This window comes from Larkinella sp. VNQ87 (genome assembly GCF_049445795.1).
GTDB lineage: Bacteria > Bacteroidota > Bacteroidia > Cytophagales > Spirosomataceae > Larkinella.
The window spans coordinates 57,672-115,342 of the sequence record NZ_JBMSDT010000003.1; the positions used below are offsets into that span (position 1 = coordinate 57,672).

A 57,671-nucleotide genomic window follows, 5' to 3' on the forward strand; every position below is an offset into this window, starting at 1 on the left:
CCAGGTGAATGTATTTTACATACTCCATGTAACGGCTCAGTTCAGGACCAATGGATGTATCTTCAATGTTCATGTGAAAAACGTCGGGCATGAGCTGCATATTCGGACAACCGATGCGCTCCATTAGCTGAACGCCGTCCGGAACGGAATTGATAAAGTCGGTTTCGTAGCGATTGACGGGTTCGAGGATGAGCGTAACGCCCTGTGGCTCGGCGTAGGCACAAAGTTCCTGGGCCACATCGGTAAACAAGGCTTCAACGTAGTCTCGGGACCGGCCGTTGACCGGCCCTCGCACCCGACCGATGTTGACCAGTTGCCCAAACTGAGCGGCCAAATCGATGAATTCTCTGAAAAGCGCAATGCCTTCCCGGCGTTTTCGGGGGTCGTCGTGCGTCAGCATCAGGCCCCCATCGGCATAAACCTGCCCCGTCGAAATACAGGATACTTCCATCGCGGATTGGTTGAGCAGCGCCTGAAGCCGGTCCGGATGAATTTCGTCGGCGCGTTTCAGGGCCAGTTCAACCCCGTGGTAGCCCAGGCGGGCGGCTTTTAGGATGGAGGTTTCAAAGCCCCGGTAAACGACAAAAGCACTCGGCAGGGCGTGGGTATCGGCAATCGCAATCGACAATTTCATGCTGAAAGGGAATTAGGAATGGGTTGTTGCGTAATGGGCAAAAGCGTAACCGGTTCAATCTTTTTAATCACAACAAAAAGAAGCAGATAACCCAGCGGATGCAGCAATCCGGAAATAAAGAAAGCCGGGCCGTAGCCGTACTGCTCAATGACAAAACCGATCACCAGACTGAACAGCATGGCTCCGTAGGTGGCAGCCAGCCCCATCAGGCCGGAGACCGAACCGACCAGTTGCGAAGGGAACAAATCCGCTACCAGCGTCTGCACGATAGTCGAAAATGCCTGGTGCCCAAACATCGCCAGCCCGAAAAACAGGATGGCCAGGGTTAGCGAAGCATCGGTAATCAGGAGCGAAACCGGCAGCAAAGCCGCAGCGATGCCCAGCGGAATCTTGCGGGCCAGATCGACCGACAGGTTTCGGCGAATCAGAAAACTGCTCAGCCAGCCACTGGCCAGACTCCCCAAACCGGCCAGGGCGTACGGAATCCAGCCGTAGGTGCCGACGCCCTTGATGTCCAGGCCCCGAACGTCGTTGAGATATTTGGGAAGCCAGAAAATGAAAAAATACCAGCCCGCATCGGGGAAAAACTTGACGAGCATGACGCCCCAAACCGCCCGGTACCGGAAAAGATCGACCCAACGAATCGCCGGTTTGGGGTCGGCGCTGACCGGCACGGTGCTTGCCAGGTAAACCCGTTCGGCTTCGGTAATCAGGCGACTCCGGGCCGGTACGGTGTAAATGCGCAACCAGACCAACGCCCACACGATTCCGATGCCCCCCGAAAGCAGGAACGTCCACCGCCAGTCGAGCACCGAGATGATCAGGGCAATCAGCGGAGGAGCCACCACGGCGCCCACGCTGGAACCGGTGTTGAACAGCCCGAACGCCAGGGAACGCTCCCGGGTCGGGAACCACTCGGAGACGACTTTGGCCGAAGCCGGAAAACCGCCCCCTTCGCCCACGCCCAGTAAAAACCGGGCGATGCCCAGGCCCGTCAGGCTCGACACCAGGCCGTGCAGCATATTGGCAAGCGACCACCAGAGGGTCATCAGGGCGTAGCCTTTTCGTGAACCCAGCCGGTCGAGCAGGTAACCGCCCACGGCGTACATCGTTCCGTAGGCAAACAGAAACAGGCTGTTGATCAGGCCATACTGGCTGTCGCTGATGGGGATGGTTTTGCGGATTTCGCTCAGCGCGACGGGCAGGTTTTGCCGGTCGAGATAATTGATGGCAGTGACGAGGGCAATCAGGCCGACAATCCACCAGCGGAAATGGGCTATCGTTTTCAAGGGTCAGGAGGGTTTACTGCACATACCAGGGCACTTATGAATGTGGCTTGCCGAACGTACTCAGCAAACCGCCGTCTACGTAAAGAATCTGTCCGTTGACAAAATCCGACGCGGAAGAGGCCAGAAAAACAGCGGCTCCCACCAGGTCCTCCGGAGTGCCCCAGCGCCCGGCCGGAGTTCGGCTGAGGATATAGTCGTTGAGCGGGTTGCCGGGTTCGCGGTAGGCGGTATTGATGGGCGTGGCAATGTAGCCCGGCCCAATCCCGTTCACCTGAATGTTGTGGATGGCCCATTCGGTCGCCAGGCTGCGGGTGAGCATCTTTAACCCGCCTTTCGCGGCTGCGTAGGCCGAAACCGAGTCGCGGCCCAATTCACTCATCAACGAGCAGATGTTGATGATTTTTCCCCGTTGGCGGGCAATCATCCGGCGACCGACGTATTTGGATACGACAAACGGAGCGCTCAGGTTCGTGTGAATAACCGTATGCCAATCGGCTTCCGTCAGGTCTTCGGCCGGGGCGCGCCGGATTACCCCCGCGTTGTTGACCAGAATGTCGATTGGCCCCCCGGTTTCCTCTATTTCCTCAACGGCCTGTTGGACGGCTTCCGGATCGGTGATATCGAACAAAGCGCCCGTTGCGTTAAGACCCTCCTGCTTCAGTTCATCAACAAAACCGTCCAGTTTGTCCTGGTTTCGGGCGTTGATCACTAGCGAAGCACCAGCCAGCCCCAGGCCCCGTGCCAGCGCTGCCCCGATGCCCTGCGTTCCGCCCGTGATGAGCGCCCGGCGACCTGCCAAATTAAAAAGTGATAAGGACATACCGGTGTGGGATCAGCGGTTTAGGCTTTTGCATGGATCATTTTATCCATCCCACAAAATTAACGGCTCTGAAATGGGGTAATTAAAGCGGATTACCGGAAACTTAAACTCTATTAGCCGGTATAGAGCCGGATTGCTTGAAAGAAAGGTTAAATGGAGATGCGCATTTGCCCGGCGGTCTCAAAGAGCAATAAAAAAGCCGGTGGATGAACACCGGCTTTTTTGTGAACGGACGGGCGGTTTTACAACCGAATCGTCGCGGGTAAATATTTTGCGATCAGATCTTCGTAATACGGTTTCAGCTCCGACACGACTGGCGTCACCGGGCTTTTCGAATACAGATCGTATGGGTTGAATTTATTGACCCACTTGAACATTTCATGGTCGTGCGCGTCCATGAGGTGATCGTAGGCATTTTCGCGGTGTTGTGCGTAGAACGAGTGGTACCGGATCATGTACAGGGCCGGTTCGGGCAGGTGATCCTTCGTGATGTGGTACAGGTACTCATCGTGGCCCCACGACATCGTTACGTTTCTCAAACCGCAATTTGGTTCGTAAACACCGTATTTGGTGTTGAAATCCTTGTTATTGGAATCCGGGTTGGCGGCAAAAAACTCGGGATAAACGATCTTGTCAGAATGCGCACAGCCAACCGGGAAGGTGTCACCCACCACGGCCCACTGCGGTTCGCCGAACAGACACAGAACCTTGCCCATGTCGTGCAGAAAACCGGTCAGCACAAACCAGTCGGGGTGGCCGTCGGCGCGGATGGCTTCGGCGGTTTGCAGCAGGTGTTGCAGTTGATCCAGTTCAATATCCGGGTCCGAATCATCGACCAGCGTGTTCAAAAACTCCATGGCACCCCAGACCGGGATTTCTTTTTTGTCGAATTTCAGGAATTCCGCCCGCTTTTCCTGCACGAAATCGTACGTCTGGTACGTGTGATTCAGGCGGTAAAACTCCCGCACCGTGTCGCGGCCCGGATTGTCGTAATTGCGGTATTCTTCTTTCGCTTTATGTTCCGGTTCAGGGTAACGAATCAGCAGATCGTCTTCCCATTCTTCGAGGCTGCCCAGCGGGTTGCGTTCGGTGTCGGTCAAGGCCATAGTAAGGTTGGTGTTTATTAGCCAGTTATAGGGCTGTAAAGATACGCATTCCGGAATACAGAACAAGGCCGTTCTAGCATCCGCCAAACCGCCAGATTCGGTCGGGTGTAATACAGCCATCCAGCGGAATATCACCGACATACACATCCGCGATCCGCTTGACGGGCTCAAATAGCGACAAACCGATTTTCAGGCAATCCGGGCGGCATTGCGCCAGAAACCGGTCGTAAAAACCGCCCCCGTAGCCGACGCGATTGCCGTGCTGGTCGAATGCCAGTAATGGGACGAGCACCAGATCGAATGAGGAATGATGAATGAGGAATGATGAGGTGGGGCAGGGTTCGGGAATGCCGTAGCGGTTTTGGGTCAAAAGGGTCGAAGGGGTGAGCTGATAATGCGTCAGCGTGCCCGTTACCGGCTCCGTGACGGGCGCGGCCACCAGTGTCTGCGGGGCGCTTCGCCAGAGTTGCCGGACGATCAGCCAGGTATCGACTTCGTTTTGGCGTTCGATGGGCAGAAACGTGCTGATGGCCGACACCGGTTTTTGCCAGTAAAAAGCTTCTTCGGTAAAAAACAAGGTTGCTACCGCTTCGCAACGGCGCTGCCAGTCGGCCTCCGGCAAGGCCCGGCGTTTCCGGAGGAACTCGCTGCGCAACTCGGCTTTGGTCATGGCTTAGTCTTTCAGCACCAGCATCCGGTAATCGAGCGGATCGAAGGTTTGCACGAGTTTGTGCACAAACTGCGGGTCGTTCAACTGAAAATTAAGGTAGTTCTCGGACCGTTCCTGAATGCCGCCGTTCGGGAAGAGTTTGTTTTTCAGCGTCATTAACTGGTTAAGGACCGTCTCGTAATTCTTCTCTTCGGTGCGTTTCAGGCGTTTTTCCAGGTGGTCGATGGTATGCAGCAACCGGGTTTGCTCAGCCAGCACGGCCCCTTCCAGCGATTTATCGACCCGCACGGATTTGTTCAAAATTTCGGTAAAACACTGTTCCAGACAGGCTTTCTGCTCCGACAGATCGAGGGAGTTCTCACTGATCCGCTCCGTGTACGACCGGCGCAGCTTCACTTCATCCCAGAACAGTTCTTCCGGCGTAACGCCCAGCTTGTCCATTTTTTTCGCGCTGGCCGGATTGACATACAAGGCAAAGTTGCGCGGCATTAGCAACGGATACGGGATCTTGAAATAATCGAAAACGCTTTTCAGTTGTAGCCAGTACGGCACTTCGGAAGGTCCGCCGATGTAGGCTAGGTTGGGCAAAATCACTTCCTGATACACGGGCCGCAGCACTACGTTTGGGCTGAAACGGTCGGGATGCTGCACGGCCAACGCCAGCATTTCGTCCTGCGAAAACCGTAATTCGGTAGTTAAGACCTGGTACGTGCTGGTGCCGTCGGCCGAGGGCTGCACAACGATGCGTTCGCGGAGCTGGTCGTCCAGATAAAACAGGTTGATTTCGCGGGGGGAGATTTGCGTGCGGTAGCCGAGCGCTTCGAGTTGCTGGCTGGTCTGCGTCACGAGCGTGTCGGTCGCGTGGTGGAGCAGTTCGTCTTTGATGACCGGCGCAAAGAGTTGTTTTAATTCCGCATCATCGGGGTCGAGGCAGATCAGGCCCTCGCTGCCCAGCAGTTTGTTGACGTACCAGCGAACGGCGTCGGTCAGCGTATCGTGTTTGAGGTACGCTTCCTCGAACAGAAACAGCTTTTCGGGCATCTGATCGAACACGGTTTTCAACTCTTTCGGGTTCATGCGCCCAACGGCCCCGCGTTGCTCGGTTTCCCAGATATAACTTTTACCGAACAGCGTAAAATGGTTGATTTCGGCAAAATCGTGGTCTTCGCTGGCAAGCCAGTAGATCGGTACAAACCGGTAGTCCGGGTAGGTTTCGTTCAGCTTCTTCGCCAGATTGACCGTCGTGATCCATTTGTAAAGCACATACAACGGGCCGCTGAAAATATTGAGCTGGTGGCCCGTCGTGACCGTAAACGTGTTGGGCTGTGCCAGCACCGAGAAGTCCGGTTTGTTCGGAATGTGTTGGTACTGCCGTTCCAGAACCCGCACCAGCGTCTGCCGTTTGGCCTCGTCGAACACCCGGTTTTTGACCTGATCGCCAAATGCTTCCAGCGACGGAAAGCGGTCGTAAAAGGGTTGAAGGGCTTCTTTTTGGGAAATATAATCGAGGAAGAGCGTCGAAAACTGGCCGGTAGCGGTAAGCGGGAGGTACTGACAGTCCATGAAAACGGGATTTTTGTCACTGAACACCGATTTAGTGGGCAAGGTTCGCGGTGCCGACAGGATTACACGAATGGCAACGAGGCTTTATGAGCGTAGTCGATCGTTTCTACCTGAAAAGATAGTTATTCGTTAGGCCAGTCCGGTTTTCGGAATCAACGACCAGATGCGGTTACGGGTGGTATGAATCTCCTGCAAGGCCCGGGTGCCGCCCAGCGTTACCGTAAAAAACCGTTTCCGCCGACCCCCGCGTTCGGCCGTGGCCCCGCCCATTGTCGAGTTCAGATATCCTTTCTCTTCCAGCCGTTGCAGCGTCGCGTGAATGGCGCTCAGGCTGACCGTCCGCCCGGTTTGTCTTTCAATTTCCTCCAGAATAACGACCCCGTAGGCTTGCTCGTTGAGCATGGCCACCGTCAGCAAGACTAATTCTTCGAACTCACCCAAGTACGGACGATTCATATATGTTTAGGTTTTGCAAAACAAATATAAAAAAGAAGCCAGATAAAAGAAGCAAGACCCCAAGCCTCCGCCAAGACCCTACAAACAGGTCCGAAGGACTTGACTTTGTTAACCCCGGGTGCCGTGCGGGGCTGATGGAGCTATGCCTCCGGCGCACAACCCCGCAGGGGTTGTGCGCCGGATTATACTTGCTTTGTGATCACATCGCCCAGCCCTGGCGGTAGTCGCGTTTCAGGTACGGGTTCAGTTCGGGTGCGTTCGTGAATTGCATGGTGTTGGTATCCCAATTCAGCTTGGTGCCCTGTTTGTAGAGGGCCACGATGCCCAGCAACATGGTTTCGCACAGCGGCCCGGCGTATTCGAACGGCGAAACCGTCTTGCCGTTGCCTTTGCAGGCTTCGGCCCAGTTGCGCTCGTGGCTCATGCCGACGCGCGGGATGGTCTGCGCCGGTTTTTTGTACGAATCCATCCGTTCCTGCGGCAACAGACGCGGTTTTGATCCGTAGGTTTCGTGGAAAAGTTTGCCTTTGGTCCCGATGTACAGCACCCCGCCCCCTTTCGGCACGGGCGCGTCGCCGAACTCCAGGGGTTTAGGCGGCAGAATTCCCCCATCGTACCAGGTCATGACGAGCGGATGCTTTTTGTCTTTGGTTTCAAACTCATACGTCACCATCGACGCAACCGGGTAGCTTTGCTTGTTGAACGGTGTTGAAGAGGCTTCGACGCTGATGGGTGGTTTGAGACCCAGCGCCCAGTACGGGTGATCGACCAGGTGAGCGCCCATGTCGCCCAGGGCACCCGCGCCGTAGTCGACCCAGCCGCGCCATTTAAACGGGGTGTAGGCCGGGTTGTAAGGCCGGAGCGGAGCCGGTCCCAGAAACAGCTCCCAATCCAGCGTCGAGGGCACATCGACGGCTTCCTTGGGTACCTCCATACCCTGTGGCCAGATGGGGCGGTTGGTCCAAACGTGCACTTCCTGCACTTTCCCGATGGCGCCGTCGGCAATCCACTCGTTGATCAGCCGGGCATCGTCGTTGGAGTGGCCCTGGTTTCCCATCTGCGTCACGACTTTCGGGTATTCTTTCGCCAGCCGGGCCAGTTCGCGGGATTCCCAAACGGTGACAGTCAGCGGTTTTTGAACGTAAACGTGCTTGCCGAGCCGCATGGCCGCCGACGCAATCACGCCGTGCAAGTGGTCGGGCGTGGCAACGATAATGCCGTCGATGTCTTTCTGTTCCAGCATTTTGCGGTAATCCTTATACCGCTTGGCGTTCGGGTATTTTTCAAAAACCGGGGCCGCGTATTTTTCATCCACGTCGCAGAGGGCGACGATGTTTTCGGTGGGAGCCAGGGCGTTGAGGTTGCTTTTTCCCATGCCGCCGATGCCGACGCCCGCGACGTTCAGCTTGTCCGACGGAGCGATAAATCTCGACCCGTCAGACCGTTTGCCGCCCAACACATGGCGAGGCAGAATCGTAACACCCGCCAAGGCCAGCGACGACGCTTTGACAAAACCGCGTCGGCTAAGGGGCTGATCTTCTTTTTTGTCTGGAGTATTCATGTGAAAATCGTACGTTAGGTAAGGGATAGACTCAATGGCCTTAAAGCTACAAAATTTAGTACTATCCCATCCTACTTTTGTACTATCTAGTCGAATAATTTAACGGACAGGTAGTCCGTGCTAGTGAGGCATCAGCAACTAGCCTGGAAAGAAAGGGAGCGACCTTATTTCAACTTCTTCGGATCGATCCGCCGGATGACTTCCCGCTTGTTGAAAACCACCCGCCAGACAGCAAAGGGCAGCGTTGCCTGGTCGGCGCAGGTTTTACAGATCAGGTCGTTGGGGTCGACGGGAGCGTTGTAGACAAAAAGCGTGTCGTTAATTTTCTGAATGTTGGTGATTTGCTCCAGCTTGTTCTGGGCGTTGTACTGATAAGCCGCCAGCAACTCGCGCTCTTTCGGATGCAAAGCAGGGTTTGCCGTATCTTTTTCGGTGAGCAGCCCGATGGTGATGGCGTATTGTTTTTCCAGCTTTTGAATAACGGGTATGTCGTTCAGCGTACAAAGGGACTTATTACCGGTATTTTTGGTCAGGGCGCTGGTTAATGCCTTTCCGGAGTTCTGCACGAGGACTTTGCCCCAGTCATCCACAGTCGATACTAACTGCGCGTTGGTGATGCGTTTAATTTTGCGGTCGTTTAGCTCCTGCACAAACGCTTTGGTATTTTCGTTTCGGTCGGGCGCGCAGGAAGAAACCAGAGCGAAAACGGAGAAAAAAACTAACAGGCTAGTGTATGAAAGGAGACGATTCATGGTCAGGAACTTAGTCGGTTGAATTCTTGTCATCTGGTTGGATAACCGTTAGGATGGCGGTTTCGTTGACAAAGGTACGACGGAACCGTGGACTGGCCGAATTTTCGTACCTTTGTGTCCACTACGCACGGATCAGTCGTTTGCCCGTTGTCCCGAATCTATTTTTGACCCATGATTGACCAGTTAGAAGCCATAAAGGAACGGTTTGAGGAAGTGTCTCAGCAGATTATGATGCCGGAAATCGTTTCGGATCAGAAGAAATTCACGAAGCTGAGCAAGGAATACAAAGACCTCGACAAGATCGTTAAGCAGTACCAGCAGTACAAAAAACTGGTGCAGGACATCGACGGTGCCAAGGAACTGCTGGCGACCGAGCGCGACGAAGACCTGCGCGAACTCGCCAAAGCCGAATTGGATGATTTAGTGCCGCAGCGGGAGCCAATGGAAGAGGTTTTGAAAGAAATGCTCATTCCGAAAGACCCGAACGACAGCAAGAACGTCATCCTGGAAATCCGGGCCGGCACCGGGGGCGACGAAGCCTCCATCTTTGCCGGTGATCTTTTCCGGATGTACCAGCGCCTGTGCGACCGGATGGGCTGGCGGATGTCGCTGATGGACTACACGGAAGGCACCTCGGGCGGTTACAAAGAAATTATCTGCCAGGTCGAAGGGGAGGATGTCTACGGCAAACTCAAATTCGAGTCGGGCGTTCACCGGGTACAGCGCGTTCCGGCCACCGAATCGCAGGGACGCATTCACACTTCGGCCGCCAGCGTGGCCGTGTTGCCCGAAGCCGAAGAGGTCGACGTGGAGATTAACATGAACGACGTTCGCAAAGACACGTTCTGTTCATCCGGCGCGGGCGGGCAGTCGGTTAACACCACGTATTCGGCGGTGCGGCTGACGCACATCCCTTCGGGCCTGGTCGTGCAATGCCAGGACGAGCGTTCGCAGTTGAAAAACTTCGACAAGGCGCTGACGGTTTTGCGTTCGCGCCTGTATGAGATTGAATTACAGAAGCACAATGATGCCATTTCGTCGCAACGGAAGTCGATGGTCGGCAGTGGTGACCGTTCCGACAAAATCCGGACCTATAATTACCCCCAAAGCCGCGTCACCGACCACCGCATCGGCTTGACCGTCTACAACCTGCCGACGGTGATGGATGGCAACATCGACGATTTTATCGATCAACTTCGAATCGCCGAAAACACCGAGCGGATGAAAGAAGCCGCCGTCGCCTAACGTACCCACGGACTTTAGTCCGTGAGTTTTAGCTACCCCATTGAGTAACTAGCAACTCACGGACTAAAGTCCGTGGGTACGTTACACCGCTGCAGTTTTTAGGCGATCGCGCAGCTGGAAGAGCTCATCGCGTAGCCGGGCCGCTTCGAGGAAATCAAGCTCCTTGGCGGCTTTTTCCATTTTGGCCTGCGTTTCCTTGATCACCTGCTCCAGATCATTTTTGCCCATGTACTGCACGACCGGATCGGCAGCAATCCGGAATTCGTCGGGTTCGATGTAGTATTGCTTGGCGACCGGACGCGAATCGGCCACTTTGGTTTGCTCCATGATCGCTTCGCGGGATTTCAACACCGTCGTCGGTGTGATACCGTGTTCGAGGTTGTAGGCCATCTGAATTTCCCGACGCCGGTTCGTCTCACTGATCGCTTTTTCCATCGAACCGGTGATGCGGTCGGCATACATCAGCACCTTGCCGTTGGCATTCCGGGCAGCCCGGCCGATGGTCTGAATCAGCGAGCGGATGTCGCGAAGGAACCCTTCCTTATCGGCATCCATGATGGCTACCAGCGACACTTCGGGCAAATCGAGTCCTTCGCGCAGCAGGTTGACACCCACCAGCACGTCGAACACGCCCAGCCGCAATTCCCGCAAAATTTCAACCCGGTCGAGGGCTTTCACTTCGGAGTGAATGTAGCGGCCTTTAATGCCGACCCGCTCCAGGTATTTACTGAGTTCTTCGGCCATCCGCTTGGTCAGCGTGGTGACCAATACCCGCTCCCCGCGTTTGACGCGGCTGTCGATTTCTTCCAGCAAGTCATCGATCTGGTTTAGACTCGGCCGCACCTGGATTTCCGGATCGAGCAGACCCGTCGGGCGGATCAACTGCTCGACCACCACGCCTTCGCTCCGGCGCAGTTCGTAATCGGCGGGCGTCGCGCTGACGTAAATCGTTTGCGACGTTAATTCTTCAAATTCTTGAAAGGTCAGCGGGCGGTTGTCGAGCGCCGACGGCAACCGAAAACCGTAATCCACCAGGGCTTCCTTGCGCGAGCGGTCACCACCCCACATGGCTCGGATCTGGGGCATCGTTACGTGGCTTTCGTCGACCACCGTCAGGAAATCGTCCGGGAAATAATCGAGCAAACAGAACGGCCGTTGCCCTGGCATCCGGCGGTCGAAATACCGCGAATAGTTTTCGATACCGGAACAATAGCCCAGTTCGCGCATCATTTCGATGTCGAACTCGGTGCGCTCCTTGATCCGCTCGGCTTCCAGATGGCGGAATTCCGACTCAAAATACCGGATTTGGGCCACCAGGTCGTTCTGAATTTCGCCAATCGCCATGTTCAGCGTATCGCGCCCCGTCACGAAGAGGTTGGCCGGGAAGATGGCGATCATCCGGTCGTCGGCGAGTTTCTTGCCCGACGCCGGATCAATGCGTTGAATGGCTTCAATTTCGTCACCGAAGAAAATGACGCGGTACGCAAAGTCGGCGTAACCCGGAAAAATATCGACGGTATCGCCTTTGACGCGGAACGTACCGCGCGTAAATTCCACTTCCGTCCGGCTGTAGAGGATTTCGACCAGCTTGAACAGAAACTGATTGCGGCTCATGGTTTCGCCCACGCCCAGCCGGATGATGCTTTTCTGGTATTCCTGGGGGTTCCCGGCACCGTAAATGCACGAAACCGACGCAATCACGACAATATCCCGCCGACCGCTCATCAGGGCCGACACCGCAGCCAGCCGCAGTTTGTCGATTTCCTCGTTGATGGCGAGGTCTTTTTCGATGTACGTGTTCGTCGTCGCAATGAATGCTTCGGGCTGGTAATAATCGTAATACGAGATGAAATAATGAACGGCGTTGTCGGGAAAGAACTGCTTGAACTCGCCGTAGAGTTGGGCTGCCAGCGTTTTGTTATGGCTCAAGACGAGCGTCGGGCGGTTGAGCTGCGCGATGACATTGGCGACGGTGTAGGTTTTTCCGGAACCGGTTACCCCTAAAAGTACCTGTGCGGGTTCACCTTCCCGAATGCCTTTGACCAGCTTTTCAATGGCCACAGGCTGGTCGCCCGTCGGTTTAAATTCTGACGTTAATTTGAAGTTCATTAGCTGCGTTTTGAATCTGGCTAATTTACAAATAAACAGGCAGGATGCCAAGACAGTTTTGGAAAGAAAGCGATACCTTGCATTGGATTAACTACTCAGCACGGAAGACAATGAACAGTAATCAGATCATTTACATGGGAGTTAATGCACCACGCATTCATCAGGCTATCATCGGTCGGTTGATTTATTGGTTAACCGATTTATACATCAAAAACCAAACCGAGCTGATGCCTTATCCCGAAACCATGATTGACGAAAGTGAAACCAGCCCGGTACCGGATGTGATGCTCGTCAACCATGATACCGACCTAACGGAGGTAATCATTGAAGTCACGCACACGCAGGGTGTGCCGAAAGATATGGAAAAACTCAAAAACCTGATGCAAGTATATCGGGTCAATGAGGGCTTTGTCTATGATTACAAACAAAAGCGATGGTATAAGTTTCGGCTTGGAGGACCGGAATCGGGTGAACTCTCGTCGTTTTGTGATGCGAATGGGCAAGATCTGTCGGCCTTTGTTCCCTAAACAATACCGGAATAAGAGTTGCTACAACGTCAGATAACGGACGGAATGGTAAGCGACTAGACGGCAAACCGTCGCATCGGCTAACCAGTAATCTCCTAACGACCAGGGCTGGAAGCCCTGGTCGTTTTTTGTTGATCGCTTCAGCCGATTAGCGCTAGGCACAGGAACAGCGGTGGCCGGCTGGACAGCCGCCTTGGGCGCGGGGTCCATGGGAGGAAGCAGAACAGGATGTTCCGTCATTTTCCTGAACAACTCGGACCTGCATCAGTTATTCAGGCATTACGCAACGTTCCTAAAAACATGAAAAACAACCTGAAAATTGGCAACCGGAGTCTGACCGTTGGACTCGGTATTGTGCTGACGGCTTTCTGTTTAAGCTGCGGCTCGAAAACGGAAAGCAACCAAACCAATGGGGATTCTGCTGAAGCGGCTGCTGATACAAGCATCATGGGTATCCAGGGCGATACCACCACCAATACGCTGGATGCTCCGCAATCGGCCCAGGGAGATACGGGCCAGACATTGCCCGAAATGCGGGCTAAAGTAAAACAATAAGTGACTGCCCCTGACAGCGGCCAACGGCCCTGTCAGCGGGCGATTTTTAACGCGGATTAGCCGGATAATCAAAACTTGTTTAACCGCTGACAGGGCCGTTGGCCGCTGTCAGGGTTGAGCGCCCAGCCACCGCAACCGGTTTTCGATTCCGGTGGCGTCGTCGAGCTGCGTGAGCAAAACCGCCGGGGCGCTGACCAGATCGGTGCTGTCATACTCCAGTTGCAGGCCCACAAAGGCCAGGTACTCATTCAGCAGCGGCTCGAGGGGTTCGTTGCCGAAAATGCAGCGGTCGTAGTACCAGTCGAGCGGCTCACCGGTCACTTCTTCCGTTACAGTTCGGTAATCGTCCAGCGTATAGCCGACAAACGGTTTTCCAAACCGCTCCCACATCAGCCGCATCACGTCGTCGAGCGAACGGGCGTGGTTCCAGGTTCGGCGGATGTGCAAATCCAGAATCAGTGCCACGGTTGCTCCTTTGTAATACACAGAAACCTTGCGGTTCGGCACCCCTTTGTCGTAGCCATCGAGCCACAAATCCCAGGACGATTCGGTCAGCGACTGAAACGACCGCCCGCTGGGCTCAAAATGCCGTTTGAGCAATACCTGAAGCTCCTTGAAATAGGCCGCATCGCTGAAAACCCCCGACCGCCGAAGCATCAGGTCGCCGTAGTAGGTCGTGACGCCCTCGGCCACAAAGCAGGTCGTGAAATAGTTCTCCTTCGTAAAATCGTACGGCAATAGTTCCATCGGACGGATGCGAATCACATTCCAGGCGTGAAACAATTCGTGCGACGACACGCCCAGCAAATCCGTGTACAAGCCTTCGCCCTCGTCGTTCGGGCCAAGCACGAGCATGGTGGAGTTACGGTGTTCGACGCCGTGGTAAACCGCCGTCGGCAGAATCAGGGTCAAAAAATGATAGACTTTTTCCGGGAATTTGCCGAACAACTGCACCTGCGCTTCCGAAAATCGCCCGAAATCGTGCCGAATACGCTCCCAATCCGGTTTTAAATTGCCGTGAATCCAAACATGAAAAACCGTCTCGCCGACTTCGTAATGCGTGTGCTGCAAGTCTGGCGAAGCAATTAGCGGGCAATCGACTAATTCATAAAAGTCGATTGCCTGCAGCGTTTTGGGCGCTGATTCCGGTAAACCGCAGGCAATTTGCCAATCGTCCGGAATGGCCAGCTCGAGCGTGCAGGCTTCGTGCAGACGGTCGTCGGCGTACAGGCACAAATTGACCGGGTTGATGTACAAAAGCCAGTCGTCGGTGAAGCTGGTTCCGGCGTTGATAAGGTTGCTGTAGTAGGTGTAGCGGGCCACCAGCGCCGAAACGCCAGCGGTTTGAACCCGCCAGCGGTCTTTTGTTATTTTCTGAAATACCAGCGGTTTTCCGGCCGAATCAAAAATTTCAAACCGCTGAATGTTTTTGGCAAAGTTCTGGATCTCATACCGACCAGGTCGCCAGGCCGGGAGTTGTAACTCAACAAGAGGGGTGGAAAGATCCGTTAGATGAAACTCAACTTCAATAAGTCGGGACGAAGGCGTCGTTGACGAAATCCGGTAGTGCATACCTGCGAAGATAACCCCTTGTTGATGAAAACGCTAAATAAATGGGACAAACTTGCGCTGTTCCGAAACATTCCCTACCTTTGCAGACTCATTTGAAAAACAGGCATCCAAGCTATACTAAGTCATGAAAAGAACGTTTCAACCTTCGAACCGCAAACGCCGGAACAAACACGGTTTCCGCGAGCGTATGGCCTCCGCCAACGGCCGCCGGGTTCTGGCTGCTCGTCGCGCCAAAGGACGTCATAAACTGACGGTTTCGGACGAGAAAAAAGGCGATCGGTTTAAGATTTAACAGTTTATAGTTTAAGGTTTATAGTGTAGGGTTCAGTCAATCGAGCCAAACTATGAACTATAAATTTTAAACTATGAACTGGTCATGAAGCAAACGTTCACGAAATCCGAACGGCTTTGCAGTAAAAAAACCATCGGACAGTTATTTCAGAAAGGTAGTGCGACCACGCGGACGTTCTACCTTTTTCCATTTCGTCTTCTTTACACGGCCGATCCGGAGCGCACCGACCCCCTGCCTGCTATCCTGATTTCCGTTTCCCGCCGAAACTTCAAAAAAGCCGTCGACCGCAACCTCATTCGTCGGCGCATTCGGGAAGCCTACCGCCTGAATAAATCGTTATTATTCGGAACGCCCGACAAACCGAAGCAACCCCCGGCATATATTGTCTTTTTATATACCGCCCGCGAGAAAATTTCGTTTGAAGAGATAGAAAAAAGTATGAAATTAGCTTTAGCTCGTGTTACTGTTACACAGAGCTAATCAGAGATGATCAGAGTTAATCAGAGTTTTTCTCAGATAAACCCTGATCATCTCTGATTAATTCTGTGTAACAACTCTTTTTTTGTTTCGATACAACTCTTTAAAAATATGCGCAAACGTCTGACCGTCGCCCTGGGAGCGACCCTTTTGGCAGGAAGCCTTGGCTTTTACTCGTTCCGTCACGACGACCGGTTTTTTGAAATCGCCCGGAACCTGGACATTTACGCGACGCTGTTCAAAGAACTGAACCTCTACTACGTCGATGAACTGAACCCCAACCGGATGGTGAAAAACAGCATCGATGCCATGCTGAAATCGCTCGACCCGTATACGAACTTCTTCGCCGAGGACGAAATCGAGGATTACATGACGATGACCACCGGGCGTTACAACGGCATCGGCGCGTTAATCGGGTCACGGCAGGGGCGCAGCATCGTGATGATGATTTACGAAGGCACCCCGGCCGAAAAATCCGGGTTGCGAATTGGCGACGAAATCCTGAAAATCGACGGTGTCGACATCAAAACCCGCCGGGAGGCCGATTCGGATAAACTGCTCCGGGGCCAGACCAACACGGCCGTGAAGCTAACCGTCAAGCGGTTTGGTGCGAAAGATCCGATTGATTTAAATGTCATGCGCGACGTGGTGAAAATGACCAACGTGCCCTATTACGGCATGATTACGAACGAGGTGGGCTATATTGACCTGAAAGATTTTACGGGTACGGCTTCGCGTGAAGTACGCAATGCGTTTACCGAACTGAAGGGCAAAGGCATGAAAAAGCTGGTGCTCGACGTACGCGAAAATCCGGGCGGTTTGCTGAACATGGCCATCGATATTGCCAACATCTGGCTGCCGCGCGATTCCGAAATTGTGACCACGAAAGGCAAAGTAACCGAATGGAATAAAACCTATACGGCGCTGAATCCGCCCCTCGATCTGGAAATTCCGATCGTGGTGCTGACCAACAGCCGGAGTGCTTCGGCCGCCGAGATCGTTTCCGGCGTCATTCAGGATTACGACCGGGGCGTGTTGGTCGGCCAGTTGACCTACGGAAAAGGATTGGTACAAACTACCCGCGAACTCTCGTATAACACGAAGCTGAAAATCACGACGGCCAAATACTACATCCCGAGCGGGCGCTGCATTCAGGCTATCGACTATAGCCACCGCAACCCCGACGGCAGCGTGGGCAAAATTCCGGATTCGCTGAAAACCGCCTTTAAAACCAAGGCCGGCCGGCCGGTGTACGACGGGGGCGGGGTGACGCCGGATGTGCCGGTGGAAGCCGCTACGCCCGCGCCGATTGCGCTGAGCCTGACCAACAAAGGTTTAATTTTCGATTACGCGATCAAATACCGGCACGACCACCCGACGATCAAACCGGCCCGCGAATTCCGCCTGACCGATGCCGAATACCAGGATTTTGTGACGTGGTTGAAAGACAAGGAGTATGATTATACAACCCAGGTTGAAAAAGAGTTGGGGATGCTGGAAGCGTCGGCCAAGAAAGAAAAATCATTCAACCAGATTCAGGACCAGTTGAAAGCGCTGCGGACAAAACTGTCGCACAGCAAGGATGCCGATCTGGCGACGTTTAAAGGCGAATTGAAAACGCTGCTCGAACAGGAAATCGTCGGCCACTATTATCTGCAAAAAGGCATGAAAGAAGCCTCGTTTGCCACCGATCCCGAAATCAAAACCGCCCTCGACCTGTTCAACGACATGAACCGCTACCAGTCCATCCTGAAAGGAGTTAAGAATTAAGAGTTAAGAGTGAAGAGTTAAGAGTTGCGCTGCGACTAGTGAATGCGTCAGCCAACTCTTCACTCTTCACTCTTCACTCTTCACTCAATTATGTCTCTCATTCTCTCCCTGGATACTTCCACCACCGTTTGCTCCGTGGCGTTGCATCGCGATGGCGAATTGGTGGCTTGTTACGAGTTATTTACTGAAAAATCATCGTCGGGTTTGCTGACGACCCTGATTCAGCAGGCGGTGCAGCACGGCGGCCATCAGTTGGCGGAGCTGGATGCGATTGCCGTAGCGAAAGGTCCGGGCTCGTACACCGGTTTGCGGATTGGTGTATCAACGGCCAAAGGCTTGTGTTTTGCGCTCGATAAACCACTCCTGGCGCTCGATACGCTCGAAGCGATGACGGCGCAAATCCGCCCGTTTTACCCGATGCCCTACGCCCTCTGCCCCATGCTCGACGCCCGGCGGATGGAAGTCTATTGCGCCGTCTACAATACGGCGGGGCAGGTCATAATGCCGACGGCCGCCGAGATCGTTGATGAGCAGTCGTTTGCGGACTTGCTGGCCGAACGGCCCGTGGTCTTTTTTGGCAATGGCGCGACCAAGTGCCGGGCGGTACTGGCACACCAGCCGAATGCGGTTTTTCCGGCACAGGTCGTTCAGCCTTCGGCTAAAACCGTGGGTCAACTGGCGGCTGTGGCTTTTCAGGAAAACCGGTTTGAGGATGTGGTGAATTTTGAGCCGTATTACCTGAAAGATTTCGTGGGAACCAAGCCCAGGAAATTGGTTGTTTAGCGGGTAGTACCTACGGACTTTAGTCCGTGTGATTTATTATGGAAACTCAAGAAATTGTCAATCGGGTGGCCAAAAGTGGCCTGGTCACGCTGGATCTGGAAGATTACTACCACGCTGGTGAACGGGTTGTGTATGATTTGAAAGACAACCTGTTTATGGGTTTGATTCTGAAAGAAAAAGACTTCCGGGAGTTTCTGAAAGCCCACGATTGGAGCCAGTATGCTGGAAAAAACGTCGCCATCACCTGTTCGGAGGACGCCATCGTGCCGACCTGGGCGTATATGCTGCTGACGCTCTATTTGGAACCGCACGCCCACCTGATCGTGTTCGGCTCGCTTGAGGATCTGGAAGAAAAGCTTTATTTCGACGCCATTGCCCGCATCAACATAGAAGACTACCGCGACGCCCGCGTGGTGGTAAAAGGCTGCAGCAAGGTACCGGTTCCAACGGCGGCCTATGTTGAGGTGGCGCGCCGGTTGCGGCCCGTTGCCCAGAGCATCATGTTCGGCGAACCGTGCAGTACCGTGCCCCTCTACAAACGCCCTCGTTAAGTACCCACGGGCCGCCCGGCGGTCCGTGGGTACTACTGATTATACACAAACTCCTCTTTTCGTCCGTCAGGGTAGATCATCCGGATCGGATAGCCATCGGCCCGGTATTCGTAGCGGAAACGCTGTTCTTCTTCTTTGCCGGTCGTCGGATTCATCGACCGGATGCCGACGATGTTGTTCGAGCTTATAAACCAGCTAATCTCAGTATCGACCCGAACGGGTTTATAGGGATTGGGTGCGGTATCGTACTCATAAATAACTGAACTCCCCGAATCTTGAATCAGATTGCCCCGATTATCGTAGGTAAAAGTGGCTGACGAAGTCAGTTGATTGGTGGCATTGTAGATGTCTTTCCGGCTGATTCTTTTTTGGGTATCGTAGGTAAATCGGGTAGTCGATCTAAAATCACTTTTATCATTGATGATGAGGTAGTTTTTTCGCTCCCGGATGGTTGTATCTGCGTTATAAACCGCTTCACTGTAGGAATACATTTTTAGCGGCAGATCGGAAACGCGGGTCGATGACCAGGGCGGATTGGTGTAATACTGCTCAACCCGGAGCGTTGTCGGATTAAGCCAGCGAAAAACCAGTTTACTGTCCAGACTGCCGTTGGGTCGATTGCTGATGATTTCCTGAATACGGTTATTCTGGTCATAGACGTAGTGCATGGATTCAACGGTAGCGGGTTTGGTTGGGTCCGCATAATAATCGTGTCGAATCAGACGAATAGACTGGCCGCGAGACAGAATGGCGTCTTCATTCTTCCGATTGCAGGCCGTTACCAGAAGCAAAAGATACAGCAGGGAGATCTTTTTCATAATAGTCTCGGGATAAGGAAGCTACCAACAAGATTCCGCCAGACTGGAAAGCGTTGTAAACCGGTTTTGAAACTTTTACACCAGCCGAAAACTCCGCCGGTGCCAGCGGCACGGCCCGTGTTCCTGAATGGCCCGGCGGTGCAGCGATGTGGGGTAACCGACATTTTGCGCCCAGCCGTAGTGCGGAAACTCCAGCGACAACTTTTCCATCAACTCATCGCGGTAGGTTTTGGCCAGCACCGACGCGGCCGCAATGGACAGAAACTTGGTGTCGCCTTTCACGATGCAGGTGTGCGGTATCATCGGGTACGGCACAAACCGGTTGCCGTCCACGAGCAGATGATCCGGTTTTGGGCCGTCCGGTTGATGCATGATCGTATCCAATGCCCGGTGCATCGCCAGGAAGCTGGCTTTCAGAATGTTAATCCGGTCGATTTCCTCCGCCGACACCTCGGCCACGGCCCAGGCCAGGGCCTCGCGCTGCAATTCGGCCCGGAGTTGTTCGCGCTGAAACCGGGTCAGTTGCTTCGAGTCGTTCAGAATGGGGTGCGTGTAATCTTTGGGCAGAATAACCGCAGCCGCCACCACCGGCCCAGCCAAGCAGCCCCGTCCAACTTCGTCCAGCCCCGCTTCAATGGCGTTGATGTTGTAATAGGAATGTAGCATTGTTTTACCCCGACCCCTAAAGGAGAGTTTTAAAATTACAGGTTCGTGCTCCCCTTTAGGGGGTTGGGGGTGTTTAAACCTAAGAAATCAATGTCTTATGTCTCTTCTCCGTTTTTCAATCTTCCAATATATTGCCAAAAATCGTGCTTTTCAACAGCAATGTCAGCAGCAGGAACACGATGGCCCAGTACAGGTAAACCCGATAAAAATCTTTAATGTCCTTGTAGACAATGGTTTTGACGGGCGCTTTTTCCAGCCGGTCGATTTCGTTGAAAACCGCCTGCAACCGGGGAGCATCGCCCGCCCGGAAAAAACTGCCGCTGCCGATGTTGGCAATGGTCGTCAGGACGCCTTCGTCCATCGTGACCGTCGAGATCGTCGCCGGGACACTGGGCCGGGGCGGTTTTCCGATGGCAACGGTATAAATCCGGATGTTGAACGCTTTTGCCAGCCGGGCCACCGTCACCGGGTCGAGGTTACCCGCCGTGTTGTCGCCGTCGCTGAGCAGAATGGTTACCTTGCTTTTCACCGTCGATTCGCGCATCCGGTTGATACAAACCGCCAGAGCGCTGCCGATGGCCGTGCCGGAGGTTTTGATCATGCTGTCGTCTAGGTCGTTCAGATACCCGTTCAGCAGCTCGTGGTCGGTGGTCAATGGACACAGCGAGTAGGCTTCTCCGGCAAAAATCACCAGCCCGATGCGGTCGTTTCGGCGGCTTTTCACGAAGGCCCGGGCCACGCGCTTGGCAGCTTCCAGGCGGTTGGGTTTCAGGTCGGTTTCGGTCATCGACGACGAAATGTCGATCGCCAGCATCAGGTCGATGCCTTCGGCCACGCGTTCGGTTTCTTCCCGGATCAACTGCGGCCGGGCCAGCGCCATCAAAATAAGCGCCATGGCGATAAAAAGACTTACCGGCAACAAATACCGCAGACTCCCGACCAGCGTCGGCTGGAGTTCGGTACGATTCAGAGCCACACTTAGTCGTTGCCGTGACCGGCCCGACAGCAAGGCCCGGAGTCCGAATAAGAGCAGAATGGCCGGAATGGCATACAGATAAATCGGATGTGCCCAGGTAAACTGGCGAACCGTTGAGACGGTGAACCATTCGTATGAAAACCACTCCATTTGTTCTCGATCAAGTTGTGATGGCTTCTTCCGTTGCCTGAATTTGCACGCTCCGTCGGCGATAGGCGCGGTCAGCTACCTCGCTCAGAATGCGGAGCGATTGCTGGGTACGGTCGGAATACATACTCCCGTAAATGACCCCATCAATTTCTTTCAGCGCGTCGGCCAGTCGATCGTCCTGCACCAGTTCCACAATCTCGCGGGTTGTCAGCGAGGTAAACGGTTTTCGCTCCAGCCGTTCCATGTATTTTTTCCAGATAATCACGGCCCGTCCGGCATCGTCGTGGGCGGTTTCGGGGCCAATATCGCGCGTCAGCCGCTCGAAAGCCCGCTGAAAATTGAGGTATTGCCGGTAAAACTGGTATTGCCGGATACGGGTTCGGATGGTACGGCCAAAGAACAGAAACAGCAATCCGGTGAGTGCGCAAAAACCCATGACAATCACCATCAGCAACGGATAATTCATCTGCTGTTTCAGGGCAACCACCTGCGTGTGGGTCGAAAGCCGGAGCGTGTCGGGCCGTGACGTCTGAATCCGTTCGCGCAGCCGGACCGTATCCACGTTCGAACACACGACGGTGCAGTCGGTGGGCGTTCGCAGCAGCGTAATCGGTACTTGCAGCGTCTGGATTGGCCTGGTTTCGAACGAAATCAAGGTGTACACGGAACTGTCCAGACTACCTCTTGCATCGGTTTTTGTCGAAAAGATCGAAATATCCCGCACCAGAAACGGCACAAAATGCCGGGCCGTATCCGGAAACAGCACATCGACGCTGGCTCGGTGCCGAATGCTCAGCGCATACTGAAACGGTTTGCCGATCTCGATGGTATCGGTCAGGAAAATGCCTTTCGGCGTCTGGGCATTTAAAGAAGTTAAGAGTGAATAATGAATAATGAATAATAAATAGCGAATAATGAACCGTTGGCGGAACGAAATTAGATAGGAATGCGGCCGGGTCGTCGCACGATTGAACGGATCAAAACAGATTTTTTCCGTTCTAATCCGTTCAATCTGTTCAATCCGTGTTCCTATCATACCATTCATCGGGTTTTACGAATGCGGAACAGGTCAATGAGTTGCGGCACGTAATCCGCCTGCGAATCAAGCGCTACGTAATCGGCGTTATATTGTTTACAGAAGCGTTCCAACTGTTGTTTACTTTGCCGGAATGTCTGCTTGATGCCGTTCCGAAAACTTGGCGAAGAGGTATTGATCCAAACCGTTCGGCGGCTTTCGGTATCGTACACCGGAATGATGCCCAGCCGGGGCAGGTTAGTTTCCCGCTGGTCGTACATATGAATCACCACCAGATCGTGCTTGCGGGCGAGGGCTTTCAGGTTGTGTTCGTAGCCCGAATCGATGAAATCCGACACCAAAAATACCACACTCCGGCGTTTCAGCACGTTTAGCGTAAACAGCAGCGCATCGGCCAGGTTCGTGCGTACGGACTCCGGTTTTAGTTTGAACAAATTGACAATCAACTGATACCCGTGTTTCATGCTGTTCGACGGTTTCAGGTATTTTTCTTTCTGATCCGAAAAACAATACATCCCGACGTGGCTGGCTTCCTTGATGGCCGACAGCGCCAGCACCCCGCACACTTCGCGGGTCGTATCGAGTTTCGAACGGGTGGCCGTGCCAATTTCCTGCGACGCACTCACGTCGATCAGGAAAAAAACCGTCTGGTCTTTTTCTTCCCGGAAAATTTTGACGAACGTGCCGTGGCCTTTCGACGACACGTTCCAGTCGATAGCCCGCACGTCATCACCGTATTGGTACGTTCGCAAATCGCTGAATTCCAGTCCGGAACCTTTGAAAATAGACCGGAAACTGCCGCGCATCTGGGAATTGACGGCTTTCCGGATCCGAATTTCAAACTGATAAAGGCGGGCCAAAAACTCGTGCATCGTAAATTTTGCTCGTTCACACGACTAAAAACGGCTTTCTGACGAATCGCTGTCTCCGGGCGCGTGGTATTAAGAGTAGGATTCCCGACATTTGTAACCCAATGCCAGTTTTGACAAAAATAACGAAAATGCACGCGCAACCGTACAGCCTGTTTCGACGACTGGGCATATGGGCGCTGATGGGGCTTCTGCTGGCTTGCCAAAAGCCCACGACGGAAGCGCCCGCCGACCTGATTCCCAAGCCTAAAATGGCGCAGATCCTGACGGAAATCCACCTGGCCGAAGCCCGGGTAACAAAGCTCAACCGGATTTCGCAGGATACAAACACGCTGATTTACAAACATCTGGAACGTCAGATTTACAAAAAATACCAGGTCGACACGGCGGTTTACAACAAAAGTTACACCTACTACGCAGCAGACCCCCAGCAACTGGCCGACATTTATAAGTTGGTGACGGAAGAATTGGAAAAACGTAAAAAACCGGGGGATAGCAGCGGAGTGGCGAAAACAAAGTTACCGAATGCCCTCAAACGTTTGAAGAAATGATTGCCATCATCGGAGCAGGGATTTCGGGCCTGACGCTGGCGTACGAACTTCAGCAACGCAACATGCCGTGCCGGATTTTCGACCGGGGCAGCGAACCGGGCGGCCTGATGCGGTCCCGGCGCGAAGGCGATTACCTGATCGAACTCGGACCCAACTCGCTGCTGGGCGATGCCGATTTGCTCAACTGGCTCGACCAACTCGGCCTGACGCCGGAAATCAGCTTTGCCAAGCCCGTCAGCAAGGCCCGGTTTATTTACCGCAACGGCGCGTACCAGCAACTCCCCACTGGGCCGCTATCGCTGCTGTTCAGTTCTTTTTTTAGCTGGGAAACCAAAAACGCGCTCTGGAAAGAACGTTCCGTCCAGTCGGTTTCGCCCCCCGGCGAGACACTCAGCGAGTTTTTCCGTCGGCGGTTTTCACCCGAAATCGTCGAATACGCCCTGGCACCGTTTGTAGCGGGTATTTACGCGGGCGACCCCGACCGGCTGCTGGTTTCGGAAACGTTCCCGGTTTTGCTCGACTATGAAAAAGAGTACGGTTCGGTGCTGAAAGGGTTCATCAAAAACGCGGGCGGGGCGCGTCGGCAGTCGTTTACGTTCCGGAACGGGCTGCAAACCTTGCCCAAAACGCTGCTGGCTCCGTTGAAGCACGTTCACCTGAACGATGCCGTCGACCGGCTGACTAAAACCGAAACCGGCTGGCAGGTCGAAGCCCGGAGCGGTTCGTACGCGGCCGATGCCGTGGTGCTGGCCTGCGATACGGCGACCGCTGCCAACCTGCTCGAACCGACCTGGCCAGACACGGCGGCTTTGCTTCACCAGGTCGAGTACCCGCCCATGATTGCCGTTCATTCGGTCTACAAGCGGGCCGGTGTACACCATGCGCTCAACGGGTTTGGGGGCCTGAATCCGCGTCTGGAAGGCCGGTTTGTGGCAGGTCACATCTGGAACAGTTCGGTTTTCGACGCACGTTGCCCGGCGGATGAAGTGCTGTTTACCAGTCTGGTGGGCGGCAGTCAGGGAGCCGCGAATGCCCGGCAGCCTGATGAGGTGGTTCGGCAGCGGGTGCATCAGGAGCTGAGTCAGGCGTTTGGAATTCGGGCTGAAAAACCGGTGCGGCAGTGGCTGACCCGCTGGGAACGGGCCATTCCGCAGTACGACGCCCGAGTTGTGCCGGTTAACAAACAGATTCCGACGCTGGAATCCGACGGAGTTTTTGTGTGTGCCAACTGGTACCACGGCACGAGTCTTTCGGACTGCATTCGAAAAGGCCGCGAACTGGCCCAACGCCTGTCGGAATCGAAGATCGCTGAACGGTTTTAACAAATTTTAAGACGTAACTTGTATAAAATTGGCCTTTTTTTGGTTATTTCAATAGAAATAACCCATAACCCGATTTATTTTGAAGGACTGTTTGGTGGTCATTCCGACCTACAATGAAATTGAAAACATCGAAGCGGTTATTCGCAAGGTATTGAGCCTGCCCGCGCCCCTCGATGTGCTGATCGTCGACGATGGCTCACCGGACGGAACTGCCCGGCGAGTCAAGGAATTACAGCAGGAGTTTGCAACCGATGGGTTGCCGCAACGGCTCCACTTGCTGGAACGGAAAGGCAAGCTGGGGCTGGGGACGGCCTACATTGCCAGTTTCCGCTGGGCGTTGAGCGAAGGATATAGCTATGTCTGTGAGATGGACGCCGATTTTTCGCATAACCCGGATGATCTGGTGCGGCTGTACAACGCCTGCGTCAACGGCGGGAACGATGTCGCTATCGGGTCGCGGTACATTACGGGCGTCAACGTCGTCAACTGGCCGATGGGCCGGGTGCTGATGTCGTACTTCGCCGGGGTGTACGTGCGGTTTATCACCGGCATGCCGATCATGGACCCCACGGCCGGTTTTATCTGTTATGGCCAGGAGGTTTTGAAGGCCATTCTGCAAAATAATATTCGGTTTGTTGGCTATGCCTTTCAGATTGAAATGAAGTTTCTGGCCTGGAAATACGGTTACCGGATGACAGAGGTGCCGATTATTTTCACCGACCGGACCAAAGGCGTCTCCAAAATGTCGACCGGTATTTTCAAGGAAGCGGTTTTTGGTGTCCTTCAGATGAAAGTCGGCAGTTTTTTCCGGCGATATATTCCCCCTTCAAAACAACCGGTTCCGGTTCCGACACAACCGGCAACGACCGAAGCGGTGTAGGTTTTCCTACACCGCTTTTTTATGCTCATTACGCGACGTTACCCGGTTGCGCCATTTTACAAAACTGCTTCCTGTTTTCCGTTTAAGAATTGTATGAAGGAGTAAAAAATTTGGGCGAAAGATGCGCTCCTCCATACGCTCCTAATTACGTCCTGAAAATTGCATATAGCTTGTGAATAAACTCATTAAAATGCTTAAATGCCGTGGAATAGCTCGTTTTCTTTAAGAATAAAATTGTACTATATAAAGAACTTTTGAATTTTTCAAATATTTCTCATTCTTGAGGAAACGGCATCTCAAAAAATTAAAGTAATCTTTCAGAATTCATTTCAGAATATTATTTGGTTTTAATAAGTGCAATTTTTGTAAAGTGTTGAAACGAAAATTGCACTGAAAGCCAGGGCATTAAAGGTGGAGAACCAAATCTGGTCTTTTAATAGTTACTTTGTTGAACAGTTTGATAAAACGAATTACCACTGTAAACAAATAACAAGATGAACACCACACTGAAAGCTTCGTTAATTGCCCTTGGAATGGGCTTTATTTTGATTTGTGTCGTAGACGCTGTTACTCCTCAATCTTTGCTGGGCTCACTGGCGGGACAGTCGGCTCCGAAAGCCAACGTGACTGTCGTTGTAAACCGGGTTGATGATCAACCGGTTACCGTCCGGTTGTCAAAACTGAACGGCGAAGTGATTGCCAGCGAACAATTGGGAGACGGAAACACCATCCACTTTGGTCTGAAAGATGCCGTAAACGGTACCTACCGGGTTGAAGTGTCGAGTGGCACGACGAAAAAAGTAAAAGACGTAACGCTTTCCGCTCAAAAAGCGGTTTAATACACGAAACGGCGTAAAAAACCGTTCTAACAACGGGCGAATCGGAACAGTTTTAATAACTTGTTTCGGTTCGCTTTTTTTATGTCCATACGTTTCCTTTCTCTTTGTGTGGGTTTGTTGCTGGGACTGGCGGTGGTGGCGCAGGCGCAAAAACCGTTGGTCAACGCACAGCAACGCACCACGCTAAACCGGCTCAGCCGGGATTTTCAGCAAAACCGCCGACTGTCGTACCTGCGGGCCGTCGAGATCGCCCGAAGTCGGAACATTCCGCTCCGGCGTACGCGCTCCGACGGGACCGTGGTGGTGTTGGACGATATCGATGAGCGGGGGAACCTGCTGTTCAACGCAACCACCAGCGCGACCCGCGCCGGAACGACAACCCGCACCGCTGCGCTGTATTTGGGTGGTGTACTGGGCCTTTCCCTGTCGGGAGCCAGCCCGGCAGTGCGCGATAAACTCGGCATCTGGGACGGTGGCCGGGTGCGCTTGACCCACGCGGAACTGATCGGTCGCGTGACGCAGGTGGACAGCGTTCCGGGTACTGCCAATCACCCGACGCACGTAGCGGGAATCATGATGAGTCAGGGCATCAACGAGCGGGCACGGGGCATGGCCTACGGGGCTAACCTGAAAGCCTACGATTTTGAAAACGATAATGCCGAAGTAGCATCTGCTGCGGCTAACCTGTTGGTTTCCAATCATTCCTATAACATTCAGGCTGGTTGGGTATTCGACTCCGACCGCCCGGGCGACACGAAATGGGAGTGGTGGGGCGATACGACCATCAGCGCAACGGAAGATTATAAATTCGGGATTTATGGCAACGGCGCCCGCAACTGGGATCGCATTGCTGTAGCGGCTCCGTATTATTTGCTGGTCAAATCGGCAGGCAATACGCACGGACAGAACGGACCGGGCGCTGGTGTTTCTTACTGGATGGGCAACAGCAACACCACCAGCCAAACCGCCCGAAACAATCAAAACGGCTACGACCAGATTTCGACGGATTGCAATGCGAAGAATATTCTGTCGGTGGGTGCTGTCAGTAGCATTCCGACGGAGTATGCGCAGCCTGCGGACGTTCGGTTGGCGAGTTTCAGTTCCTGGGGACCCACCGACGACGGGCGTATCAAACCGGACCTGGTGGGCGTCGGCGTCAGCGTGTTGTCGACGGGTTCGGCCAGCGATAACGCCTACACGACGCTTTCGGGGACGTCGATGGCGGCTCCGAACGTTTCGGGTTCGCTGCTGCTCTTGCAGGAATATTACGCCCAGATTCATAACGGGCAACTCATGCGTTCGTCGACCTTGAAAGGCTTGGCCCTGCACACGACCGACGAAGCCGGAGACTCGCCCGGCCCCGATTACCGGTTTGGCTGGGGATTGCTGAATGCCGAAAAAGCCGCCCGTGTGATCGGCAATACCGACAAAAGCCACCTTCTGGAAGAACGGACGCTGAATCAGGGCGACCGCCAGACGCTGCAACTCGTCGCATCCGGGCGCGGGCCGCTGGTGGTCACCATTTGCTGGACGGACCCGGAAGCCACCGCGCTGACGGCCTCGGTGGCCAACCTGAACAACCGCAGCCCCCGGCTGGTCAACGACCTGGACATTCGGCTGACCGACGGTTTACAGACGGTATTGCCCTGGGTGCTTGACCCTAACAACCCGGCGAATCCGGCGACGCGTGGCGACAACATCCGCGACAACGTAGAGCAGATTCTGATCGCTGACGCCATTCCCGGCAAGACGTACACGCTGACCATTTCGCACAAAAATACGCTCCAGAACGGGAAGCAGGATTTTGCGCTGATCGTCAGTGGCGTTGGCGGCAATACTTACTGTACTTCGGCGGCCAGCACGGCGGGGCCGGTGAACATCGACCGCGTTCGTTTCGGGAGCATCGATCAGGCCGGGGGCAGCGGTTGTCAGGCCTATACCGATCTTATGAACCATACCACCGCCGTGTCGGTCGGGCAGCAGGTGCCGCTGACGGTGACGCTGGGCAGTTGTGGCGAAAATCGCCCGGCCATCACCAAGGCCTTCATCGACTGGAACCTGGACGGAGATTTTGACGACGACAACGAATTGGTGGCAACTTCGGCTGCTCTGACAAGCCCGGCGACCTTCTCGGCTACGGTAACGGTTCCGACCGGATTAACCAACGGGCAATTCACCCGGCTGCGGATTGTCGCGGTCGAAACCGGCGACGCCGGGGTGGTTTTGGCCTGTGGGAATTACGCAAACGGCGAAACCCAGGACTATCTGGTGCGTTTCGAACGACCGCAGAACGATGTAGGTGTAAGCATACTGCAAGCGCCACAGAACGGTTTTTGCGCATCATCCGAGGTTCAGGTGGCCGTTACGATTCGGAATTATGGGTCGGCGGAACAGCGCAATATTCCGGTGGGCGTGCAGGTGGCGGCTCCCTTCGGCTCGGTGGTGGCCAGCCTGCGCGACACGCTCCGGGCCACGCTGGGGCCGTCGAAAGAAGCGCAACTGGTGCTACGCGGCCCGGCATCCTTCAGTGCGGCCACAGCCTACCGCTTCACGGCGCAAACCCGCCTGACGACCGACCAGAATACCGAGAATGATGAGTTGGTCAATATTCTGACGGCGGCTGCGGCCTCCATCGAAGCGGGCAACTTCTCGGTTTCGTCCTGCGATACAAGCGTCGTTTCGTTGCGAAATACCGGCGCGGGTACGGCGTTCTGGTACGACGCTCCGACTGGCGGCAATCTGGTCGGGGCCGGAAATCAGACGACGGCCTTCCGACGACCGGCCAGCGGAACCTACTATGCCGCCCTGAACCAGTTTGCCGGAACCGTTGGACCTGCGAACAAACAGGCCTTCGGCGGAGGCACCTACTCGGGCAACTTTGGTCCGCAACCCCTGATTACCACCCAGGTGCCGCTGGTGCTGGAAAGCGCCCGGCTGTACATCGGCAGTCCGGGACGGATTATCTTCACGGTTCAGCGGCTAAACGGAACGGCGGTTTCCAGCGTCAGCCTCGACGTGATGGCGACCCGTGACCCGAACACCCCGGCGGGTAATCCGCCTTCCGGCCAGCAGTCCGACGACCCGACTGATCCGGGGGCCGAATACCTCCTGAACCTGTCGATTCCCGAACCGGGGCAGTATAAAATTGCCATTGAATACGAAGATGGCGCGAGCATTTTCCGAAGCAATGCCGGCGTCAGCGGTTTTCCGTTCCAGCTTCCGGGCGTGGTCAGTTTGCGCGGGGCGGTTTTTAACAGCGACACCCTGACGAATGCTTATTATTACCTCTACAACCTGCGGGTGAAAGCCAGCGGTTGCCCCACGACCGAACGGGTGGCCGTGACGCCAAAACCGGGTTCGGCCGTGGTGGCAACGATTACGCCGGATGGTGCAACCGCCATTTGCCGGGGCAGCGAGGTGGTTCTGCGGGCGCAGGAAGTGGCCGGTTATAGCTACCAATGGTACCGCGACGGACAGGCGGTTTCGGGTGCCACGTCCTCCACGCTGACGGTTTCGGCGGCCGGGTCGTACAGTGTTCGGGTAGCGGGTGAATGTCCGGCGGTGACGTCAGCGGCTATGGTCGTGACGCTCAACGATCCGCAGGTGCCCGTGATTACGCGCGATGGGTACACGCTCAAGTCCAGCGCAACCATCGGCAATCAGTGGCTGCTGAACGGCTTGCCGATTACGGGAGCGACGCAGCAAACGTACACCGCCACGCAGTCGGGGCGGTATGCGGTGCGGGCCAACGTCAACGGTTGCGCCGAACTGGTGTCGGCCGAAATCCAACTGGATGTGATTACGGTGGTCAATCCGCCCCTGGTTTCCGGCGCGAAACTGGTGGTGTCGCCCAATCCGGCGTCGCGGCAGGTGACGGTTTTGTTCGTGCCGGAGTCGGTCAAAAGCCGGACGTACCGCAGTGTGCTGGTCGATGTGCGGGGACTGGTGCTGCGCTCGGCGGTTTTGAGTCGCACAACAACCGGTTATTCGGGCATGCTGGATGTCAGCACCTTGTCGAGTGGGCTGTTTTTCGTGCTGATTCAGGATGAGGAAGGGAAAACCGTGCAGCGGACGAAAGTGGTAAAACCGTAGACTGAATCAACCATTATAGCTAGAAAACCGGGGTACTCCTAATTTCGACTACAAGAACCACAGATTCGACTACAGCTGTTTTTTAGGGTCTGACGAGCTTTGCAGAAACTAAAAAAACAGCACCATGAAGATTATTGTCACGGGTTCGTTAGGGCATATCAGCCAGCCACTTACCCAGAAATTAGTGCAAAAAGGCCATGCGGTTACGGTCGTCAGCAGCAATCCTGAGAAACAAGCAGTCATTGAAGTCCTGGGCGCAACAGCCGCCATCGGCACGCTGGAAGATGCGGATTTTTTGACGCGCACCTTTGCCGGAGCCGATGCCGTGTACACGATGGTGCCACCCGCCAACTATTTCGATCCCAGCCTTGATCTGCTGGCGTATTTTCGCCGAATCGGGCAGAATTACGCCCGGGCCATTGCGCAGTCGGGCGTCCGGCGTGTGGTGAACCTCAGTACGTTTGGCGCGCATCTGGAAAAAGGGTCGGGTATTTTGATCGGTGCGCATAACGTGGAAGGCATCCTGAACGAGCTTCCGGCTGAAGTTGCCATCACACACCTGCGCCCCACGGCTTTCTATTACAATTTGTACAGCTACGTCGGAATGATCAAACAGCAGGGCGCCATTACGGTCAATTACGGAGCCGACCGGATGATCCCCTGGGTGTCGCCCGTCGACATTGCGGCTGTAGTTGCTGAAGAACTGGAAACCCCATTGGAAGGTCGAAACGTTCGGTACATTGCCAGCGAAGAACTGACCGGCCACGAAACCGCCCGGATTTTGGGAGAAGCTCTCGGAAAACCGGACTTGAAATGGGTGCTGGTTTCCGATGAGCAGGCGCTGAATCATTTGCTGGGGATTGGCATGAATCCGGGGGTGGCCGCCGGAATGGTGGAGATGTACGCCAGCCTGTACAGCGGTTTACTGGCCGAAGATTACGTTCAAAACCGGCCGTCGGTGATGGGGAAGGTTAAGATGGTCGATTTTGCCCGGGAATTTGCCAGCGCCTTTGACCAAAAATAGGTATCTTGTCACATGGCAACCACACGACCGTATCGGATCAAGACGATCAGCGAGTACCACCAGTTCCGGGGCTTGCCCAAACCGGAGCATCCGCTGATCAGCGTGATCAACCTGGAAACCGTCCGGCAATCGCCGGACGACGAAACCAACCTGGTGTTTGATTTTTATTCCATTGCGTTAAAACGGAACTTCAACGCCAAAATCAAATACGGCCAGCAGGAATACGATTTTGACGAAGGCGTCCTGTTCTTTATTTCGCCCGGCCAGGTGTTTCGGATTTTGCGTGACAAGAATTCGGAGCGAAGACAATCAGGGTGGATGGTGCTCATCCATCCTGATTTCCTCTGGAATACCTCATTGGCCGGGAAAATCAAGCAGTACGAGTATTTCGACTACGCGGTGCATGAAGCGTTGTTTTTGTCCGAAAAAGAAGAAGCGACTCTGCTCGATGTTATCCGGAACATCGAGCAGGAGTACCGGGCCAGCATCGACATGTTCAGTCAGAACATCATCATTGCGCACCTGGAAGTGCTGTTGGCCTATGCAGAGCGGTTTTATCAGCGGCAGTTTATTACGCGCAAAATTACCAATCACCAGATCCTGAATCGGCTCGAAACGCTGCTGGCCGAGTATTTCAACAACGAAGCCTTGCTGCAACAAGGCCTGCCGAGCGTCGCGTACGTGGCCGAAGCGCTCAATGTCTCGCCGACGTACCTGAGCAGCCTGCTGAAAGTGCTGACCGGGCAAACCACCCAGCAGCACATTCACGACACACTGATCGAGAAAGCCAAAGAGAAGTTGTCCGTAACGGATTTGTCGGTCAGTGAGATTGCCTATGCGTTGGGTTTCGAACATCCGCAGTCGTTCAGCAAGTTGTTCAAGACCAAAACCAGCCTTTCACCCCTCGAATTCAGGCAGTCGTTCAACTGAAAAACCGGGTCATTCCCCACCCCGCGACAGGGCGATCATCACCGCTCCGGCGGCCATCAGCACGGCCCCGACGATGAGTTGCCAGTTCACTTTTTCCTTCAAAAACAAAACCGCCAGGAGGATCGTAAAGACCAGCGAAACCTTGTCGAGCGGAGACGCGCGGGCCGCATCGCCCAGCTTCAGGGCACGGAACGAGAGCAGCGACGAGACGCAGGTAATGACGCCCGCAATGAGCAGATACATCCAGACCCGCCGTTCGATTCGGCTGATGTCCGGCAGATTCCCCTGCCCGATGACGACGCCCCACGAAACCAGCACGATGCAAACCGACTGAATGGCAAACGCCAGACTGGAATCCACATTTTTAATCCCCGCTTTAGAAAGCGTCACCACAACGGCCGACGCCATCGCAGCCAACAACGAAAAAACAATCCACATATGCTCGAAAGAAAACCGTCTATTCCTCTAAGCGCCAAAACACCAAAAGGATTTAAAAACCGATTGAAAGGCTTCCCTTACGGTTTTCCCCTCCGCTCATCTCTGATTTCCTCTGATAAACTCTGCGAAATAACTTTGGGAGCAGCGTCTAGAAGTTGGCTTGCTGTAATATACTTGAAATATAGTTGAGTTGGGCCAATCAGAAAAACTATCCAAATAAGTTATTCAAAGAGCAGGTTTTTAAACAAAGGCAACTCCTTCCAGTTTATAATACAAATCAAATACAAAAGCAACGCTATGAAAATTGCAGTAGAAGAAGGGCAGGACAAAGCGGTTTTGGCGGATGGTCGCCAGACCGTGACGATCACGCACATTGAGGAGGGCGTTAGTGAGCATAAAGGCATTCCCTTTTTCGCGGTTCGGTTTGAGAACGAAGACGGCTACGTTTCCCAGCGGTTTTACCAGTCGCAGGCCGGGATGTCGGCCATCGTCCGGCTGTTCGAGGAAGTCGGCATTAAAGCACAGGAAGGCAAAGAACTGGACACCAAACAATTGATGGGGAAACAACTGACGATTGACGTCGGCGAGCGGTCGTACAACGATCCGGAAACCGGCAATGAGCGGACGCTCAAACAGGCCGTCAACTTTCTGGTCAGCTAACGCAGCCTACCGATAAAACGAAGCCCCGGCCGCCACCGCCGGGGCTTTTTCGTGACCGGTTTTACGTTCAATAAAAAGGACGCCAACTCTGCCACGGGTTTGTGTATCTTGAGGGACCAGGCCGAACGACCGGCCTGGCTTCTCCTGCTAAACCGATGCCGACCAACCGTTTCTCTCGCCGATCGTTCATGAATTGTGGCCTGACGGCCGCTGCCAGCCTGAGCCTGTTTCCCGAAACCGCCACGGCCCACCGCCCCGCGCCCGACGAAAGTCTGCTGTTTATCGGCCCGCTGAAAGGCTACAGCCCGCAGATCGGGACGCTGGTGTCGATGCTGAATTACAACCGGGATACGATTGTCCGGTCGGTGAAAAACCTGACGATGGCGCAACTCGATTTCCTGTTCGACGCAAACGCCAACACCATCGGCAGTTTGCTGCTGCACCTGGCGGCCGTGGAAAAGTTCTACCAGGTCAACACGTTTGAAGGGCGGCAGGAGTTTAACGAGGCCGAGAAGAAAGAGTGGAATGCGGCCATGGAACTGGGCGACGCCGGGCGCAAGGAGATCAAAGGCCACGAGTTGCCGTTTTACCTCGACAAGCTGGCGTCGGTGCGGCAAAAAACGCTGGCCGAACTCAAAACCAAAGACGACGCCTGGCTGCTGGCCGTGGACCCGGTTTGGTCGAAGGAGTCAAAAATGTCGATTAACACCTACTGGAAGTGGTTCCACGTCTGCGAGCACGAATCCAACCACCGGGGCCAGATTTCCTGGCTCAAAAGCCGGTTGCCGGGCGGGAAGCCGGCGAAGGATTGAAGGGGAAAAACAACTAAGTTGACTTAATTCTGAATTTGGTAGTTAAGAAAAATATATTTTCATTGTTGGTTATATATGTGCTAAATATTAGCTTGCACGTTATATATAGGCAATGGCAGATAAAGCATATATTACTCCAAAAGTTTTAAAGTGGGCTAGAGAGTCTGCTAGAATATCCATTATTGATGCTGCTAAAAAGATTAATATAAAACCTGAGAAATTAAATTCTTGGGAGGAAGGGGTAGAGCACCCTACAATTGCTCAAGCGCAGAATTTAGCTAAATTATATAAACGGTCATTTGCTATCTTTTTTCTGCCAGAACCTCCAACTGACTTCCAGCCGCTTCAAGATTATAGAAGAGATAATTTTAAACCGCTTAGTACCGCTTCAATCTTCATGATACGCGAAGTCCAGCAAAGACAAGCTTGGATAAGTGAGTTGTTTGCAGAGAATGGAGAAGAAGCATTATCTTTTGTAGGTAAGTTTTCTATTAATGACAGTCCATCTATAGTTGCAAACGATATATTATCTTTATTGGGCATAAATCCTTTAGCTTATAAGAATAATAATCCTATTAAGAACTGGATTGATTGCGCAGAAAAAAAAGGTATATTTATTTCAAAAAGTAGCTATATTCATCCAAAGCTAAAGCTAGACAGTGATGAATTGAAGGGCTTTGCTATTTCAGATAAATATGCGCCTTTTGTGTTTGTTAACTCAGATGATTGGAATGCACCTCAGCTTTTCACTTTAGTTCATGAAATAGCTCATATTTGGATTGCTCAATCCGGTATATCTAATACTACAGAAGTAGATGTTAGAATGAAAGATAATTTACATCCGGTGGAGCTTTTTTGCAACCAAGTAGCAGCTCTAGCATTGATACCTGATGTAATTATAAAATCCTTAACGAAAGAAAACATAATTGATAAGTCGACAATTACTCATGTTACAAAAAAATTGGGAATAAGCTATTCTGTGCTTCTTGTGAGAGCTTTAAATGCAGGTTTAATAAACTATGTCGAATACCAAGGTCTAAAACGTAAGGCGGATAAAGATTTTAAAGCTTATATTCAAGCCGAGGAATTGAAATTAGCTGAACGGAAAGAAAAAAAATCAGGTGGTCCTAACTTTTATCTTCTCCAAGTAGGTAAGAATAGTCGTTTGTTTACACAAATTGTTCTTGATGCCTATAGAGGAGGTAGAATTGAACCAACACAAGCAAGCCGTTTACTAAATGTTAAGACGAATAATTTTTATAAACTTGAAGCTTTTATAAAATAGCTATGTTGCATCAAAAGTATTGTTTAGATGCCAACGTGCTTATTGTACCATGGCAAAAATACTACTCTGTCGATATATGTCCTAGTTATTGGGAACTGCTTGATAAATTAGGCAGATCAAATGTAATATTTATACCAGAGCAAGTATATGAAGAAATAACAGTTACAGAAGACGAACTTTCTTTATGGTTAAAAAGTAGTAGAATCCCTATTAGGAAAACAGATGGTAAGGTTACTAAATGTTTGAGTGATATTTTTATAAAAGATCCTGCACATCGTCGTCTAGTAGATAGTACTAAGGGCAGATCTTTAGCCGATCCTTGGGTAATTGCTCATGCACTAAATGAGCGTGCCTGCGTAGTAACAAAAGAAGAAAAAATTACTGATTTAAGGTCTCTAAAAGTTAAAATTCCTAATGTATGTGATAATATGGGCGTTCGGTGGATTGATGATTTTCAATTAATCAAAGAATTGAAGATTTCTTTTTCTTGTACAATCTAATTTGTTGACAACGTCCTTCACTCCAGCGCAATCCTAGCCTGGATCACCGGGTGTTCGCCGAAACCGACGCGGGAGAGGGGGGCGTTGCGTCGCCAGGTGCCGCCGTTGATGCGCTCCCAATAGGTGGCCGGGCGCAATTCCCGCGAAAACGCCAGGTACTGCCCGAAACACGCCCGGACGTTCTTCTGGCCGTCGGGCATCTTGAACGAAGTCGAAAACTGGTAACGGGCTTCGTCGGTCGGGAGCCACTCCATCGCGATGAACAGGCCCTCTTTCGGAAACGCAATCTGGAAGCGCGACAGATCGACTTCGCACCAGGTGTTGCCGCGTCGCCCGGCCGAGATCACGCTCTGCGGCAGCAAGTCTTCGCCCGGTTCGCCATCCGTGTTGGCATACACCCGCACCCGGAACGGGGCCGTCGGGACGCCCCCGCGCGCAATCAGGTACGAAACCCGGTGCAGGTAGCCGCGCAGCCCGTTCGGATTCCGGACGTACAGCGCAAATTCGATGTTCCGGCCCGAGCAGTTGCCCCAGACAATCGGGGCGCGTTTCCGCAGCGCCCCGACCGTCGCCAGCCGGGGCTTCTGACCTTTCACCACCACCTCGGTCAGCACGTTCGGTTTCGGACGCAGCCGGTAGAGGGTCGAGTCGCGCAAACCGGTTAGCGGTAGCGCTAGGCTTTCAAAACCGACGCAGCTAATTAAAAGGGAATCAATGCCTTCCGGAATGCGGGCTGTGAACTGGCCCTGAGCGTCGGCGTACGTGCCGAAGCGGTGTTGTGGTTCGGTAATCAGCGCGTAGGAAACCGGTTTTTCGTCACCCTCAACGCGAACCTGTCCTCGGATGGTCGTTTGAGCAAGCACGTATTGATGGACAAGTAAAAAGATGAACAGGACCAGAAACCGGTAGCGGAAGAAGGTGAACATGGAAAACCGTGAACAATTCGGTAGTTTTGTAAGTCGGGTGAAAATAACGGAGCGCCGTTGCTGCGCCGAACCGAAACCCGGTAGCATCTCATTTTTCCGTTCTCATGGAAGTAAAGCACATACCGCTCGAATCGATTCACGTACAACTTGGGGCAAAAATGGTGCCGTTTGCCGGTTTTTTGATGCCGGTCCGGTATTCGTCCGATATCGAAGAACACCAGACCGTCCGCAATGGCGTTGGGATTTTCGACGTGTCACACATGGGCGAATTTATCCTGAAAGGCGAAAAAGCCCTCGACCTGATTCAGAAAGTGTCGGCCAACGATGCTACGCTGCTCTACGACGGCAAGGTACAATACAGCTATTTGCCCAACGAGCAGGGCGGGGTAGTCGATGATCTGCTGATTTACCAGATCAGCCCGATTGAGTTCCTGCTGGTCGTCAACGCGTCGAACATCGAGAAGGACTGGAACTGGATCGTGAGCCAGAACGAGTTTGGTGCCGAGCTGGTCAATATTTCCGACGAAACCTGCCTGTTTGCCGTGCAGGGGCCGCTGGCGGCTCAGGCGTTGCAACCGCTGACGAACGTCAAACTGGATTCGATGTCGTATTATACGTTTGAAAAAACCGACTTTGCCGGTTTTCCGAACGTGATCGTGTCGGCAACGGGCTACACCGGCGCGGGCGGTTTTGAGATTTATGTCGCCAACGAGCAGGCCGAAGGCGTCTGGAACGCGATCATGCAAGCGGGCGAACCGTACGGCATCAAGCCGATTGGCCTGGGCGCGCGCGATACGCTGCGGCTCGAAATGGGCTACTGCCTCTACGGGAACGATGTCGATGATACGGTTTCTCCGCTGGAAGCTGGTCTGGGCTGGGTGACCAAGTTTACCAAGCCGTTTGTCAATTCGGAGAAGTTGCAACAGCAGAAAAATGCGGGCCTGAGCCGCAAGCTGGTCGGCTTCGAGCTCATCGACCGGGGCATTCCGCGCAGCCACTACGAACTCTGCGACGCCGAGGGCAACCGGATCGGCGAGGTGACCTCCGGCACGCAGTCGCCGACGCTCGGCAAAGGCATCGGGATGGGCTACGTCCCGACCGAATACAGCAAACCGGGTTCCGAAATCTTCGTCAAAGTCCGCGACCGGCTGCTGAAAGCCCAGGTTGTGAAAATCCCATTCGTGAAAAAATAAAATTTGTTTGTTCCGTACCCACGGACTTTAGTCCGTGAGAGTTAATATGACCAGTTAGATGGAATAAACTCCCAAAACACGGACTAAAGTCCGTGGGTACGAACGGTTCCCGATCATGAAAACCATCGACGTCTGCCTGACTCCCGATTTACTCCATCTTCATACCGATTCGCTTGAAAACTCCATTGTCGTCGTGGCCGACGTGTTCCGGGCCACGTCGTGCATGGTGACGGCCTTTGCCCACGGTGTCAACAGCATCATTCCGGTGGCGACGGTCGAGGAGTGCAGCCAGTTGCAGGGCCGGGGCTACCTGGCAGCCGCCGAACGGAACGCCAAAATGGTCGAAGGCTTCGATCTGGACAACTCGCCGTTCAGCTACATGGACGAGGGGCTGATTGGAGCCAACATCGCCATGACCACCACCAACGGCACGTACGCCATCACGCGCTCGCGGAATGCCGTGAAGGTGCTGGTCGGGTCGTTCCTGAACCTGGAAGCGATTGTACGGTTTTTGCGCGGGGAGCGGTACGACGTGCTGGTGTTGTGCGCGGGCTGGAAAGGGCGCGTCAACCTGGAAGACACGCTGTTTGCCGGTGCCTTGATCGAGCGGCTGAAAGATCAGTACATGATTCCGGAAGACAGCGGCTTGATGGCCTGGCGGTTGTATGAGCAGGGTAAAAACGATCTGCCCAGTTTTCTGGCGAATTCCTCCCACGTCCGGCGGCTCCACCGGCTGAGCATCCACAAAGACATTATCTACTGTCTGCAACACGATCTGTATGACGTCGTCCCGGTTTTACGCGGGAGTGCGTTGGTCAGCATGGAGGTATAAAAAACGGAATTCTGGCTGAGTTTCTGGTGTTTGTGCATTTTATCGGATAATTTGCACAGATTCTGTGCAAATTATCCGATAAAATGATCGAGAACGCTGACAAAATATCTAATTAACCCCAACCAAAAAGCCGGAACGACCCGCAGGTCATTCCGGCTTTTTGGTTGGGGTATCGTCAGCGATTACGCTTCCATGGCGACGTGCTGCTCGGTTTGCAGGTAGTCGACCACGCCCTGGAAGGTCATCAGTTTCGGATAATCTTCGTCGGGAATCCGGATGCCGAATTCCTGCTCCAACTGCATAATCAAATCAACTGTATCCAGGCTGTCAAGACCGAGGTCGCGCGTAAAGTGAACGGTAGGGTGAATGGCCGATTCTTTAATGCCAAAGTTTTTGAGAATGTTGGTTACGCGATCTTTCATAGTCGTAAGCTGTTTTCAGGTTGTCTAATAACGCAGACGAGGATCTGCTGGTGTGTGAGAGCGGCTATTCGTAGAGGGTGCCACGCTTAGAAAACCGTCTGATTTTATTTTTAGTTTGCCAGACAATGAACTTTTCGCGTCTAACGGCTACAAATTTTCGCCCACGAGTCGTTTGTACTCCAATTGATTCAAGATTAACTGGTATTGGTAATTCAACCGGGCCAGTTCGGCTTCCTCGACACCGGTTTCGGCGCTCTGCAATTCCACGGGCGTAATCACCCCGGACTGCAACCGAACCTGCGCAATTTCCAGCGCCTTCCGGGCCTGCAACACCTGCGTTTCCAGGTTCTGGAGCCGTTGCTGGTTGCTCCGGATGTCGGCGCTCAACTGCTCCAGATTTTGCCGTAACTGCGCATTGGCGTTCTCCACGGCGTGCCGGCTGGCATCCAGGTTCAACCGGGCGGCCTGGTTTTGCAGGCTGTACCGTTTGCCCGAATAAATCGGCACCGTCAGGTTCACTCCGGCGGCAACGTTGAATTTCATGGTGCCGATTTCCGGCAGATACCCGTTCCGATACCCCGCCGAGCCACTGAAACTTAGATTCGGTCGACCGCTGCGGCTATACGCCATCACATCGGTTTCGGCCGCCCGGACCCGGTCTTGCGCTAGTTGTACTTCTTTGTTGGTGGATTGCGCCGTTTGCAGACTGCCTTCCAGCGTAAAGGGCTGAACCTGGGCGTCGAACTGAACAGCAACCGGATTGACGACCGGATTTGAATTGCCGGTCAGATACGTCAATAACGCACGCTGCCGCTCCAGATTGTTTTGCAGATCAATTTTTCGATTTTGAGCGGCTTTCAAACGGACCTGCTGCGTGAGTAAATCATACTGTAAGGCTTCACCATTCTGTAAGCGGTTTGCAAAAATCCGGATGTTCCGCTCCGCCACGCTAATCACCGAATCCTGCACGACGAGGCTTTTTTGCAGAAAACCGACGCCGTAATAAGCAGCCGCAACCTGATAGCCGAGGTTTTGGCGGGTCAGCTCCAGGTTTCGTTTCAAAATCTGGACGTTATCGGCGGCCTGCCGGATGCTGGCGTCGGTGCGCCCGAAATCGTACAGCGTTTGCCCGATGCCGACGTTGGCATTAAAATTATGATTCGGCTGAAACTGGATGGTCGCATCCCGGCCGTTGACCGGTAGAGTGGCTTTGGCAACGGGCGTCAGATACTGGTAGCTTCCGTTTCCGGTAATGTTGGGCTGGTAAGCCGAACGGGCAATGTCGACGTGTACTTCGCCCACCCGAACCTGTTGCTCCTGCTCTTTCAGGCGCGGAAAATTGGTATTGGCCTGGTTGATCAGCGCCCGCAACTCGTCGGGAACCGACTGGGCCTGCGCGCTGAGCGAGAGCAGGACGGCGCTGATCACGATGTGAATTCGTTTCATGGCTTCGGTAAAAAAAGTGGTGGATAAGACCTATCCGGACCTTTTGAGTAATTCGGTTAGTGGGCGGCATCGGCAGCCGCTTTGGCCGCAGCCGGGTCCATTTTTTTGTTTTTCATCAGGAACAGCAGGGGCAAGGTCACGACGAAAAACAGACCCGCCAGCCGGAATGTGTCGAGGTACGAAATCATCAGCGCCTGCTTGGTAATGATGGCGTCGAGGTTCCGGTACGCGCCCGAAACCGCATCCATCGCGTTCATGCCCCGGGCGGCCAGGCTCTGTGTCAGGGTGTTCAGCCGATCGGTGGTCAGCGGGTCGCCGGGTTGCAGGTTCGACACCAGATCGCTGCGGTGAACGGCGCTGCGCTGGGCGATGTAGGTGTTGGTGATGGCAACCCCGAAAGCGCCCCCCAACTGCCGGACCATGTTCGTGAAGGCAATGCCCGTGGGCAATTCCTGCGGTTTTAGGGTCGAAATCGACTGGTTGATCAGCGGAGCGTTGATCATCGCCAAACCGGCCCCGCGTACCAGCAGCGCCCAGGTAAAATCGCGCTCACCCGCATCGGCGTTCAGGTTCGACATCATGAAGCAGAACAGAATGAACGCCAGGTAGCCGAGAATCGCGAAAAGGCGCGGAGAAACGCCACTGGCCATCGATCGCCCGACCACTGGAAACATGATCAGCGCCACGGCCCCGCCCGGAATCAGGATGTTCCCGGTTTTGGTCGCGGTGTACCCCACGATGCGCTGCGCAAACAGCGGAAAAAGCAGGATGGAGGTGAACAGACCGTAGCCGATGATGAATACCAGAATAGAGCCGACAGCCAGATTCCGGTTTTTCACCACCCGCAAATCCATCACCGGATTTTTGGTTTTCAACTCCCACCAGAGAAAAAGCGGAATCGAAATGGCGGCTGTAATGGTTAAGTAAAGAATGGTCCGGTCGTCGAACCAGTCGTCGGCTTCACCGCGTTCCAGGACGTACTGCAAACTGCCAATGCCGACTGCCAGCAGCAAAATCCCGATCTGGTCGATATGGATTTTGCTGCGGTCGATGCCAAACTCATTCGGCTGTTTTTCGACAAAGGTCGAGCACAGAAAAACCGCCAGAATCCCGATCGGCACGTTGATGAAGAACATCCAGCTCCAGTGGTAGTTGTCGATGATGTAACCGCCGAGCGTGGGGCCGAGCGTAGGTCCCATCACGATGCCCATGCCGAAAACCGCTGAGGCAATGGCCCGCTGGTTGGGTGGAAAGGCGTCGTACATAATGCCCTGAGAAGTTGAGAGCAAAGCGCCCCCGCCGATGCCCTGCAAAAACCGGAAAGCCACCAGTGTCCACAAATCGTCGGCAATCCCGCAGAAGTAGGAGGCAATCGTGAATAGGATGATGGAGCCGATGTAATAATTTTTCCGGCCAAAATAGCTTTGCAAAAAACCAGTCATCGGAATGATGATCACGTTCGCGATGGCGTAAGCCGTCACCACCCACGAAATATCTTCAATCGTCACGCCCAGATTGCCCGCCATCTGGGTCAGGCCGACGTTGACAATTGAGGTGTCAATCAATTCCAGAATAGCCGCCGAAACCGTCGTGATGACGACAATCCAGCGTCTGAATCCTGTTGCTGCCATGGGTTATTGTACTTTTACGGCCACATCCGTACTCAAACCGGCCCGTAGCAGGTCTTTATACTTAGCCGGGTTTTCGATTTCAATCTTGACCGGAACACGCTGCGTGACCTTCACGAAATTACCGGAGGCATTGTCCGGCGGAAGCAGGGCAAACTTGGCTCCCGTTGCTTCCGAGAGCGAAACCACTTTGCCGGTTATGTCCAGATCCGGGTAGGCATCGATCTTGATCTCGACCGGCTGCCCGACCCGCATGTGCTGCAGTTGCGTTTCCTTAAAGTTGGCGATTACCCAGAAGGTCGAGTCGTTGACAATCGTGAACAAGTTCTGGCCAGGCTGGACGTATTGCCCAACCACCACGTTTTTCTTTCCGATTTTTCCGGCAATGGGGGCCGTGATCCGGGCGTAGCCGAGCCGGAGTTTGGCATTGTCGATGGCGGCTTGCTTCACTTTCAACAGCGCCTGAGCCTTCTGAATGTTGGCCTGGGCTTTCGCAATGGCGGCCTGTGCAACGTTTTCCGACGTTCTGGCCAGACCAATTTGCTGAACGTTGGCTTCGTACTGCCGGGTTTGCACGTCGGCGTTGTTGCGCGAGTCGTCGAGTTGTTTTTGGGTCAGCGACTGGCCTTTGTACAGGTTTTCATCGCGTTTCAGATCATTCGTGGCCTTCGAAACCCGTGCCGCCTGAACTTCGGCATTCGATTGGGTTACTTTCAGGTTTTGCTGCACGTTCCGCAGACTAGCCTGGGCGTTTTGCAGATCGGCTTTGGCAGTCTGAATGTCGGCCAGCGTTTGCTGATAATCGGCTTCGGCCTGTTGCAGCGCCACTTCGTACTCCTGCGGATCGATGGTGATGAGCGGTTGACCGCGTTTGACAGTGGCATAGTCTTCGATGGAAACCTGCTGCACGTAACCGGCTACCCGGGCCAGAACTGGGGCCGTGCTGCCTTCAATCTGCGCATTATCCGTGGTTTCGTAATGCTAGTTGTAGCGATACGACTGAAACCCGTAGAATGCAGCCGCCATAACCGCAACGAGCAGCAGGAGCCGGGGCAGGTATTTTTTGACCGGTGTGGGTTGTTCTGATACCATGACTGTAATGTCTTGTTTTAGTAAACCAAGTTGACTATTTTTGTACAAAAGTAGGTGCTCAGTCTTAGTTAGTCAACTAGATTGACTAATTTTTGAACACTTTAACGGAATTTTAATAAGAGTTAGAAATGGTGCGAGGCAACGGTAAGTAACACGGTATCATTCCTTTGTGAAAAAATTGTAACTTGCCTACCCCATACGTATACAGTAGGATTGTTATGTATAATGAAGAGTTAACGGCGGATCAACCGTTTGATTTTCAGCTTTTTTACGAGGTACGTGAACGAAGCCTGGGTCGCGTCATGGCGAAAATGAAACGTTTTCTGGGCCGGTATGTCGAACAACGGCTTACGGAGCTGGGCTTTACGGATTTTAAAGCCAGTTACATTACGTTTCTGGGTAATCTGGAGGAAGGCGGTATCACCAACAATGAACTGGCCAAACGGGCGGGTGTCACGAAGCAGGCGATGAGCAAAATTGTCAAACTCCTGGAGGATGACAACTACATTTATACCGTCAAAGACGAGCGGGATTCGCGTTCGAGCCGCATTTTTCTGAACGAACGCGGGAAACAACTTCTGATAGCGGTTTTCAAGTGCACCGAAGAGATGCGGGCGAAGTTTCACGCCATTGCGGGACAGGAGCGGGTCGAGCAGATGATTGACACGATGGTATTGCTCGTGCGCGAAAGCGAGAAAGACGCCGGTCCACTGGCGGTTTTTCCCTGCGGACAACCCTAATCAAGCGTCGGTTAGTCGTTTTGCAGCGCTTTCCGCAGGCTGGCCAGCGCCTTGCTGATGTGCGCTTCCACGGCCTTTAAGGAAATCTGCAATTCATCGGCAATGGTCTGGTATTTCTTGCCTTCAAACCGGTTCATCAAAAACACGCGCTGGCGTTGGGGCGATAAGGCGCCGATGGCCACCTCAACGCGGTTATGCAGTTCGTCGTACGTCAGTAGATCTTCCGGCGTCAGAGCCTCAGCCGATCCCAGCACATCCTGTTCGTCCGACGGGTCCAGGTAAGTCACGGCGATTTGTTTGCCAAACTCCCGTTGCAGGTACTTGATGGAGCGGTTTCGGACGGCGGTGTACAAATACGCCCGGTAGGAGGTCGTAATCTCTTTGTACAACTCTTTCTGCCAGAAGACGTAAAACGTATCGCTGACCAGATCACGGGCAATTTCGCGGGCGTAAACAAACCGGCTGGCGTGGCTACAGAGTGGCCCGTAGTATTCCCGAAACAGCAGTTCGCAGCCTTTTTGCGGATTCTGCTCGAACACTCGCCGAATGAATTGCTCATCGTCGGGCACGGCCTGACCACCCGGCTGCGGGGCAGGGGAGTCGGGCCAGAGGGGCCGGGACCCGGGAACGGATGACGTAGACGGTGAATCGGCGGACACAGACGACAGGCGGTTGCTTCTGATGATAAGACCCCGGCGCGAAGCTTTACCCTACCTCTAATTTCTACAATTCTTAGAAATAATTCTCTGGATAATTCTAAATAAGCTGGCAAGGCGGTTTTCGACCCTGTCAAAAAATCTTTTCCCCTCGCAGGTAGGGTAAGCCGTGGGCCTTGGGTCTTGTAAGTAGAACGACAACCAACTCATGGAACCCAATCAGGTCAAAGCGGTCTTATGGGCCAACTTCTCCGGTCAGGCAACGCCCCTGCAAAAGCAGTTGCTGGCCGATTGGCTGCGCGAAGAGGGCAACGTGGAGCGCTATTACCAGGCGTTGCACGAGTGGGAGAAAGAGTACCCGCAACTGCTCCCGGATACGACCGCCGACTGGCAGCAATTTCTGACCCGTATCAACCCCGAACCCGCTCAAAAACCGCCCGTCGATGAGCAGGCCGCTGAGCTGCCAACGGCAATCGACCCCGGTCGTCTCTGGCTGGTGGCGGCCTCTGTTGCCTTGCTGGTCCTGGTCGGCTGGTGGCAGCGCGAGGCCCTGCTCTATCAAACCTACACCACGGCCTTCGGAGAAACCCGCCCGCTTACGTTGCCCGATGGAAGCCGGGTGGTGCTGAACGCTAATTCGACGTTACGGTTTCCGCGCTTTTTATCGCTGCTGCCCACCCGCGAGGCCCGGCTGTGGGGCGAAGCCGAATTCTCGGTGGTGCATACCGTCGACGACCGCCCGTTTGTTGTTCACACGCCCGACCAGTTGGAAGTGCGCGTACTGGGGACCGAATTTATTGTCTACAGCCGCGAACGGGGCAGTAAAGTCGTGCTGAACCGGGGCAAAGTGGCCCTTCACTCCCTGAAAACCGCCCAAAAACCGCTCGCCATCCGCCCGGGCGATGTTGTGACCGTCGACGCTCGCGGGACGTTTCAGCGCCGGTCGGCCCAGCCCGTGGCCGATCATGCTGCCTGGAAAGAACACCGGTTTGTCTTTAATCGCACCCCGCTCCGCGACATCGCCGAGCAAATTCAGGAGCGTTTCGGGGTCGAGGTTTTGATTCCCGACGCCACGCTGGCGGCTTTGCAAGTGTCGGGCAATTACCCCGCCCAAACCGCCGATGAAGTCCTGAGTATGTTGACGCAACTCCTGAACCTGCGGGCCGAACGCCGGGAGCAGGTCATTGTGCTGCAATCCCAAAACTAGCAACCATCTCTTTGTCAGTATTCTATTCCGTATGAACCCAGTTATACGCTCAACCTTATTCCGAAGTGTCGGCCTGGCGCTGTTGCTGAGCGCTCCGCCCCTTTGCTACGGCCAGACGCTGGCCTATCACCGCGCTGCTGTGCAGGGAGAAGGCAACCAGCCCACCCTGATCAAACTCCGGGATGCCCTGCTCGAAATGCAGAGCCGCTACCGGGTCAATATTGTGTTCAACGAAAACGTGGTGGCAGGGCGCCAGGTCGAAACGGCGAAGCTCAACGGATCGGCGAGCGTGGAAAATTGCCTTCGGAACCTGCTCAAAGACAGCGGTTTGCAACTAATTAAAACCCGGAAGGATACGTATCTGATCGTTCCGGAAAACCAATCGGGGAAGCGCGGGAATGAGGGGCCCGCCGACCAATCGCAACGGCTTGAACTGCTTAATACCCCGCCCCTTACAACCGGAACCGCATCCCCAAACGCGCTGCCCGTACCAAGCCCGCAGATCGTTCGGGTGCAGGTCAGCGGGCGCGTTACCGACGAAAACAATAACGGCTTGCCCGGCGTCAACATCACCGAGCGCGGCACGACCAACGGCACCACCACCGATGCGGAAGGCAACTACCGGCTTTCGGTCGAAGGAGGGGGCAGTGTGTTGGCGTTCAGTTTTTTAGGCTACCAGACCCAAAGCCTGACGGTGGGCTCGAATACCGTGCTGAACCTGCGGATGACGCCCGATGAACGCTCACTGAGTGAAGTGGTGGTAATCGGGTACGGCGAACGCCAGCGGAAGGACCTGACCGGGGCGGTTTCGGTGGTCGGGGCCGACGATCTGGTGAAGGCCAAAGCGCTTAACCCCGAACTTTCCATGCAGGGCCGACTGCCCGGCGTTTTTGTCTCGACACCCGGTGGAGCGCCCAACGCCCGGCCGGTGGTCCGGATTCGGGGGGTTAATACGCTGGGATTCAACGATCCGCTGTATGTAATCGACGGCGTTCCGGTAACGGAATACGGCAACGGCGCTCCGCAGTCGGGCAACTCGGCCCAGGCGACGGACATTCGCGGCAGCATCAACATCCTGAACCTGATTAACCCCAACGACATTGAAAGCATTTCGGTCCTGAAAGATGCCTCCTCGGCGGCTATCTACGGGGTGCGGGCAGCCAACGGCGTGGTGCTGATCACGACGAAGCGCGGCAAAGCCGGTCGGCCCCGGGTGGAAGTGGCGGCATCGCGCGGGGTTCAAAACCTGCCAAACCGGTATGACGTGCTCAATTTGCCGGAATACGTTGATCTGGTTCGCGAGATGTACGCCAACAACCCGGCCCAGGCCAACAACCTGCCCACCGTTTACCGCGAGGGCAGCGCGGCTTACCTCGGTAATCTGCCGCAGCAGGACTGGCAGTCGGCCATCGTCAACAAAAATGCGGTTACGGAAGATTACAGCGCGAAAATTTCGGGCGGATCGGAGTCGACGACGTATTACGTGTCGGGCGGGTATGCCCGGACCGAAAGTCCGATTCAGCAGAACAACTTCAAGCGGTATTCGCTGGCGTTCAACCTGACCAGCAAGATCGGGCGGCTGATCGAAGTCGGGCTGACCAACCGGCTGAGCTACGTCGATGCGCTCGACAACAGCCAGACAGACCTGGCTTCAGCCTGGCGGTATGCGCCCTGGCAACCGCTGACGGCTTTGGAAGGTCGGCCGCAGTACAACGGCCTGGCGCAGGTCGTGAACCCAACGTTCAACCCGAACCCCAATTTTAACCCGACACTCGTATCGCTTGGGGGCGGCCCTTTTACGATCACGAACAACGCGCTGCTTTACGGCACGGCTACCCGGACCAACGTGCTGGGTGCCTGGGATACGCGCCGGACCGATTACAGCCTGCTCCGCAATCTGGGGTCGGCCTACGTGCAACTTGAACCGATTCGGGGCCTGAAACTGAAAGGAACCCTCAGCGCCGACTGGTACCTCAACGTCCGGAACACCTGGCAGAGCGTAGAATACTACCGGTTTGCCTCGCCGTTCGTCAACACCTTCTCGGCGACGAACGGCACCTCGAAAGGACAGATTCAACAACGGACTTCCCGCAATTACAACCTGGTGAAGGAGTTTAGCATCAATTATGCCCGCATGTTCGGCGATCATTCGGTGGATCTGCTGGTCAATGCAATGGATCAGAAATATGGCTCAAACTTCACCCAGGCGTTTAATACCCAGATCAATTACTACAACCCGGATGCCCTGGCCCTGCTTAATACCACTCCGTATTCAACGGCCCTCGTGGTTCCGGAAAACAACGCCCTTCAAGGCTATTTAGGCCGGTTAAGCTACCACTACAAGAGCAAATATTACCTCGATGCCACCATCCGGCGGGATGGCACGTCGCGTTTCGACCGCGACTACCGCTGGGGCACGTTCCCCTCACTGGCCGTGGCCTGGCGCATCTCGGCCGAACCGTTCCTAAAACCGCTGACGTGGCTGACGGACCTGAAAATCCGGGCCGGTATCGGCGAAATCGGGAACCAGGAAACCACCCAGTTCGCGTTTGTCTCCCTGGTCAACTTCAACCCGGACTATTCCTACGGGTCGGGCGTTAACGGCGATGCCATCGGCGGGTTGCAAAACGGCATCCGGCTCGCGAATATCCCCGTACGTAATCTGTCGTGGGAGCGGGTGCTGACGCGCAACATCGGGTTTGATGCCTCCCTGTTTGAAAACCGCATCACGGCCACGGTCGAATACTACGACAAGAAAACCTCGGGCATTCTGCAGACGGTGACCCTGCCAGCCAGCGCGGGTATCGACGACGGCCAGGCACCGACTAACAACATTGCTTCCGTGCGCAACAGCGGTTTTGAGTTTCAGGTGACCTACAACGGGAAAGTCGGCAACGACCTGACCTACAACATCGGCGGGAACCTGACGACGGTGAACAACCGCGTTACCGGTCTCTACCGCGATCTGGCCTTTACGAGTGGTAACAACCGCACCGAAATCGGCCAGCCGATTGGCTACATTTTTGGCTACAAATTCGCTGGAATTTTTCAGAACCAGGGCGAAATCGATGCCTACAAGGCCACGCGGCCGAGTGGGGCTGCGGCCAAAGACGCTATCAACGGCGACCGCATGGTGCCGGGCGATGCCTATTTTGAAGACACCAACGGCGACGGCATCGTGAACGCCAACGACCGGGTGTTTCTGGGCCGAAGCGTCAACAACCCCGGTTTTTTCTACGGCGTTAATCTGGGGGCCACCTACCGGGGCTTCGACTTCTCGCTGTTTTTTCAGGGCGTGGGCGATGTGCAGAACATCAACACGGAGCGGCAGGCCGGGATCAGCATGAACTCCGAAAACATCAACTACTGGACCGATGTTCGCAACCGCTGGACAGCCTCGAACCCGTCGACCACGCTGCCCCGCGCCGTACAGGGCGATCCGGCCAGCAACAACCGGTTTTCCGACCGGTTTGTCGAAGACGCCAGTTTCATGCGGCTGAAAAACCTTCAGCTAGGCTATACGCTGCCCAAATCAATTCTGGGCACGGTGCTTTCCAACGTCCGCGTTTACCTGACCGGCAACAACGTCCTGACGTTCACCAACTGGTCCGGCCTTGATCCGGAAAATGACGCCATTCCGCCCGCCCGTTCCTGGATTCTGGGCGTGAACGTTAATTTTTAAAGAGCGAAAGGGTTAAAGAGTGAAAGAGCGATTGGCAAAGCCTGAACGCTGTCATTTCTCTCATCCACTCTTTCGCTCAATCACTCTTTCATTCATTCGCTCTTTCACTCTTTATATATGAAACCGATGAAACCGATCCTTTACACCGTGGCGCTGATTCTGGCAATGAGCGCCTGTAACCCGGACAATCTGGACGTTGCGCCGGGTAACCCGACCGAAGCCAGTTTCTTTACGACCGAACAGGATTTCGAAGCCCTGATCCGGGGTGTATACGCCAAACAGGTCGAACTGTACAATTACCGCGTCGGGGGCTATGTCCACTCGGTGCGCCACCTACCCGGCGACGACATCACAACCACCGGGGCCAACCCGCTCGAAACCTTTGCGTCGCTCCAGCCCAACGTCGGCACGCTGACCAATTACTACGTGAGTCTGTACCGAATCATTTACCGCGCCAACACCGCCCTCGACAAAATCAATACGGCGGCAGCCGGTGTTTACCGGACTGCCGGTTTGCAGGATCGACACCGGGGCGAAGCGCTCTTTCTGCGCGGTCTGGCCTATTTCTGGTTGGCCAACACCTTCGGCACCTCGCCCCTGCGGACCGAGCGGCTGAGTTCACTCGATCAGGTAACCGTGCCTTCGGTGGCCGACGGGCAGTTGCTCGACCAGGCGGTTAAAGATTTTACGGAAGCGGCCAACCTGCTGCCTGAGACCTGGGACGCCCGCAATGCCGGACGCGCCACGAGCAATGCGGCCAACGGGATGCTCGGGAAGTGCCTGGTGTTTCGCGGAACGATCAACAAAACCACGGCGGATTTTACGGCGGCCGTGGCGGCTTTTGCCATGATCAGAAACCGGTCGCTGGTGGCTAACTTTGCCGATAACTTTGCCGCTGACCGCGAAAACAATGCCGAATCGCTCTATGAGTTTCAGGCCAGCCAGCCGCCCGGCACCGATAACGTCTTCTTGCCCGATGACTTCGAACCGGGGGGCGTCGGCTCCACCTCGGGTTTCTGGGGTATTTTTGAACCCAACAACTCGCTGCTTTTCGGGGCACCCCGCTTCATTGCCACCCGCAAGCTGGTGGATGCGTTCGACCCTGCCGATCCCCGGCGCGACCTGACGCTCAACCCCGCTACCCGCGACATTCGGAAATACTGGACCCGCGACTTGAAAACATCCAACCCGGGCGCGTCCGCCAATAACGCCCGGATTCTGCGCTACGCGGATGTACTGCTACTGCAGGCCGAAGCCCTGGTGCAGTCGGGCGGTTCGGTGGCCGACGCCATCGGGTTGGTCAACCAGGTCCGGACGCGGGCGCGGAACATGGTGCCGGGCGGTACGGTTCCGGTCAACCTGCCCACCACGCTGACGGCCGCCCAGGCGCTGGACGCGATCCGAACGGAGCGGTTTCTGGAACTCGCGGGCGAAGAGTCGCACCGCTGGTTCGACCTGCGCCGGTGGCACCGGGGCGGTCAGATCAACCTAGCGTCGGGCTTCGACTTCAGTTCCGACCAGCCGACCCAGTTCGGTTTTGATGTCAATAAAAACCTGTTGTTCCCAATTCCGCTGAGCGAAACCGACAATAATCCGGAAGCGAAACAAAACCCGGGGTATTAAGCGAAGTCGTCTGTTGAAGACCAGCTCGTACTGACAGATCACAGAGAGAATTACAGGGAACATGAGGAATAAATTCTACCTCACGTCTTTTTAGAATACCGTCTTTATGCTCCCATGAACCTGAACCTGAAAGCAAAAGTCAACAACACATTCGACGCCCTGGTGGTCGGCTCAGGCATCAGCGGAGGCTGGGCCGCCAAAGAACTGACCCAGAAAGGGTTGCGGGTGCTGATGCTCGAACGCGGCCGCAACCTCGAACACATCACTGGCTACGAAACGGCGATGAAAGCGCCCTGGGAGTTTGCCCACCGGGGCCGGACGGTTTTGGCTCCGGTGCAACCCGCTCCCCCATTCCGCATTCATACGCCCAATGAGCAAAACGGCCAGTTTTGGCTCGACGACCGCAAAGCGCCCTACCGCGAAGTGCAGCCCTTCGACTGGTACCGCCCCGATATTCTGGGCGGGAAATCGGTGATGTGGGGGCGGCAAAGCTACCGCTGGAGCGACCTGGACTTCGAAGCCAACGCCCGCGACGGTTTTGGCGTCGACTGGCCGATTCGGTACAAAGACCTTGCGCCCTGGTACAGTTACGTCGAGAAGTTTGCTGGTATTTCGGGCCAAAAAGAAGGGTTGCCGCAACTGCCCGACGGAGAATTTCTGCCGCCAATGGACATGAATTGCGTCGAAACGCACATCAGTCGGCAACTTAAGTCGAAAATGAACCGGGTCATGACCATCGGCCGGACGGCCAATCTGTCGCAGGCGGCTCCGGTTCACACGGCCCTGGGGCGGGCTTCGTGCCAGTACCGGAATATGTGCAACCGGGGCTGTCCGTTCGGCGCGTACTTCAGCACGCTCTCGGCGACGCTGCCAGCCGCCCGCCAGACCAACCGACTGACGGTTCGGACCGACAGCATCGTGTCGGAAGTGCTGTTTGATGAGAAAAAACAGCGGGCGACTGGCGTTCGGGTGATCGACGCCCGGACCAAACAAACCGTCGAGTACTACGCTCCGATTATTTTCCTGAATGCCTCGGCGATGTCTACCAATTTTATCCTGCTCAATTCGGTATCAAACCGGTTTCCGAACGGCTTTGGTAACGACAGCGGGACGCTCGGCAAATACATCATGGATCACCACTTCCAGGTGGGAGCCAACGGCATGGCCGACGGACTCGGTTTCGACGACAAATATTATTACGGTCGTCGGGCCAATGGCATTTACATTCCCCCGCTACCGGAACGTTGGGGCCGATAAACGGGATTACCTGCGCGGATTCGGGTATCAGGGCGGGGCATCGCGCTCGGGTTGGCAGCGGCTCGTGGCCGAAACCGGATTTGGCCCCGAACTGAAAGAACAGGCCAGCCAGCCCGGTCCCTGGACGATGGGCCTGATCGCCTTCGGCGAGTGCCTGCCCTACGAAGACAACCAGATTACGCTCGACCGCAACCGGCCCGATCACTGGGGGTTGCCCACGGTGGTGTTCGACGTGCGGTTTCGGGAAAACGAAAAACAAATGCAGAAGGATATGGCCAACGATGCTGCCGAAATGCTCGAAGCGGCCGGGTTGAAGCAGGTCAGCACCTACGACAACAAGGGCGTACCGGGGCTGGCCATTCACGAAGTGGGCGGGGTGCGGATGGGCCGCGACCCGAAAACGTCGATGCTCAACGCGCACAACCAATTGTGGGCGGCCAAAAACGTCTTCGTGACCGACGGAGCTTCATTTGCGTCCGTAGCCTGGCAAAATCCCTCACTCACGTTCATGGCCCTGACAGCCCGGGCGGCTGATTTTGCGGTCAGTGAATTGAAAAAGAAAAACCTGTAATGCAACGACGCGATTTCTTGACCCAGACATTGACGGCCCTGGCTGCGGCCGGTGTAAGTGGCCCCTTGCTGAGTGGGAAATCGGCGCGTGCGGTCCGGAACATCGTATTGCTCATCGGCGACGACCACTCGGCGCGCGTGATGGGCAGTTACGGCAATCCCTTGATCCGGACGCCCCACCTCGACCGGCTGGCGCGGGAGGGCATGCGGTTTACGAATGCCTTTTGCCAGTCGCCGGTGTGCAGTGCCTCCCGGCAGTCGCTGCTGACGGGGACCTATCCGCACCGGACGGGCGTCAATTTGCTGTTCACCTCGTTTTCGGACGAAAAAAATTACACCATTGCCGAGCATTTGCAAAGCCACGGGTATCGGACGGCGGCCATCGGCAAAATGCACACCAACAACCAGCAACCGCACGGTTTTCAGGTCCGGAAAGACACCGCCGAGTACACGCGCTGGCTGAAGGCGAAGGGCGGCCCGAAGTCCGTGCCGGGCGACGTGCCGACTCGCGATATGAGCAAGACAAAGGGTTTTTCGGTCGAACAGTGGGTCAATCCGGGGGTTCGGCCCGAGCCGCTTTATGACGCGGATGCTCTGGATACCTACCTGGCGCGGGAAGCCATTTCGTTCGTGGAAGAAAAATCCGACAAGCCGTTTCTCCTGTTTGTGGGGTTTCATGCGCCCCACGCACCGATGAATTTTCCGGTCGAGTTTGCCGGGCGGTATCGGCCGGAAGACCTGCCGCCCGGCCGATTTGGGCCGGAAGATGTGCCCTGGACACCCGCCATTTTCAAAGACCTGACCGAACTGCAGAAGCGCGAAATTGTAGCCGGTTACTACACCTGCGTCGAATACCTCGATAAAAATGTCGGATTAGTCCTCAATGCGCTGGACGCCAGCGGCCACCGCGACGACACGCTGTTGGTGTACATTTCGGACCACGGCTACCTGCTCGGCGACCACAACCGCTTCGAGAAACACACGATGTGGGAGCCCACCGTCCGCTCCCCGTTGCTGATCCGGATGCCGGGCATAAAACCGGGCGTTTGCGACGAACTCGTTGAGCTGGTCGATCTGGTGCCGACCTTTGCCGAAGCTGCCAGTACGCCCGCATTGCCCGGAATTCAGGGGAAAAGCCTGGTGCCGGTGCTCCAAAAACCGGCCCAGCGGCGGAAAGCCGGTTTTCGGGAAGCGGTTTTTTCGGAATACCTCGTGGACAACATGGCGATGCTCCGGACCACTGACTGGAAGTATGTATTTTCGACGAACCAGTACGACCTCGGATTGGGCTACGCGATTGGCGAAAACCGCCCGACGGGCTACGTGCAACGACTGTACGACCTTCGGCGCGATCCCGACGAATTGCACAACCTGGCGGGCGAACCGGCGCATCGGCGGCAACTGGAAACACTACGGAATCAGTTGCTTGCGGTTTTTCGGGAAACGCACCTGGAAGCCCATCAGCTACCGCCCAACCTGACCGCTGAGCAACAACTGGCCTGGTTTTGCGAACCGCGTGACGAGGTGTCTGACCTGGAGAAACGCCTTTTTCCCCATCCGGAACGCTATGAAAAAAAGAAATAACCCGTTGAGTGCCGACCGGTTTGGCGGAAAGAAAAACCGGTCAATGGTTCCGAATCCAGTTTTGAGCTTCCTGGTGCTGACCCTGGTGGGCGTGCTGACCAGTCTGGCACCCGCTCCAAAGTCCGCGCCCCTGGGGTCGAAGCCGGTTTCGAAGCCGAACATTATCTACATTTTGATGGACGACCTGGGTGTGGAAGAAATCGTGCCGTATGGGAAAAATATTCTGAAAACGCCCCACCTGAGCCGGATGGTGCGGGAGGGGCTGGTGTTTACGCAGCATTACGCCGGAACGTCGGTTTGTGCGCCCTCGCGCTGCGCCCTAATGACAGGGATGCACACGGGCCACTGCGAAGTGCGGGGCAACAAGCAAATGGAACCCCACGGTCAGATGCCGATTTCGTCCGAAACCGTTACGGTCGCGGAATTATTGAAGGATGCGGGCTACGAAACCGCGCTGTTTGGCAAGTGGGGGCTGGGTATCGAAGGCACCACCGGCGAACCGACCCGCCAGGGTTTCGATCAGTATTACGGCTACCTCGATCAGGTGCTGGCGCACAATAATTTTCCGGCCTATCTGGTGCGGAACGGCCACCGCGAACTGCTGCCAAATGAGGTGATCTGGGAACCCGAAACCGCCTTGTTCAAAGGATTGGGCAGTTTTACGCCGGAGCCGAAGGTCTACAGCAACGATCTGTTCACCAAAGAAGGGGTGCAGTTCCTGGAAAAACCGCACTCAAAACCGTTCTTTCTCTACCTGAGCTACACCTTGCCCCACAACAACGGCGAAGCGCCGAAAAACCAGCGGTTTCAGGCCCCGACGCTGGCCCCGTACGAAAACGAACCCTGGACCCCGCTCGAAAAGAATTATGCCGCCACCATTACCCGCATGGACGAATATGTGGGGCAAATCATGGCGACGCTCAAAGCCCGGGGCCTCGACAAGAACACGCTCGTACTCTTCACGAGCGATAACGGCTCGACGGAGGACATTCCGGAGCGGTTTGCCCGCGCCAATCAGTTGCGCGGCATGAAACGCAGTCCGTACGAAGGCGGCATCCGCGCTCCGCTGATTGCCTGGTGGCCCGGCCAGATCAAACCCGGCGCGAGCGACCTGCCGACCGCCCAGTGGGACTTTCTGGCGACGGCCTGCGAACTGGCGGGCGTCCGGCCCCCGGCCCATACCGACAGCCGTTCCATTGTACCCACCTTGCTGGGTCGGAAAGGGCAGCCATTGGCCCCGTATCTTTACTGGGAATTTCACGAGCAGGGCGGCTGGCAGGCCATTCGGCAGGGACATAACAAGTTGATTTTTAAGGTAAAAACCGGGCAGTATGAGCTTTACGATTTGCAAAAAGATCCCGGCGAGAAAACGAACCGGATCGACCAGGAACCGGGTCTGGCGAACCGCCTGAAGACACTACTGGCCGCTGCCCGAACCCCTTCGAAGGACTTTAACTTTGGGAAATGAAAAAACTACTGCTGCTTTGGCTGCTGGCGGGGCCGGTTTTGGCTCAAACTCCTCCGGCGGCTAGCCGCTTGCCGAATGTTTTGCTGGTCGTCGGCGATGACCACGATTTGTCGGCAATTGGTTGTTATGGAAACCGTCAGGTCAAAACGCCCCATCTCGATGCACTGGCGCGGGAGGGCGTCCGGTTTACGCGGGCCTATGCCACCACCTCCTCGTGCAGCCCCAGCCGCTCGACGCTGCTGGCCGGACGGCACAACCACAATACCGGGCAGTACGGGCTGGCCCACGCGACGCACCATTTCCGCTCGCACGAAACCCTGAAAACGCTGCCCGCCCTGCTCCATGAAGCGGGCTACACCACCGCCCGCATTGGCAAATACCATGTCGAACCCGCATCGGCCTATCCGTTTGATCAGGCGCTGAGCGAAAACGGCAGCAACCCCGTCAAAATGGCCGGGCAGTGTGCCGATTTTCTGGAAGCGAACCGAACCAGGCCATTTTTCCTGTATTTCTGTACCACCGACCCGCACCGGGCGGGCAATGGCGACAATCTGCCGTACAAAGCCAATCCGCACGGCAACAAACCGGGTGGGCACGAGGGCGTCACCGAAACCGTGTACGGGCCGGATTCGCTGAAGGTGCCGTTTTTCCTGCCCGATGCGCCCGAAACCCGGGCCGAACTGGCGCAGTATTACCAGTCGGTTTCGCGCATGGATCAGGGCATTGGTCGGCTGTTGGCCTTGTTAAAAGAAAAAGGATTGTGGG

Annotated in this window: 51 protein-coding genes and 1 pseudogene (2 of these 52 cut by a window edge); 29 read left to right on the forward strand and 23 right to left on the reverse strand. The window is 54.7% G+C overall.

Features of this window, described 5'->3' with window-relative positions:
* The 9 genes from ACO2Q8_RS05345 to ACO2Q8_RS05385 form a co-directional block, all read right to left on the reverse strand.
* Positions 1–634, reverse strand: partial view of a TIM barrel protein gene (locus ACO2Q8_RS05345; protein ID WP_423343759.1) — the 5' portion only. 203 nt of this gene lie to the left of the window's left edge; the window shows 634 of its 837 coding nt (coding positions 1–634); its start codon is at positions 632–634; the stop codon falls past the left edge of the window.
* A complete protein-coding gene (locus tag ACO2Q8_RS05350; RefSeq protein WP_423343760.1) occupies positions 631–1,923 on the reverse strand; it encodes an MFS transporter in 1,293 nt (430 codons plus the stop codon). The genes ACO2Q8_RS05345 and ACO2Q8_RS05350 overlap by 4 nt, the downstream gene beginning before the upstream one ends.
* A 34-nt stretch (positions 1,924–1,957) precedes the next feature.
* Positions 1,958–2,743, reverse strand: a complete 786-nt coding sequence (locus ACO2Q8_RS05355; protein ID WP_423343761.1) for an SDR family oxidoreductase — start codon at positions 2,741–2,743, stop codon at positions 1,958–1,960.
* 242 nt (positions 2,744–2,985) lie between these two features.
* Positions 2,986–3,849, reverse strand: coding sequence for an inositol oxygenase family protein (locus ACO2Q8_RS05360; RefSeq protein ID WP_423343762.1), 864 nt, complete (start codon positions 3,847–3,849; stop codon positions 2,986–2,988).
* A gap of 73 nt (positions 3,850–3,922) precedes the next feature.
* Entirely contained in the window at positions 3,923–4,519 is a 597-nt protein-coding gene (locus ACO2Q8_RS05365; protein WP_423343763.1) for a 5-formyltetrahydrofolate cyclo-ligase, read from the reverse strand.
* A 3-nt stretch (positions 4,520–4,522) separates the two neighbouring features.
* Entirely contained in the window at positions 4,523–6,082 is a 1,560-nt protein-coding gene (gene bshC, locus ACO2Q8_RS05370; protein WP_423343764.1) for a bacillithiol biosynthesis cysteine-adding enzyme BshC, read from the reverse strand.
* A gap of 129 nt (positions 6,083–6,211) precedes the next feature.
* On the reverse strand, positions 6,212–6,538 hold the full coding sequence (locus ACO2Q8_RS05375) for a PadR family transcriptional regulator (protein WP_423343765.1): 327 nt from the start codon (positions 6,536–6,538) through the stop codon (positions 6,212–6,214).
* Between the two features lie 199 nt (positions 6,539–6,737).
* Positions 6,738–8,099 carry a Gfo/Idh/MocA family protein gene (locus tag ACO2Q8_RS05380; RefSeq protein ID WP_423343766.1) on the reverse strand — a complete coding sequence of 454 codons (1,362 nt, stop codon included), beginning with the start codon at positions 8,097–8,099 and terminating at the stop codon, positions 6,738–6,740.
* A 164-nt stretch (positions 8,100–8,263) separates the two neighbouring features.
* Positions 8,264–8,851: a hypothetical protein gene (locus tag ACO2Q8_RS05385; RefSeq protein WP_423343767.1), complete on the reverse strand. Its 588-nt coding sequence runs from the start codon at positions 8,849–8,851 to the stop codon at positions 8,264–8,266.
* Between the two features lie 171 nt (positions 8,852–9,022).
* Here ACO2Q8_RS05385 and prfA point away from each other — a divergent pair, with 171 nt between their 5' ends.
* Positions 9,023–10,096, forward strand: a complete 1,074-nt coding sequence (gene prfA, locus ACO2Q8_RS05390; protein WP_423343768.1) for a peptide chain release factor 1 — start codon at positions 9,023–9,025, stop codon at positions 10,094–10,096.
* Between the two features lie 81 nt (positions 10,097–10,177).
* Here the strand turns inward: prfA and uvrB are convergent, their stop codons facing one another.
* Positions 10,178–12,205, reverse strand: a complete 2,028-nt coding sequence (uvrB, locus tag ACO2Q8_RS05395; protein WP_423343769.1) for an excinuclease ABC subunit UvrB — start codon at positions 12,203–12,205, stop codon at positions 10,178–10,180.
* A 110-nt stretch (positions 12,206–12,315) separates the two neighbouring features.
* On the opposite strand from uvrB, the gene ACO2Q8_RS05400 reads away from it, so the two are divergent.
* Both ACO2Q8_RS05400 and ACO2Q8_RS05405 read left to right on the forward strand, forming a co-directional pair.
* A complete protein-coding gene (locus tag ACO2Q8_RS05400; protein ID WP_423343770.1) occupies positions 12,316–12,732 on the forward strand; it encodes a hypothetical protein in 417 nt (138 codons plus the stop codon).
* A gap of 300 nt (positions 12,733–13,032) precedes the next feature.
* Entirely contained in the window at positions 13,033–13,287 is a 255-nt protein-coding gene (locus ACO2Q8_RS05405) for a hypothetical protein (RefSeq protein ID WP_423343771.1), read from the forward strand.
* 108 nt (positions 13,288–13,395) lie between these two features.
* On the opposite strand, the gene ACO2Q8_RS05410 is transcribed toward ACO2Q8_RS05405, so the two are convergent.
* Positions 13,396–14,859: a M61 family metallopeptidase gene (locus ACO2Q8_RS05410; protein ID WP_423343772.1), complete on the reverse strand. Its 1,464-nt coding sequence runs from the start codon at positions 14,857–14,859 to the stop codon at positions 13,396–13,398.
* A 124-nt stretch (positions 14,860–14,983) separates the two neighbouring features.
* Between ACO2Q8_RS05410 and rpmH the strand changes: the two genes are divergently transcribed.
* The 5 genes from rpmH to ACO2Q8_RS05435 all read left to right on the forward strand — a co-directional run bounded on the left by rpmH (position 14,984) and on the right by ACO2Q8_RS05435 (position 18,732).
* The gene (gene rpmH / locus ACO2Q8_RS05415) at positions 14,984–15,151 is read left to right on the forward strand and encodes a 50S ribosomal protein L34 (protein WP_111628991.1); all 168 of its coding nucleotides are present in this window, start codon (positions 14,984–14,986) and stop codon (positions 15,149–15,151) included.
* A gap of 84 nt (positions 15,152–15,235) precedes the next feature.
* Complete coding sequence (gene rnpA, locus ACO2Q8_RS05420) at positions 15,236–15,631, forward strand: ribonuclease P protein component (RefSeq protein WP_423343773.1); 396 nt, start codon at positions 15,236–15,238, stop codon at positions 15,629–15,631.
* Between the two features lie 108 nt (positions 15,632–15,739).
* Positions 15,740–17,398 carry a S41 family peptidase gene (locus tag ACO2Q8_RS05425; RefSeq protein WP_423343774.1) on the forward strand — a complete coding sequence of 553 codons (1,659 nt, stop codon included), beginning with the start codon at positions 15,740–15,742 and terminating at the stop codon, positions 17,396–17,398.
* A 90-nt stretch (positions 17,399–17,488) separates the two neighbouring features.
* Positions 17,489–18,181, forward strand: coding sequence for a tRNA (adenosine(37)-N6)-threonylcarbamoyltransferase complex dimerization subunit type 1 TsaB (gene tsaB / locus ACO2Q8_RS05430; RefSeq protein WP_423343775.1), 693 nt, complete (start codon positions 17,489–17,491; stop codon positions 18,179–18,181).
* 38 nt (positions 18,182–18,219) lie between these two features.
* Positions 18,220–18,732, forward strand: coding sequence for a DUF2480 family protein (locus ACO2Q8_RS05435; protein WP_423343776.1), 513 nt, complete (start codon positions 18,220–18,222; stop codon positions 18,730–18,732).
* A gap of 32 nt (positions 18,733–18,764) precedes the next feature.
* Here ACO2Q8_RS05435 and ACO2Q8_RS05440 read toward each other — a convergent pair whose 3' ends face one another.
* From ACO2Q8_RS05440 to ACO2Q8_RS05460, 5 genes are all read right to left on the reverse strand, one after another.
* Positions 18,765–19,550 (reverse strand): hypothetical protein, encoded by a 786-nt coding sequence (locus ACO2Q8_RS05440; RefSeq protein ID WP_423343777.1) that lies wholly within the window; start codon positions 19,548–19,550, stop codon positions 18,765–18,767.
* 75 nt (positions 19,551–19,625) lie between these two features.
* Positions 19,626–20,216, reverse strand: a complete 591-nt coding sequence (locus tag ACO2Q8_RS05445; RefSeq protein WP_423343778.1) for a ribonuclease HII — start codon at positions 20,214–20,216, stop codon at positions 19,626–19,628.
* A gap of 115 nt (positions 20,217–20,331) precedes the next feature.
* Positions 20,332–21,342, reverse strand: coding sequence for a VWA domain-containing protein (locus ACO2Q8_RS05450; protein ID WP_423343779.1), 1,011 nt, complete (start codon positions 21,340–21,342; stop codon positions 20,332–20,334).
* Positions 21,343–21,352: 10 nt separating this feature from the next.
* On the reverse strand, positions 21,353–22,378 hold the full coding sequence (locus ACO2Q8_RS05455) for a hypothetical protein (protein ID WP_423343780.1): 1,026 nt from the start codon (positions 22,376–22,378) through the stop codon (positions 21,353–21,355).
* Between the two features lie 5 nt (positions 22,379–22,383).
* The gene (locus tag ACO2Q8_RS05460) at positions 22,384–23,250 is read right to left on the reverse strand and encodes a DUF58 domain-containing protein (protein WP_423343781.1); all 867 of its coding nucleotides are present in this window, start codon (positions 23,248–23,250) and stop codon (positions 22,384–22,386) included.
* A gap of 101 nt (positions 23,251–23,351) precedes the next feature.
* Here ACO2Q8_RS05460 and ACO2Q8_RS05465 point away from each other — a divergent pair, with 101 nt between their 5' ends.
* From ACO2Q8_RS05465 to ACO2Q8_RS05495, 7 genes are all read left to right on the forward strand, one after another.
* Positions 23,352–23,798, forward strand: coding sequence for a DUF4296 domain-containing protein (locus ACO2Q8_RS05465; RefSeq protein WP_423343782.1), 447 nt, complete (start codon positions 23,352–23,354; stop codon positions 23,796–23,798).
* Positions 23,795–25,120, forward strand: a complete 1,326-nt coding sequence (gene hemG, locus ACO2Q8_RS05470; protein ID WP_423343783.1) for a protoporphyrinogen oxidase — start codon at positions 23,795–23,797, stop codon at positions 25,118–25,120. Before ACO2Q8_RS05465 ends, hemG begins: the two co-directional genes overlap by 4 nt.
* A gap of 79 nt (positions 25,121–25,199) precedes the next feature.
* A complete protein-coding gene (locus tag ACO2Q8_RS05475; protein ID WP_423343784.1) occupies positions 25,200–26,000 on the forward strand; it encodes a polyprenol monophosphomannose synthase in 801 nt (266 codons plus the stop codon).
* Between the two features lie 494 nt (positions 26,001–26,494).
* Positions 26,495–26,839, forward strand: a complete 345-nt coding sequence (locus ACO2Q8_RS05480; RefSeq protein WP_423343785.1) for a hypothetical protein — start codon at positions 26,495–26,497, stop codon at positions 26,837–26,839.
* A gap of 81 nt (positions 26,840–26,920) precedes the next feature.
* Positions 26,921–30,931, forward strand: coding sequence for a S8 family serine peptidase (locus tag ACO2Q8_RS05485; protein WP_423343786.1), 4,011 nt, complete (start codon positions 26,921–26,923; stop codon positions 30,929–30,931).
* A 124-nt stretch (positions 30,932–31,055) separates the two neighbouring features.
* Positions 31,056–31,955, forward strand: coding sequence for an NAD(P)H-binding protein (locus tag ACO2Q8_RS05490; RefSeq protein WP_423343787.1), 900 nt, complete (start codon positions 31,056–31,058; stop codon positions 31,953–31,955).
* Positions 31,956–31,967: 12 nt separating this feature from the next.
* On the forward strand, positions 31,968–32,885 hold the full coding sequence (locus ACO2Q8_RS05495) for a helix-turn-helix domain-containing protein (RefSeq protein WP_423343788.1): 918 nt from the start codon (positions 31,968–31,970) through the stop codon (positions 32,883–32,885).
* A 9-nt stretch (positions 32,886–32,894) separates the two neighbouring features.
* Here the strand turns inward: ACO2Q8_RS05495 and ACO2Q8_RS05500 are convergent, their stop codons facing one another.
* Positions 32,895–33,323, reverse strand: a complete 429-nt coding sequence (locus ACO2Q8_RS05500; protein WP_423343789.1) for an EamA family transporter — start codon at positions 33,321–33,323, stop codon at positions 32,895–32,897.
* Between the two features lie 297 nt (positions 33,324–33,620).
* Here ACO2Q8_RS05500 and ACO2Q8_RS05505 point away from each other — a divergent pair, with 297 nt between their 5' ends.
* The 4 genes from ACO2Q8_RS05505 (at position 33,621) to ACO2Q8_RS05520 (ending at position 36,580) form a co-directional block, all read left to right on the forward strand.
* Entirely contained in the window at positions 33,621–33,983 is a 363-nt protein-coding gene (locus ACO2Q8_RS05505; RefSeq protein ID WP_423343790.1) for a hypothetical protein, read from the forward strand.
* A gap of 155 nt (positions 33,984–34,138) precedes the next feature.
* Positions 34,139–34,795, forward strand: a complete 657-nt coding sequence (locus ACO2Q8_RS05510; RefSeq protein WP_423343791.1) for a DinB family protein — start codon at positions 34,139–34,141, stop codon at positions 34,793–34,795.
* A gap of 112 nt (positions 34,796–34,907) precedes the next feature.
* Positions 34,908–36,080, forward strand: coding sequence for an XRE family transcriptional regulator (locus ACO2Q8_RS05515; protein ID WP_423343792.1), 1,173 nt, complete (start codon positions 34,908–34,910; stop codon positions 36,078–36,080).
* A 2-nt stretch (positions 36,081–36,082) separates the two neighbouring features.
* Positions 36,083–36,580, forward strand: a complete 498-nt coding sequence (locus ACO2Q8_RS05520) for a DUF4411 family protein (RefSeq protein ID WP_423343793.1) — start codon at positions 36,083–36,085, stop codon at positions 36,578–36,580.
* Positions 36,581–36,597: 17 nt separating this feature from the next.
* Here ACO2Q8_RS05520 and ACO2Q8_RS05525 read toward each other — a convergent pair whose 3' ends face one another.
* Positions 36,598–37,506 (reverse strand): carboxypeptidase-like regulatory domain-containing protein, encoded by a 909-nt coding sequence (locus ACO2Q8_RS05525; protein ID WP_423343794.1) that lies wholly within the window; start codon positions 37,504–37,506, stop codon positions 36,598–36,600.
* A 104-nt stretch (positions 37,507–37,610) separates the two neighbouring features.
* Between ACO2Q8_RS05525 and gcvT the strand changes: the two genes are divergently transcribed.
* On the forward strand, positions 37,611–38,699 hold the full coding sequence (gene gcvT, locus ACO2Q8_RS05530) for a glycine cleavage system aminomethyltransferase GcvT (protein WP_423343795.1): 1,089 nt from the start codon (positions 37,611–37,613) through the stop codon (positions 38,697–38,699).
* A gap of 115 nt (positions 38,700–38,814) precedes the next feature.
* The gene (locus ACO2Q8_RS05535) at positions 38,815–39,531 is read left to right on the forward strand and encodes a 2-phosphosulfolactate phosphatase (protein WP_423343796.1); all 717 of its coding nucleotides are present in this window, start codon (positions 38,815–38,817) and stop codon (positions 39,529–39,531) included.
* Between the two features lie 182 nt (positions 39,532–39,713).
* On the opposite strand, the gene acpP is transcribed toward ACO2Q8_RS05535, so the two are convergent.
* The 4 genes from acpP to ACO2Q8_RS05555 form a co-directional block, all read right to left on the reverse strand.
* Entirely contained in the window at positions 39,714–39,953 is a 240-nt protein-coding gene (acpP, locus tag ACO2Q8_RS05540; protein ID WP_423343797.1) for an acyl carrier protein, read from the reverse strand.
* A 147-nt stretch (positions 39,954–40,100) separates the two neighbouring features.
* Positions 40,101–41,399 carry a TolC family protein gene (locus tag ACO2Q8_RS05545; protein ID WP_423343798.1) on the reverse strand — a complete coding sequence of 433 codons (1,299 nt, stop codon included), beginning with the start codon at positions 41,397–41,399 and terminating at the stop codon, positions 40,101–40,103.
* 56 nt (positions 41,400–41,455) lie between these two features.
* Positions 41,456–43,030, reverse strand: coding sequence for a DHA2 family efflux MFS transporter permease subunit (locus ACO2Q8_RS05550; RefSeq protein WP_423343799.1), 1,575 nt, complete (start codon positions 43,028–43,030; stop codon positions 41,456–41,458).
* 3 nt (positions 43,031–43,033) lie between these two features.
* Complete coding sequence (locus tag ACO2Q8_RS05555) at positions 43,034–43,981, reverse strand: HlyD family secretion protein (protein WP_423344141.1); 948 nt, start codon at positions 43,979–43,981, stop codon at positions 43,034–43,036.
* Positions 43,982–44,337: 356 nt separating this feature from the next.
* Here ACO2Q8_RS05555 and ACO2Q8_RS05560 point away from each other — a divergent pair, with 356 nt between their 5' ends.
* Positions 44,338–44,859, forward strand: coding sequence for a MarR family winged helix-turn-helix transcriptional regulator (locus tag ACO2Q8_RS05560; RefSeq protein ID WP_423343800.1), 522 nt, complete (start codon positions 44,338–44,340; stop codon positions 44,857–44,859).
* An 11-nt stretch (positions 44,860–44,870) separates the two neighbouring features.
* Here the strand turns inward: ACO2Q8_RS05560 and ACO2Q8_RS05565 are convergent, their stop codons facing one another.
* Positions 44,871–45,518, reverse strand: a complete 648-nt coding sequence (locus tag ACO2Q8_RS05565) for an RNA polymerase sigma-70 factor (RefSeq protein ID WP_423343801.1) — start codon at positions 45,516–45,518, stop codon at positions 44,871–44,873.
* A gap of 205 nt (positions 45,519–45,723) precedes the next feature.
* Here ACO2Q8_RS05565 and ACO2Q8_RS05570 point away from each other — a divergent pair, with 205 nt between their 5' ends.
* The 7 genes and pseudogenes from ACO2Q8_RS05570 to ACO2Q8_RS05600 form a co-directional block, all read left to right on the forward strand.
* Complete coding sequence (locus tag ACO2Q8_RS05570) at positions 45,724–46,722, forward strand: FecR family protein (RefSeq protein WP_423343802.1); 999 nt, start codon at positions 45,724–45,726, stop codon at positions 46,720–46,722.
* Positions 46,723–46,753: 31 nt separating this feature from the next.
* On the forward strand, positions 46,754–50,404 hold the full coding sequence (locus tag ACO2Q8_RS05575) for a SusC/RagA family TonB-linked outer membrane protein (protein ID WP_423343803.1): 3,651 nt from the start codon (positions 46,754–46,756) through the stop codon (positions 50,402–50,404).
* Between the two features lie 126 nt (positions 50,405–50,530).
* Entirely contained in the window at positions 50,531–52,027 is a 1,497-nt protein-coding gene (locus ACO2Q8_RS05580) for a RagB/SusD family nutrient uptake outer membrane protein (protein WP_423343804.1), read from the forward strand.
* Between the two features lie 114 nt (positions 52,028–52,141).
* Positions 52,142–53,855 (forward strand): annotated as a pseudogene (locus ACO2Q8_RS05585) (GMC oxidoreductase).
* Positions 53,855–55,438, forward strand: coding sequence for a sulfatase family protein (locus ACO2Q8_RS05590; protein WP_423343805.1), 1,584 nt, complete (start codon positions 53,855–53,857; stop codon positions 55,436–55,438). The pseudogene ACO2Q8_RS05585 and the gene ACO2Q8_RS05590 overlap by 1 nt, the downstream one beginning before the upstream one ends.
* On the forward strand, positions 55,422–56,906 hold the full coding sequence (locus ACO2Q8_RS05595; RefSeq protein ID WP_423343806.1) for an arylsulfatase: 1,485 nt from the start codon (positions 55,422–55,424) through the stop codon (positions 56,904–56,906). The genes ACO2Q8_RS05590 and ACO2Q8_RS05595 overlap by 17 nt, the downstream gene beginning before the upstream one ends.
* On the forward strand, positions 56,903–57,671 hold the 5' portion of the coding sequence (locus tag ACO2Q8_RS05600) for a sulfatase family protein (RefSeq protein ID WP_423343807.1). Its footprint extends 698 nt past the window's final position; 769 of the gene's 1,467 nt are visible here — the first part of the coding sequence; the start codon lies at positions 56,903–56,905; its stop codon lies off the right edge, out of view. Before ACO2Q8_RS05595 ends, ACO2Q8_RS05600 begins: the two co-directional genes overlap by 4 nt.

Excerpts from the sequence above, each read along its gene's own strand:
- ACO2Q8_RS05355 (WP_423343761.1), bottom strand. The coding sequence starts at position 2,743 with ATGTCCTTATCACTTTTTAATTTGGCAGGTCGCCGGGCGCTCATCACG.
- ACO2Q8_RS05360 (WP_423343762.1), bottom strand. The coding sequence starts at position 3,849 with ATGGCCTTGACCGACACCGAACGCAACCCGCTGGGCAGCCTCGAAGAA.
- ACO2Q8_RS05365 (WP_423343763.1), bottom strand. The coding sequence starts at position 4,519 with ATGACCAAAGCCGAGTTGCGCAGCGAGTTCCTCCGGAAACGCCGGGCC.
- bshC (WP_423343764.1), bottom strand. The coding sequence starts at position 6,082 with ATGGACTGTCAGTACCTCCCGCTTACCGCTACCGGCCAGTTTTCGACG.
- ACO2Q8_RS05375 (WP_423343765.1), bottom strand. The coding sequence starts at position 6,538 with ATGAATCGTCCGTACTTGGGTGAGTTCGAAGAATTAGTCTTGCTGACG.
- ACO2Q8_RS05380 (WP_423343766.1), bottom strand. The coding sequence starts at position 8,099 with ATGAATACTCCAGACAAAAAAGAAGATCAGCCCCTTAGCCGACGCGGT.
- ACO2Q8_RS05385 (WP_423343767.1), bottom strand. The coding sequence starts at position 8,851 with ATGAATCGTCTCCTTTCATACACTAGCCTGTTAGTTTTTTTCTCCGTT.
- prfA (WP_423343768.1), top strand. The coding sequence starts at position 9,023 with ATGATTGACCAGTTAGAAGCCATAAAGGAACGGTTTGAGGAAGTGTCT.
- uvrB (WP_423343769.1), bottom strand. The coding sequence starts at position 12,205 with ATGAACTTCAAATTAACGTCAGAATTTAAACCGACGGGCGACCAGCCT.
- ACO2Q8_RS05400 (WP_423343770.1), top strand. The coding sequence starts at position 12,316 with ATGAACAGTAATCAGATCATTTACATGGGAGTTAATGCACCACGCATT.
- ACO2Q8_RS05405 (WP_423343771.1), top strand. The coding sequence starts at position 13,033 with ATGAAAAACAACCTGAAAATTGGCAACCGGAGTCTGACCGTTGGACTC.
- ACO2Q8_RS05410 (WP_423343772.1), bottom strand. The coding sequence starts at position 14,859 with ATGCACTACCGGATTTCGTCAACGACGCCTTCGTCCCGACTTATTGAA.
- rpmH (WP_111628991.1), top strand. The coding sequence starts at position 14,984 with ATGAAAAGAACGTTTCAACCTTCGAACCGCAAACGCCGGAACAAACAC.
- rnpA (WP_423343773.1), top strand. The coding sequence starts at position 15,236 with ATGAAGCAAACGTTCACGAAATCCGAACGGCTTTGCAGTAAAAAAACC.
- ACO2Q8_RS05425 (WP_423343774.1), top strand. The coding sequence starts at position 15,740 with ATGCGCAAACGTCTGACCGTCGCCCTGGGAGCGACCCTTTTGGCAGGA.
- tsaB (WP_423343775.1), top strand. The coding sequence starts at position 17,489 with ATGTCTCTCATTCTCTCCCTGGATACTTCCACCACCGTTTGCTCCGTG.
- ACO2Q8_RS05435 (WP_423343776.1), top strand. The coding sequence starts at position 18,220 with ATGGAAACTCAAGAAATTGTCAATCGGGTGGCCAAAAGTGGCCTGGTC.
- ACO2Q8_RS05440 (WP_423343777.1), bottom strand. The coding sequence starts at position 19,550 with ATGAAAAAGATCTCCCTGCTGTATCTTTTGCTTCTGGTAACGGCCTGC.
- ACO2Q8_RS05445 (WP_423343778.1), bottom strand. The coding sequence starts at position 20,216 with ATGCTACATTCCTATTACAACATCAACGCCATTGAAGCGGGGCTGGAC.
- ACO2Q8_RS05450 (WP_423343779.1), bottom strand. The coding sequence starts at position 21,342 with ATGGAGTGGTTTTCATACGAATGGTTCACCGTCTCAACGGTTCGCCAG.
- ACO2Q8_RS05455 (WP_423343780.1), bottom strand. The coding sequence starts at position 22,378 with ATGATAGGAACACGGATTGAACAGATTGAACGGATTAGAACGGAAAAA.
- ACO2Q8_RS05460 (WP_423343781.1), bottom strand. The coding sequence starts at position 23,250 with ATGCACGAGTTTTTGGCCCGCCTTTATCAGTTTGAAATTCGGATCCGG.
- ACO2Q8_RS05465 (WP_423343782.1), top strand. The coding sequence starts at position 23,352 with ATGCCAGTTTTGACAAAAATAACGAAAATGCACGCGCAACCGTACAGC.
- hemG (WP_423343783.1), top strand. The coding sequence starts at position 23,795 with ATGATTGCCATCATCGGAGCAGGGATTTCGGGCCTGACGCTGGCGTAC.
- ACO2Q8_RS05480 (WP_423343785.1), top strand. The coding sequence starts at position 26,495 with ATGAACACCACACTGAAAGCTTCGTTAATTGCCCTTGGAATGGGCTTT.
- ACO2Q8_RS05485 (WP_423343786.1), top strand. The coding sequence starts at position 26,921 with ATGTCCATACGTTTCCTTTCTCTTTGTGTGGGTTTGTTGCTGGGACTG.
- ACO2Q8_RS05490 (WP_423343787.1), top strand. The coding sequence starts at position 31,056 with ATGAAGATTATTGTCACGGGTTCGTTAGGGCATATCAGCCAGCCACTT.
- ACO2Q8_RS05495 (WP_423343788.1), top strand. The coding sequence starts at position 31,968 with ATGGCAACCACACGACCGTATCGGATCAAGACGATCAGCGAGTACCAC.
- ACO2Q8_RS05500 (WP_423343789.1), bottom strand. The coding sequence starts at position 33,323 with ATGTGGATTGTTTTTTCGTTGTTGGCTGCGATGGCGTCGGCCGTTGTG.
- ACO2Q8_RS05505 (WP_423343790.1), top strand. The coding sequence starts at position 33,621 with ATGAAAATTGCAGTAGAAGAAGGGCAGGACAAAGCGGTTTTGGCGGAT.
- ACO2Q8_RS05510 (WP_423343791.1), top strand. The coding sequence starts at position 34,139 with ATGCCGACCAACCGTTTCTCTCGCCGATCGTTCATGAATTGTGGCCTG.
- ACO2Q8_RS05515 (WP_423343792.1), top strand. The coding sequence starts at position 34,908 with ATGGCAGATAAAGCATATATTACTCCAAAAGTTTTAAAGTGGGCTAGA.
- ACO2Q8_RS05520 (WP_423343793.1), top strand. The coding sequence starts at position 36,083 with ATGTTGCATCAAAAGTATTGTTTAGATGCCAACGTGCTTATTGTACCA.
- ACO2Q8_RS05525 (WP_423343794.1), bottom strand. The coding sequence starts at position 37,506 with ATGTTCACCTTCTTCCGCTACCGGTTTCTGGTCCTGTTCATCTTTTTA.
- gcvT (WP_423343795.1), top strand. The coding sequence starts at position 37,611 with ATGGAAGTAAAGCACATACCGCTCGAATCGATTCACGTACAACTTGGG.
- ACO2Q8_RS05535 (WP_423343796.1), top strand. The coding sequence starts at position 38,815 with ATGAAAACCATCGACGTCTGCCTGACTCCCGATTTACTCCATCTTCAT.
- acpP (WP_423343797.1), bottom strand. The coding sequence starts at position 39,953 with ATGAAAGATCGCGTAACCAACATTCTCAAAAACTTTGGCATTAAAGAA.
- ACO2Q8_RS05545 (WP_423343798.1), bottom strand. The coding sequence starts at position 41,399 with ATGAAACGAATTCACATCGTGATCAGCGCCGTCCTGCTCTCGCTCAGC.
- ACO2Q8_RS05550 (WP_423343799.1), bottom strand. The coding sequence starts at position 43,030 with ATGGCAGCAACAGGATTCAGACGCTGGATTGTCGTCATCACGACGGTT.
- ACO2Q8_RS05560 (WP_423343800.1), top strand. The coding sequence starts at position 44,338 with ATGTATAATGAAGAGTTAACGGCGGATCAACCGTTTGATTTTCAGCTT.
- ACO2Q8_RS05570 (WP_423343802.1), top strand. The coding sequence starts at position 45,724 with ATGGAACCCAATCAGGTCAAAGCGGTCTTATGGGCCAACTTCTCCGGT.
- ACO2Q8_RS05575 (WP_423343803.1), top strand. The coding sequence starts at position 46,754 with ATGAACCCAGTTATACGCTCAACCTTATTCCGAAGTGTCGGCCTGGCG.
- ACO2Q8_RS05580 (WP_423343804.1), top strand. The coding sequence starts at position 50,531 with ATGAAACCGATCCTTTACACCGTGGCGCTGATTCTGGCAATGAGCGCC.
- ACO2Q8_RS05590 (WP_423343805.1), top strand. The coding sequence starts at position 53,855 with ATGCAACGACGCGATTTCTTGACCCAGACATTGACGGCCCTGGCTGCG.
- ACO2Q8_RS05595 (WP_423343806.1), top strand. The coding sequence starts at position 55,422 with ATGAAAAAAAGAAATAACCCGTTGAGTGCCGACCGGTTTGGCGGAAAG.